Here is a 56,613-nt window from a genome sequence, read left to right on the forward strand (position 1 = left end):
GCCCGACGGCGGGCCACCCGGCCGGCAGGTGGGCCACCGGCCGGCGAGCCGGGGTCGAGGGACAGCCGGGACAGCCGCACCCCGGCCAGGGTGGACGCGGCCGCACCGGCGAGCGCCACCACGGCGAGGGCGGGAACCGGACCGATGGTGCCGAGGGCGATCAGCACGGCGGTGACCGCGAGCACGCAGATCTCGGGCAGGAGGGGACGGTGTGCGCTGGCCCGCAACGGGGCGGCACGGAACACAGACGCGACGGGCACGACGGTCGCCTTCGTGAGGGGGCACGGGGCGGTGCGCGGACGACGGACATGGTCCACCGCCCACCCTCGATAAACGAGTCGCTCGGCGGGAAGTGACGGCCAGTCGACAGTGAGTCGGGTCACGGCGACTGCGTGTCAAGGTCGACAGCACTTGGTTCCGCCCGGCGCTCGTGCCGCTCGCTAACTCGGCCCACCGCCGGCCGCCTCGATCCGGGTGGGATCATCTGGTCATGCCTCGCACCGACACCGCACGATTTCGGCACAACCAGGCCATCCTGGTCGGGGCGATCGTCGCCGCCATCGGCGCCCTGCCGCTGGCCAGCGCCCACCCCTATCTGCTGCCGGTGCTGCTGGTGCCGCTGGCGGTGGCCGTCTGGGCCTGGCGGGCCGGCACCGACGCCGACGCCCGTGGCCTACGGGTACGGGCGCTCGCCGGAGAGCGCCGGTTCTCCTGGGAGCAGGTGGTCGAGCTGGCCGCCGATCCGCGCGGGCGGGCGGTGGCCCAGCTCGACGACGGCCGATGGTTCGTGCTCCCGGCCGTGCGTGGTGCGGACCTGCCTCGGCTGGTGGCGGCGGCCGGGCGCGACGTCACCGACGCGGATCAGTAGCCGTCCACCACCACGTTGCGCGGCGGCTCACCGGCGACGAACCGTCGGATCTGCTGACCGACCAGGCGGTACACCCTGGGCAGCAGGCCCCGCACCGAGCCGGCCACGTGCGGAGTGATCAGCACGTTCGGCAGCTCCCAGAGCGGATGGTCGGCGGGCAGCGGCTCCGGATCGGTCACGTCCAGCGCGGCGGAGATCCGTCCGGTGGCCAGCTCGGCGACCAGGGCGTCGGTCCGGGCCACCGGCCCCCGGGCGGCGTTCACCAGCAGGGCACCGTCCCGCATCGCGGCGAGGAACGTCTCGTCGACCAGCCCCCGGGTCTGCTCGGTCAACGGCACCAGCAGCACCACGACGTCGGCCTGCGGCAGCAGTCGCGACAGCTCGTCGACGCCGTGCACCCCCTGCTCGGGCCGGGCGGTCCGGGCCACCATCACGAACTCCACCTCGAACGGCGTCAGCCGCTGCCGCAACGCGGTACCGATCGACCCCGCACCGACGATCAGCACCCGTTTGCCGGCCAGTTCGTCGGTCGGGGCCACCTCGTCGTACGCCCACCGCCGCCGAGCCTGCGCCCGGACCATCGCCGGGAAGGCACGCAACTGGGAAAGGATCGCGGCGACCACCCATTCGGCGGTGGACGGATCGTGCACCCCACGGGCGTCGCAGAGCGTGACACCCGCCGGTACCCGGCCCACCCAGGCATCCGCGCCGGCCGAGAGCAGTTGCACCACCGCCAGGTCGGGCAGCTCGTGCAGCACGGCCACGGCGTCCTCGCCGGCCAGGAAGGGCGGTACCCAGAATCGGACGCCGGCCATCGGCGAGGGCAGCTTCGCCGGATCCTCCATCGTCTCGACGGTGACCTCCGGCGGCAGCTCGCCGAGCAGGGCGTGGCCGGCCTCGTGCGGGATCCATACCTTCATCCCGCCGACGATAGGCGTCGACGCAGCCCGAGCAGCCGATGGGGGCAGCACGGCGTCGCCTTCCCCGGGCCCGGCACGCGCGGGCTACTCTGGGCCGGGTGAGTGCTCCCCCGTACCTCCGCGCCCGTCAGATTCGTGGCGCCCTCGTGGCGTCCTGCGCGACGCTGCTGCTCGTTGCCAGCGGTTGCAGCCTCGGGGACCCGGAAGCCGACCCGGCCGGCGCGCCGCCGAACCTGCCCAGCCCGACGGTCACCCCCGACAACGGCGACCAGGAGGTTGTCGCCACCGTGCTCGCCCAGGGGCTGCGGGTGCCCTGGGGGATCGCCTTCCTGCCCGACGGCGGCGCCCTGGTCACCGAACGCGACAGTGGCCGCATCGTCCAGGTCGGGCCCGGGTCGACCGCGGACGGTCTGAAGGTCACCGAGGTGCAGACCATCGACGACGTGGTCGCCGCGGGTGAGGGTGGCCTGCTGGGCATCGCGGTCTCCCCAGAATTCGCCCAGGACCGGACGGTCTTCGTCTACTACACCGCCGAACGGGACAACCGGGTCGCCCGGCTGCGACTCGGTGAGGCGCCGACCCCGATCCTCACCGGCATCCCCAAGGCGGGCATCCACAACGGGGGCGGCCTGGCGTTCGGTCCCGACGGGCAGCTCTACGCCAGCACCGGCGACGCCGGTGACACCGACCAGTCGCAGGACGTCAAGCAACTCGGCGGCAAGATCCTGCGGATCACGCCGGACGGGAAGCCGGCTCCCGGTAATCCCTTCCCGGACTCCCCGGTCTGGTCCCTGGGTCACCGCAACGTGCAGGGCATCGCCTGGTCCGGCGACCGGATGTACGCCGTCGAGTTCGGCCAGAACACCTGGGACGAGATCAACCAGATCATCAAGGGCAAGAACTACGGCTGGCCCGAGGTGGAGGGACGCGGCGACGACGACCGGTACGTCGACCCGATCGTGCAGTGGTCGACCGACGAGGCGTCCTGCTCCGGCCTGGCCGCGGTGGAACGGATGCTCGCCACCGCCTGCCTGCGCGGTCAACGACTCTGGCTGGTCGAGCTGACCGAGACCGGCACGGTCCTCGGTCAGCCGCAGGCCCTGCTGACCGAACGATACGGTCGGCTGCGCGGCATCGCCGCCGCGCCGGACGGTTCGCTCTGGGTCAGCACCTCCAACCACGACGGGCGGGGCCGGCCGGCGCCCGAGGACGACCGGCTGCTGCGCCTCGTCTTCGCCGGTGGCGGTGCCGGTCGCAGCTGATTCGTCGGTCACTCGACGAGACATCCCAGGTTTTTCAAGATCCTTCAGCGGGCAGGTCAGAATCTCAGCATGGATGGACAGCAGAACGACGAGCCGCGTCGCGACCGGGGTGGGGACACGACCCCTGGTCGGCCGCGCCGTTTCCCCCTGACGCGACGTTCGGCATCGCGCACCGACGGGGGGTGGCAGCCGGGCCTGCGCCGCTTCACCGCCGCCGGGGCCGTCCTGGTCGTGACGCTTTTCGGCGTGCTCGCCGGTGTCATGGCGGGCGGGAATGTGGGCACCGACATCGGGCCGTTCCACGCCCGGCTCTCCGTGTCACCGACAACCGACGGCGGCACCACCGTCGACATCCCGCCGCTGGGCTCGCTGCTGCTCAACAGCCACGACGGGCCGACCCAGCTGACCGTGGAGCTGGGCGCGCTGGAGCAGAGCCGGGTCGAGGCGCTGATCGGCGACCCGGCCAACCTCAACCGGGCCACCCAGTCGGCGGTCGAGGAGGTTCGGGAGGGGGTGATGCGGCTCGGCCTGCGCACGGTCGGCTCCGCCGTTCTGGCCACCCTGGTGCTGGCGCTGCTGGTGTTCCGCGACACCCGCCGGGCGGCCTGGGCCGGCGGCCTGGCGCTGCTGATCACGGCCAGCAGCCTGGGCACCGCCGCGGCGACCGTCCGGCCCGAGTCGATCGAGGAGCCCCGGTACGAGGGACTGCTGGTCAACGCCCCGGCCATCGTCGGCGACGTGCGCAAGATCGCCGACGACTACACCCGGTACGCCGAGCAGCTCCAACGGCTCATCGGCAACGTCACCCAGCTCTACACGACGGTGTCGGCGCTGCCGGTGTACGAGCCGGCCCCGGGCACCACCCGGGTGCTGCACATCTCCGATCTGCACCTCAACCCGAGCACCTGGCAGCTCGTCCGGACCGTTACCGAGCAGTTCGACATCAACGTGGTGATCGACACCGGTGACATCACCGACTGGGGCAGCGAGCCGGAGGCGTCCTACGTCGGCTCGATCAGCCTGTTGGAGAAGCCGTACGTGTACATCCGGGGCAACCACGACTCGGGTCGTACTGCGGCGGCGGTGGCCCGCCAGCCCAACGCGGTCGTGCTGGACAACACCACGACCACCGTCGCCGGGCTGACCATCGCCGGCATCGGTGACCCCCGCTTCACCCCGGACAAGAGCACCTCGCCGGCCAGCGGAGGGCTGAACCAACCCACCGCCGACGAGCTGATCACGACGGGCGAGAAGCTGGCCGCCACGATCCGCAGCTCCCCCCGGCCGGTCGACATCGCGTTGGTGCACGACCCGGCCGCCGCCGGTCCACTCTCCGGCACCACCCCCCTGGTACTCGCCGGGCACACCCACGACCGGCGGATCAACACGCTGCCGGAGGTGCCCGGTCAGCAGCCCACCACGCTGATGGTGCAGGGCTCGACCGGCGGTGCCGGGCTGCGCGGGCTGGAGCAGGAGGAGCCGACCCCGCTGGCGATGACGGTGCTCTACTTCGACCAGGAGAAGCGACTCCAGGCGTACGACGACATCACCGTGGGCGGCACCGGCCAGGCCCAGGTGAACCTCGAACGCACCGTCATCGCCCCTCCCCCCATCACACCCCTAGCCACCACCCCCACCCCCACCATCTCCCCCACCCCCACCCCCACCCCCACCCCCACCCCCACCCGGGGGGGGGGTGTGTGGTGGGGGGGGGGGGGGGGGGGGGTGGGGGGGTTGGGGGGGTCAGGGTTGGGGGTTGAGGCGGGCCAGGATCAGGGTGCGGACGGTTTGGGCGTCGGCCTGGCCTCGGGTGGTTTTCATCACCGCGCCGACGAGGGCGCCGGCGGCGGCCACCTTGCCGCTGCGGACCTTGTCGGCGATGGCCGGGTTGGCGGCGATCGCCTCATCCACCGCCGCGGTGAGCGCACCGGTGTCGGAGACGACCTCCAGGTTGCGGTTGGTCATGATCTCGGTCGGCGAGCCCTCACCGGCGACCACGCCCTCCAGCACCGTACGGGCCAGCTTGTCGTTGAGCTTGCCGGCGTCGACCAGGCCCTGAAGCTCGGCGACCTGGGCCGGGGTTGCCCCGATGTCGGCCAGTTCCACACCGGTCTCGTTGGCCCGCCGGGACAGCTCACCGAGCCACCACTTGCGGGCGGCGGCCGGCGAGGCGCCAGCGGCGACCGTCTGCTCGATCAACTCGACAGCACCGGCGTTGAGCACCGACTGCATGTCCGCATCCGACAGGCCCCACGTCTCCTGGAGGCGACGGCGGTGCAGCCGGGGCAGCTCCGGCAGGGCGGCCTTCAACTCGGCGACCCAGGCCGGGTCCGGTGCGAGGGGCACCAGGTCCGGCTCCGGGAAGTACCGGTAGTCGGTGGCGGTCTCCTTGGAGCGGCCGGGCGTGGTGTCCCCGGTCTCCTCGTGGAAGTGCCGGGTCTCCTGGGTTATCCGACCCCCGGCCTCCAGGACGGACGCCTGGCGCAGCATCTCCGAGCGGACCGCCCGCTCGACCGACCGTAGCGAGTTGACGTTCTTGGTCTCGGTGCGGGTGCCCCACTCCTCGCCGGGCAGGTTCAGCGAGGTGTTGACGTCACAGCGCAGCGAGCCCTCCTCCATACGCACGTCGGAGACGCCCAGCGAGCGGATCACGTCCCGCAGCTCGGTGACGTACGCGCGGGCCACCTCGGGGGCGAGCGCGCCGGTACCGGGGATCGGCTTGGTGACGATCTCGACCAGCGGAATGCCGGCCCGGTTGTAGTCGACGAGCGACTCGGTGGCGCCGTGGATGCGACCGGTGGCGCCGCCGACGTGCAGCGTCTTGCCGGTGTCCTCCTCCAGGTGGACCCGCTCGATGCCGATGCGCACCAGCTCGCCGTTGACCTCGACGTCCAGGTAGCCGTCGAAGCAGAGCGGCTCGTCGTACTGACTGATCTGGAAGTTCTTCGGCATGTCCGGGTAGAAGTAGTTCTTCCGGGCGAACCGGCACCACTGCGCGATGGAGCAGTTCAGCGCCAAGCCGATCCGGACGGTCGCCTCGATGGCCGCCTTGTTCGCCACCGGCAGGGAGCCGGGCAGGCCGAGGCAGACCGGGCAGACCCGGGTGTTCGGCTCGCCACCGAAGTCGGTCGGGCAGCCGCACCACATCTTGGTGTTGGTGCCCAGCTCGACGTGGGTCTCCAGGCCGATCACCGGCTCGTAGCGCGCGACGACCTCGTCGTACGCGGGCAGTGTCGTGGTCATCCGTGCTCCTGCCTCACAGTGCCGGTGGGGTGAACGTGCCGACGGCGCTCTCCAACGCGGCGGCGACCCGGTACATCCGGTCGTCGGCCATGGTCGGGGCCATCACCTGCAAGCCGACCGGCAGCCCGTCGGAGAGCCCGCACGGCACCGAGATGCCCGGCCCGCCGTACAGGTTGCTCGGGATGGTGAACAGGTCGGCCAGGTACATCTGGTACGGATCGGAGGTGCGCGCGCCGAGCGGGAAGGCGACGAACGGGGAGGTCGGCGAGATCAGCGCGTCGACCCGCTCGAACGCGGCGGTGAAGTCCCGGGTGATCAGCGTACGCACCTTCTGCGCCTGCCCGTAGTAGGCGTCGTAGTAGCCCGAGGAGAGCGCGTACGTGCCGAGCATGATGCGCCGCTTGACCTCGGGACCGAAGCCGGCCTCCCGGGTCAACGACATGACCTCCTCCAACGACCGGTTGCCGTCGTCGCCGGTCCGCAGCCCGAACCGGACGCCGTCGAAGCGGGCCAGGTTCGAGGAACACTCGCTGGGCGCGATCAGGTAGTACGCCGGCAGCGCGTACCGGAAGTGCGGGCAGGAGATCTCGACGATCTCCGCGCCGAGCTTGGTCAGCGCGTCGACGGCCTCGTTGAAGGCGGCCGTCACGCCCGACTCCGCGCCCTCGCCGCCGAACTCGGTGACGATGCCCAGCCGCACCCCGCTCAGGTCGCCGGTCGCGCCGAGCTTCGCCGCGGCCACCACGTCCGGCACCGGGGCCGGGATGGAGGTGGAGTCACGCGGGTCGTGCCCGCCGATCGCCGCGTGCAGCAACGCCGCGTCGAGCACGGTACGCGCGCACGGGCCGGGAGTGTCCAGCGAGGAGGAGAAGGCCACCAGCCCGTACCGGGAGGTGCCGCCGTAGGTGGGTTTCGCGCCGACGGTGCCGGTGACCGCGCCGGGCTGGCGGATCGAGCCGCCGGTGTCCGAGCCGATCGCCAGCGGCGCCTCGTACGCGGCGAGCGCCGCCGCGCTTCCCCCGCCGGAACCACCCGGGATGCGGTCGGTGTCCCACGGGTTGCGGCTCGGCCCGTACGCCGAGTATTCCGTGGAGGAGCCCATGGCGAACTCGTCCATGTTGGTCTTGCCGAGCATCACCGTGCCGGCGGCGCGCAGCCGCTCCACGATCGTCGAGTCGTACGGCGGACGCCAGCCCTCAAGGATCTTCGACCCGACGGTGGTCGGTACCCCCTTGGTGGTGAAGACGTCCTTGACCGCGACCGGCACACCGGCCAGCGGCCCCAGTTCCTCGCCGGCCGCCCGGCGGGCGTCGATGTCGCGGGCGGCGGCCAGCGCGCCCTCGGTGTCGACGTGCAGGAAGGCGTTGACCCGGCCGTCGACGGCGGCGATCCGGTCCAGGTGGGCCTGGGTGACCTCGACGGCGGAGGCCGCGCCGGTGGCGACGAGCCCCGCGATCTGCGTCGCGGTCATTGCGGTGACGTCGGTCATGAGGCCACATCCTCGTCCAGGATCCGCGGTACGCGGAACCGCTGCTCCTCCGCGTCGGGGGCACCCGACAACGCTTCCTCGGGCGTCAGGCACGGCGACACGACGTCCTCGCGGAGCACGTTTGTAAGCGGCACCGAGTGGGAGGTCGGCGGGATGTCCGCGGCGGCGACCTCGCCCACCTGCGCGACCGCTTGGAGGATCACGTCGAGCTGACCGGCGAAGGTGTCCAACTCCTCCTCTGTCACGGCGAGCCGCGACAGTCGCGCGAGGTGCGCGACCTCCTCGCGGGAGATGGCGGCCATCGGTGCCCCCTTCGTGGCTGTGCTGCGTCTGCCTGACCTGCGCCCACCGCTGCCGGGTACGCGACGCGCGGTGACCGTCAGCGAGTCTATTGTTTCCCGCCCGGCCGACCGTTGCCGCCTCCCCGGCACCCGGCCCGGCTGGTCCCGGCCCGACCGGCGCCGCTGCGATCAGCGGGCGTGCCGGCGGGGAATCTCCGCCTCGTCGTGGCCGCCCAGCGGGCGGAGCGGACGGTACCGGGCCAGCCAGGCGACCAGTTCCTCCGCCGGCATCGGCCGGGCGTAGAACCAGCCCTGGGCGGCGTCGCAGCCGGCCGCGTGCAGCATCCGCCAGGTCCGCTCGTCCTCCACGCCCTCGGCCACCACCCGCAGCCCCAGCGCCCTGGCCAACTCGATCGTCGAGCGGACGATCGCGGCGTCGTCGGCGTCGTCGGCCATGCCGAGGACGAACGAGCGGTCGACCTTCACCTCCGACAGCGGCAGCCGGCGCAGGTGCTGAAGGCTGGAGTAGCCGGTGCCGAAGTCGTCGAGCGCGATGCCCACCCCGACCTGGTGCAGCCGGGTGATGGTGGTCAGCACCCGACGCGGATCGGCCATCAGCGCGCCCTCGGTGATCTCCAGTTGCAGCCGCTCCGGTGCCACGCCGTAGCGGGCGAGCCGATCGGCGACCTGGTCGGCGATCTCACCGGTGTGCAGGTCCCGCACGCTGACGTTCAACGCCGCCCGCAGTCCGAGGCCGGCCGCCGACCACTTGGCGAGCTGCTCCACCACGTCGTCGACGACCCGGCGGGTGAGCAGCCGCATCACCGCGCTCTGCTCGGCGACCCGGATCAGCTCCTCCGGATCGACCATCCCCCGGCGTGGGTGCCGCCAGCGCAACAACGCCTCCACCCCGACCACCTCTCCGGTGGCGATGGCGACCTGCGGCTGGTAGTACATCATGATCTCGCCCGCGTCCGTGCCCGGCTCGGCGTCGGAGCGGTCGCCGCCGGGATCCGCTCCGCCACCGCCGATTTCCGGGTGCCCACGCGTCTCGGACCACACCGCACCGTCGGCCGGCGCAGCACCCGAACCCCCGTCCCGGGCCGTCCGGCGCAGGGTCGGGTCCGCGCCGGTGATGATCCGGGCGATCAGCTCGTCGTCATGGCGCAGCACCCGGGGGCGACGTCGCCGCCGACTCCACCATCGGATGCCGGCCGGCTCCTCTAGCGGCGCGGAGGTGCGCAGCACCGCGCCGTCCCCACCGCGCACGGTGGTCGCCTCGGTCGACGCGGACCCGTCGGCCCGCGCCGACGCACCGGCCTCCAGCACCCGGCGCAGGTCGGCCAGCAGCCCCAGCCGCTCCGCGGAGTTGTGGTCGGACTCGGCGGTGTAGACGGCGACGGTGTCGTTGCGGTGCTTCGCGTCGTACATGGCCACGTCCGCGTGCCGCATCAGGGTGGCGAAGTCCTCGCCGTGATCCGGAAACAGGGCGATGCCGATGGAGCCGCCGACATCCAGCGGCAGCCCGTCCAGCGGCACCGGCTCGGCGAGGGCCTGGACGACCTGGTCGGCCAGCGTACGGGCCTGATGGACACCGGTGAGCCCGGTCATCACGATCGCGAACTCGTCGCCGCCGAGCCGGGCGACCATCTGCGGCGGCGCGACCACGTCGGTCAACCGGGCGCTCACCTCCACCAGCAGCCGGTCGCCGACGGCATGGCCGAGCGCGTCGTTGACGTTCTTGAACCGGTCCAGGTCGATCAGGAGGAGGGCGAGGCGTGTCTCGGGCTCTCCTCGGGCGGCACGCTCGGCGTGCCGGTGCACCTGCTCGCTGACCTCAGCCAGCAACGCCTTGCGGTTGGGTAGCCCGGTGAGCGGGTCGAGTGCGGCCAACTGGTGCTGCTCCACGGTGAGCCGGGCCATCCGGTGGACCGCGAACAGGGGCACCAGCACCAGCGGCACCAGGGCGACGCTAGCCCTGGCGGCGGTTACCAGCACCGGCGCGAGCAGCAGCAACGACCCGGTGGAGAGCAGCTCGAAGGGCAGGCCGTGCCAGGCGTTGGGCCACCACCGCTCCCCGAAGCGCAGGCGCACCGCTGTGGTGACCAACCCGTAGTTGACCGCGAACCAGGCGACCCCCGCGCCGCCGATCGCGGCGATGTCGGTCCAGCCCAGCGCCGCACCGTCGTAGATCCCGCCGGGGCCGAGCCGGGTGATCGCGTACGCCGCCGCCAGCGAGCAGGCGTACTGCCCGGCGTTGAAGGCCGTCCGCCAGTGCGTGTGCCGCATCCGGACCCCGGACACCACGACGGCGACCGCCTGCACCGCGACCGCGGGGCCGAGCCCCCAACCGAGCAGGATCGCGAAGGTGAAGCAGGTCGAGGGGAAGACGGCCGAGGCGGACTGCCCGCGACCGGGCGGTAGGAAGGGCCGGGCGTCGCAGGCAACGGCGAGCACCGCCATCGTCCAGAACGCCGCCGGCAGGTCGGGCAGGGCCGAAGCGAACGACACCAGCCCGTTCGCCGAGACGAGCAGGGCCACCACGAGCACGGCCGCGACGAACGTCGGGAACCGGGCCGTCCGCCCGGGCGGGACGAGGTTGCGCGGATCGGGCGACTCCATCACACCTCCCGGCACGAGACCGGCCCGTGGTTTCACGCGCCGTGACCCCAATGAAACGCCCCCAGCACCCACTTACCCGTCGCGACAGTCACGAATCGGTCGTAGTCGTAATTAAGTTGGTATCCGGCAGAGTGCCGTAAAGATCATCACTCCTCGACGCGGGCCACCTGCCGGGCCGCCTCGGTGCCGGCGTCGAGGAGCACCTGAAAACCCTCCTCGTCTAGCACGGGCACCTTCAGACTGGCCGCCTTGTCCGCTTTGGAGCCGGGGTTGTCGCCCACCACGACGAAGCCCGTCTTCTTCGACACCGAGCCGCTGACCTTGCCACCCCGGGACTGGATCGCCTCGGCCGCCTGATCCCGGGAGAAACCGCCGAGCGTGCCGGTCACCACCACGGTCACCCCTTCCAGCGGTCGTGGCCCCTCCTGCACCGCCGCCTCCGCCATGCGGACGCCCGCCTCGGCCCACTTCCGAACCACCTCGCGGTGCCAGTCGACGGCGAACCACTCGCGGATGCTGGCGGCGATGGTCGGGCCGACACCGTCGACCGAGGAGAGTTCCTCCTCGGTCGACTGGTCGATCGCCTCGACCGAGCGGAAGTGTCGGGCCAACGCCTGGGCGGCGGTCGGCCCGACGTGCCGGATGGAGAGGGCCACCAGCACCCGCCAAAGGTCACGTTCCCTGGCAGTGGCGAGGTTGTCGAGCAGCTTGACGGCGTTGCCGCCGAGGCTGCCGTCCTTGTTGACGAAGAACGGCGCGCGGGCCAGTTGCTCGGCGTCGAGCGAGAACAGGTCCCCCTCGTCGGTGATGATCTGCGCGTCGAGCAGCGCGGCGCCGCTCTTGTAGCCGAGTGCCTCGATGTCGAAGGCGCCGCGCCCGGCCAGGTGGAACACCCGCTCCCGCAACTGCGCCGGACAGCTGCGCGAGTTGGGGCACCGGATGTCGACGTCGCCCTCTTTCGCGGGGGCGAGCGGGGTGCCGCAGGCCGGGCAGGTGGTCGGCATGACGAACGGTCGGGCGTCCGGCGGGCGCAGGTCGACCACCGGACCGAGCACCTCGGGGATCACGTCACCGGCCTTGCGGATCACCACCGTGTCGCCGATCAGGACCCCCTTGCGCTCGACCTCGCGGGCGTTGTGCAGGGTCGCGTACTCGACGGTGGAGCCGGCCACCCGGACCGGCTGGAGCACCGCCCGGGGCGTGACCCGACCGGTCCGCCCGACCTCGACCTCGATGTCGAGCAGGGTGGTGTTGACCTCCTCCGGCGGATACTTGAAGGCGATCGCCCAGCGTGGCGCGCGGCTGGTCGAACCCAGCCGCCCCTGGATGGGCACCGGGTCGACCTTCACCACCACGCCGTCGATCTCGTGCTCGACGTCGTGCCGGTGCGCCGCGTAGTGCGCGATGTAGTCCCGGACGCCGGCCAGGTCGGGCACCACCCGCCAGCGGTCGCTGGTGGGCAGCCCCCACGCCGTCAACGCCGCGTACGACTCGGACTGGGTGGCCGGCTGGTAACCGCGCCGGGCGCCGATGCCGTGCACCACCAGGCGCAACGGGCGGGAGGCGGTGATCCGGGGATCCTTCTGGCGCAGGCTGCCGGCCGCCGCGTTGCGGGGGTTGGCGAAGGGTGCCTTGCCCTGCTCGACCAGGCCGGCGTTGAGGTCGGCGAAGGCGGCCACCGGAAAGTAGATCTCGCCCCGCACCTCGATGAACTCGGGGGCCGGGCCGAACTCCGCCGAGTCGGTCAGCCGACCGGGCACGTCCCGGATGCTGCGCACGTTTGCGGTGACGTCCTCGCCGGTGCGGCCGTCGCCGCGGGTGGCCGCCCGGACCAGCCGGCCGCCCTCGTAGGTGAGGTTGATCGCCAGCCCGTCTACCTTCAGCTCGCACAGGTAGGGCGCCGGGCCACCGGCGTCCCGCTCGACCCGTTCCGCCCAGGCGGCCAACTCCTCGTCGGCGAAGGCATTGTCAAGCGACATCATCCGTTCGGCGTGGGCGACCGGAGTGAAGTCGGTGGAGAACGTGCCGCCGACCCGCTGGGTCGGTGAGTCCGGGGTGCGCAACGCCGGGAACTCCGCCTCCAGCGCCTCCAGCTCGCGCAGTTGGCGGTCGAAGTCGGCGTCGGAGATGGTCGGCGCGTCGAGCACGTAGTAGCGGTACTGGTGCTCGGTCAGCTCCTGACTGAGCGTGGTGTGCCGCTCCCGCGCCTGCGGCGTCGGCTCGGGGCCGGCGGCCTCCTGCGCCGCATCGACCTGCTGGGGAACCGCTTCCTCCGACACCCTGCCGCCTCCGGACACCGCTGTCGACCTCCCGTGATCGTGCTACCTCCGCACGGTAGTCCCCGGCTGGGACAACCGTGCGGCCAGCGCGGCGAGTTGATCGGCGTACTCGATCCGCGCACCCCGGGCCGCAGCGCCCAGCCCACCGCCGGCAGGTCCGCGCAGCGCCCGGTCGCACCACCACGGTCGGCCTGCCGGCCCGGCTGAGGTCGGCGCCGGCAGGCCGGGCGGTCAGTCCCAGCAGAGGCAGAACGGGTGGCCGGCCGGGTCGGCGTAGACCCGGAAGCCCTCGCCCTCGCCGGGTAGCCGGCGGGCGCCCAGGGCCAGGGCCGCCTGCTCCGCCGCCTCGATGTCGTCCACCGTCACGTCGAGGTGGAACTGCTGGGGCCGCTCCGGGTCGGGCCAGGCCGGCGGGCGCAGGTCGAGGGCCCGCTGGAAGGCCAGCCGGGGCAGGTGGCCGGGCGGACCGCCGAGCACCACCCAGTCATTGCCGTCGGAGTTGTCCTCGATCAGCGGCAGGCCGAGCAGCTCCGCGTAGAAGCCGGCCAGCGCACGCGGGTCGGGACAGTCGATCACCGTCGAACGCAGCTGTCCAATCATGGCGAGCATCGTGCCCGACGGGTACGACGAGAAACCTCACTCCTCGGCCAGCCGCCGCCCGGCGTCGCGGCAGGCCGCGAGAACCGCCCGGGTGTAGGCCGCGTCCGCCCCGGCCAGGCCACAGGCGGGGGTCACCACCACCTGCTCGGCGAGGCGGCGGCGCGGAAACCCGAGGCGGTCCCAGAGGGTGCGTACCCGGTCGGCCAGGGCGGCGGAGGTCGGCGCGCGACCGCTCGGCGTCGTCGGCGCGGCACCGGCCAGCAGCCCGAACCCGGCGTCGAGCGCCTCGCCGAGCGGGTCGAGGTCGGTGAGCAGGCTCAGGTCGAGCGCGACACCTATCGCTCCGGTGGAGCGGAGCAGGTCCAGCGGCACGTCCGGGGCGCAGCAGTGCACCACGGTGGGCACCCCGGCCGCCTCGACCACCGTGCTCAGCAGCCCACGGGCGTCGCCCGACTCCATCGCCCGGTAGGCGCCGAGACCACTCTCCGTGGGAACCCGGCCGGCCAGCACCGCCGGCAGGGACGGTTCGTCCAGTTGGAGCAGCACCGACGCCCGCGGCAACCGGCGGGTCACCGCCTCGACGTGGCCGCGCAGCCCCTCGGCCAGCGAGCCGGCGAGGTCCCGCAGCGCGCCGGGGTCGCGCAGCATCCGACCGCCGATCGGCAGCTCGATCGAGGCGGCCAGGGTCAGCGGGCCGGCAGCCTGGATCTTGAGTGGGCCGGCGTACTCCTCGGCCTGCTCGGCGAGCTGGTCCAGGTCGCGCTCCATCAGATCGCGGGCCCGACGAAGGTCGCGGCCGGGACGCGGGGCGATCCGCCACCGCGCCGCGTACAGCTCGATCGGCAGCTCCACCAGCAGGCCGCCGGTACGCCCGATCACGTCGGCGCCCGGCCCACGGGCCGGCAGCTCCGGCAGATGGGGCAGGTCGGGTAGCTCACCGAGAACGACCCGCTGCGCCTCGGCGATGTCGGTCCCCGGCAGCGATCCCAGCCCGGTCGCCGCACCCGCTCCCCACGGCAGCCCCTGATCACTCACCGCCGCAGGGTACCTCCCGCGATCCTGGCCTCGCCGAGGTCACGGCTTGCGGCATGTCGGGCGACCACGCCGACGGGAAGGCCCGACATGCCGCACGTCGTGTCCGATCCTCCACCGACGGGCCGACGGGCCGACGGGCCGAGGGGTCGAGGGGTCGAGGGGGCCGGTGGCGCGGTCAGTCGGTGATGGTGGCGGAGCCGAGGACGACGTCACCGGCGGGGTCGGGGCGGTACGCGACGATGGCCTGGCCGGCGGCGACGCCGCGCACCGGGCGGCGCAGGTCGGCATGGAGAGTGTCGCCGTCGACCGTGACGGCGGCGGGCACCACCACCCCGTGGGCGCGCAGTTGCACCTCGCACTCGATCGGACCCTCAGGTCGCCGGCCACCGGTCCAGACCGGGCGGGTGGCACGGACCGTCGAGACCTCCAGCGCCTCCGCCGGGCCGACCGTGACGGTGTTCGTCGTGGGCGTGATGGAGAGCACATAGCGGGGCCGGCCGTCCGGGGCCGGCCGGTCCAGGTGCAGACCGCGCCGCTGGCCGACGGTGTACGCGTACGCACCGGCGTGCTGCCCCACCACCGCACCGGTGGTGGCGTCGACCACGTCGCCGGGCGTCTCGCCGAGGCGTCCGGCCAGGAAGCCCCGGGTGTCACCGTCGGCGATGAAGCAGATGTCGTGCGAGTCCGGCTTGTCGGCGACGGCGAGCCCACGCTCGGCGGCCTCCTGCCGGACCTGCGCCTTGGTCGAGTCTCCCAGCGGGAAGATCGAGCGGTCCAGCTGCTCGCGGGTGAGCACGGCCAGCACGTACGACTGGTCCTTGGCCGCGTCGACGCTGCGGCGCAGCAGGCCGTCGGGGCCGAGCCGGGCGTGGTGACCGGTGACCACCGCGTCGAACCCCAGCGCCACCGCCCGGTCCAGCACCGCGGTGAACTTGATCTTCTCGTTGCACCGCAGGCACGGGTTCGGGGTACGCCCCGCCGCGTACTCGGCGACGAAGTCGTCGACCACGTCGGCATGGAAGCGGTCGGCCATGTCCCAGACGTAGAAAGGGATGCCGAGCACGTCGGCGGCCCGCCGGGCGTCCCGTGAGTCCTCCAGCGTGCAGCAGCCCCGCGCTCCGGTGCGGTAGGTCTGCGGGTTGCGGGCCAACGCCAGGTGCACCCCGGTCACGTCATGCCCGGCCTGCACCGCCCGCGCCGCCGCCACGGCGGAATCCACGCCGCCGGACATCGCCGCCAACACCCTCACCCGGACCACTCTCCCTTCCCATCGAGCCTATCCCCGCCCACCACCGGGGTTCAGCGGGGCGTACGCGGGGCCGCCGCCCGCCGGGCCCGTTCCACGGCCCCCGGGAGGGCGGCGATGAGCGCGTCGACGTCGTCGGTGGTGCTGGTGTGGCCGAGGGAGAACCGTAGCGACGAGCGGGCCCGGTCGTCGTCCGCGCCCATCGCCAGCAGCACATGAGAGGGCTGCGCCACCCCGGCCGAGCAGGCCGAGCCGGTCGAGCAGGCGATGCCCTGCGCGTCCAGCAGAAGCAGCAGCGCGTCCCCTTCGCAACCGGGGAAGGAGAAGTGCGCGGTGCTGGGCAGCCGGTCGGTCGGGTCGCCGTTGAAGACCACCTCAGGGACCGCCTGGCGGACCCGCCGCACCAGATCGTCGCGGAGCACGGCCAGCCCGGCCGCGTACTCCTGCTGGCCCTTGACGGCCGCTTCGACGGCGACCGCGAAGGCGACGATGCCGGCCGCGTCGAGGGTGCCGGAACGCACGTCCCGCTCCTGCCCCCCGCCGTGCAGCAGGGGTACCGCCGCCACGTCCCGGCCCAGCAGCAACGCGCCGACCCCGACCGGGCCACCGAGCTTGTGACCGGTCACGGTGAGCGCGGCGACGCCGCTGGCGGCGAAGTCGACCGGCACCTGACCGACCGCCTGGATGGCGTCGGTGTGGAACGGCACGCCGTACTCGGCGGCCACGGCGGCCAACTCGCCGATCCGCTGGACGGTGCCGACCTCGTTGTTGGCCCACATGGCGGTGACCAGCGCCGCCCGGTCGCCGTGTTCGGCCAGCTCCGCACGGAGCGCGTCCGGGTGCAGCCGCCCGACCCCGTCGACCGGTAGCCAGCTCACCTCGGCGCCCTCGTGCCGGTCCAGCCACTCCACCGCGTCGAGGACGGCGTGGTGTTCGACCGCACTGGAGATCACCCGGCGTCGCCCGGCGTCGGCGGCCCGACGCGCCCAGAAGATGCCCTTCACCGCGAGGTTGTCACTCTCGGTGCCGCCACCGGTGAAGATCACCTCGGACGGCCGGGCACCCAGCGCGGCGGCCACCCGCTCCCGCGACTCCTCCACCCGCCGACGGGCGCGCCGGCCGGACGCGTGCAGGGCAGACGCGTTGCCGACCTCGCGGGCGGTCGCGACGTACGCCTCCAATGCCTCGTCGAGCATCGGAGTGGTCGCGGCATGATCCAGGTAAGCCATCACGGTTCAGCCTAACGACCACTCCGGTGCCGACCGCAGACCGGAGTGCCTGGCGGGACGTCAGGCCGGTACCGCGGTGACCACGATGTTGTCCGGTAGCGGTGGGCGCCGGCGGCCACCGCCCCACGTTGCCGACGGTCACCGGCGACCTTCGCGGTGTCGTCGACGAACGGGGTGATCGTGGGCGTGACCGCATCCGTCGGGCACCGCGCGGCCGAAGAGAGGCCGAGAAGACACTGGGCTGACAGAGGGGACGGCACCGGTGCGAGCTAAAGTCGGGCATGCCCCCGACCAGGCGGACCGTCCCGTGACCGGGATCCGGCAGCAACCGGGCACACCCGAGGACGAGTTGGCCCGCCGCTTCCGGGCCGGCGACGAGCTGGCGCTGCGTGAGGCGTACGACCGTTACGGTCGGGCCGTTCTCCACCTGGCCGCCAGCACGCTGGTGAACCGCAGCGACGCGGAGGACACGACGCAGGCCACGTTCGTGGCCGCCTGGCTCGGCCGGGAGACCTTCGATCCGGCGAAGGGCTCACTGGTCGGCTGGCTGCTGGGCATCGGCCGGCGCAAGGTGATCGACCGGCTCCGGTCCGCGGCCCGGGAGAACCGGGTGGTCGAGACCGTACGCCAACTGCCCGAGCCGGCACCCGCCGGCGGTAACCCGGACACCGTGGTCGACCGGCTGGTGGTGGCCGACGAGTTGGCACGGCTGCCGGACGAACAGCGGCGCATGCTGGAATTGGCCTTCTTCGACGACCTGACCCACCAGCAGATAGCGACAGTGACCGGGGTTCCGCTCGGCACGGTCAAGAGTCACATCCGGCGGGGCATGGCAAGTCTGAAGCGCAGATGGGAGGTGGATGGTGCAGCACCTGGAGCACGACCGGCTGGTATTTCTGGCGCTCGGTGAGAGTGAGGTGGGCACCTCCGACCGCACCCACCTCGACGCCTGCCCGCACTGCCAGGCGGAGTTGGACGACCTGCGCCACGTCGCCGGCCTCGGTGCCGCCAGTCAGGAGCTGCGTGAGTTGCCCGACCCGCCGGAGCACGTCTGGCAGGGCATCATGGCGGAGATCACGGCGGCGAAGGAACTGCCCCGGCCCGCCGCCGACCGGCCACGGCCGGACCCGGCCGACCCGGTCACCACCGACCCGCCGCCCGTGTCACGCCGGTCACGGCGCGGGCGCTGGTCCGGGCTCGCCACGACGGCTGTCACGGCGGTCGCCGCCGCCACCGTCGGTGTGGTCGGCACGGCCGCCCTGCTGCGCGACGGTACGCCCGCCGAGCCGACCGTGGTGGCCAGCGCTCCGCTGGCGGCGTACGGGTCGACGCCACCGACGGCCCGGGGCGACGCCCGAGTGCTGGGCAGCGGCGAGTTGCATCTGCACGTGGCGAATCTCCCGGCCGTACCGGGGTATTACGAGGTCTGGCTCATCAACCCGCGAAACATGGAGATGTTCTCGGTCGGTGTGCTCGGCGACGGCTCCGACGTGCTGCTGCCGCTGCCGCCGAACGTGGACCTGGGGCAGTACTCGGTCGTCGACGTCTCGGCCGAGCAGTTCGACAACAACACCGCCCACTCCGGCGGCAGCCTCCTGCGGGGCTCCCTGACGGGCTGATCGGCGGGCCGGTTCAGCTCCCCGGCCCGCCGATCAGCTCCCATGTGCCACCGACCACACAGCCGCCGCCCACGACTGCGGGCGGCGGCTGTGTGGGTACGACTCACTTGCGCTTGCGAATCTCCTCGGCGGCCTGCGGGACGATCTTGAACAGGTCGCCGACCACGCCGAAGTCGGCCAGCTCGAAGATCGGCGCCTCGCCGTCCTTGTTGACCGCGACGATGGTCTTCGAGGTCTGCATGCCGGCCCGGTGCTGGATCGCGCCGGAGATACCCAGCGCGACGTAGAGCTGCGGGGAGACCGTCTTGCCGGTCTGGCCCACCTGGAACTGGTGCGGGTAGAAGCCGGAGTCGACCGCGGCCCGGGACGCGCCGACGGCGCCGCCGAGCAGGTCGGCCAGCTCCTCGACCAGCTTGAAGTTCTCCGCGTTGCCGACACCGCGACCACCGGAGACGACCACGCCGGCCTCGGACAGCTCGGGGCGGGAGCCCTTCTGCTCGGCCACCCGGTCGACGACCCTGGCCAGCTTGTCGCTGTCGGTGACGGCGACGGTGAGCTGCTCGACCGCGGCGGTGGCCGCGGCCGGCGTCGGGTTCACCGAATTCGGCCGGACGGTGACCAGCGGCAGCCCTCGGGTGACCTTGGACTTCACGATCGTCGACCCGGCGAAGGCCACCTGGGTGGCGGTGCCGTCGGCGGCCAGGCCCACCACGTCGGCCAGGATGCCGTTGTCCAGCTTGACCGCCAGCCGGGCGGCGACCTCCTTGCCCTCCTGGGAGGAGGCGAGCAGCACGGCGGCCGGCTGCACCCGCTTGACCAGCTCGGCGACCACGGTGGCCTTCGGCGCCACCAGGTAACCGTCGATCTCGTCACTCTCGGCCGCGTAGATCTTCTCCGCGCCGTACTCGCCCAGCTTGCCGGCGAGAGCCTCGGCGGCGCCGGTGCCACCGAGCACCACCGCCGACGGGGTGCCCAGCTCACGGGCGAGGGTGAGCATCTCCAGGGTGACCTTCTTGACGCCGAAATCCGCAGTGGCTTCGACGACGACGAGAACCTCAGACATGTCCCACACCCCTCACACGAACTTCTCGGTGGCGAGGAACTCGACGAGCTGCGTGCCGCCGGAGCCCTCATCGGTGACCTTGACGCCACCCGAACGCGGCGGACGCTTGCTGTGCTCGACCACGGCGCTTGTCGCTCCATCGAAGCCGACCTCGTCCGCGGCCACGCCCAGGTCGGCCAGGGAGAGCGTCTGCACCGGCTTCTTCTTGGCGGCCATGATGCCCTTGAACGAGGGGTACCGGGGCTCGTTGATGGTGTCCCACACGGAGACGATGGCCGGGGTCGAGGCGGTGACCACCTCGTAGCCCTCCTCCGTCTGCCGCTCCACGGTCAGCGTGGTCCCGTCGACGGTGAGCTTGCGGGCACCGGTCAGCGCCGCGATGCCGAGCCGCTCGGCCAGCATGTGCGGCATCACCTGCACCCGCCCGTCGGTGGACTCCGAGCCGCAGAGCACCAGGTCGGCGTTGAGCTGCCCCAGCGCGGCGGCGAGCACCTTCGAGGTGGCGACGACGCAGGAGCCGTGCAGGGCGTCGTCCACCACGTGCACCGCCTTGTCCGGGCCCATCGACAGCGCCTTGCGGATCGACTCGGTGGCCCGATCCGGACCCATGGTCAGGATGGTCACCTCGCCGCCGTGCGCCTCCTTGATCTTCAACGCCTCCTCGATGGCGTACTCGTCCATCTCGTTGATGACGTTGTTCGCCGAACCGCGGTCGACAGTGTTGTCGTCAGTACGCAGGTTGCGGTCCGCGCCCGAATCGGGCACCTGCTTGACGAGTACGACGATGTTCATCGCGCTTCGACGACCCTCCTGCTGTGGTTATGTGATCTTTTCACCCGAGATCTGGGCGCAGCCTCGCGCGTGCGGTGCCGTCCGGTCAACCATGGGCTGTTGTGCGGTTGCCCACGGCGTCATGTTACCTGTCAGTAGCATCGGCGCCCAGCACGCCCCTGATGCGTTCGATCACCTCGGCCTCGGCCGGACTAACGCCGTCGTGGGCGCTGGCCGTGCGATCGGCCGCGGCCAGCACCACCGCGCGGTAGACCGGGACGTCCTGCGGGACCTTCTCGGTCAGGATCTCGATGCCCCGGCGCAGCGCCGGCAGCACCAACGACTCCACCTCCAGCGCCGAGTCGCGCGGCAGTTTCGGCAGCGGGCCGCTGGTCAACGCCTCTTTCACCACGCCACTGGCGTCGGCCAGCGCCTCGGAGGCCGCGAAGCTCTCCCGAAGCAGCGCGAGCACCCCGGGGTCGGCGTTGGAGACCATGAACACCGCGCCGAAGGCGCCCGTCTTCAGGGTCATCATCTCGTCGTCCGTCAGCCGCTGGCTCATGATCACGGAGTGTAGACGTAGGGCGTGGTGGTGGTGACCGCGACGAGCCCGAGCCGCTCCAACACCGGGCGACTCTCGTCCGACGCGTCAACCTGCACCAGCGTCCGGCCACGTGCCCCGGCCAGCCGGGCCCGGTAGGTGACCAACGCACGGTAGATGCCCTTGCGTCGCCACTGTGGCAGCGTCGAGCCGCCCCAGAGCGTGGCGAACGTGCTGTCGACCGGGTACCGCACCCAACCGGCGCTCACCGTCGTCTCGCCCGCCTCAGCCACCACGACCGTGATCGACTGCGGATCGGCGGCGATCTCCCGTGCCAGCCCGTCGGCCAGGCCGGACAGGTCACGCCCCCACACCCGCGACTTCAGCTCCGCGATCCGGTCCAGGTCCGCGCGCCCGGTCACCTCCCGCAGGCGTACGCCCTCGGGCACCACCGGCAGCGCGGAGGCCAGCGGGGCGACCGGGCCGACCACGACGGTCTCCTGCTCCTCCGGCACAAAGCCGGCGGCGTGCAGCCGCTCCGGCAGGTCGGCCGGCTCGTCATGGCCGTGCAGCTTCCACTCGACCGACTCACCCCGCTCGCCGAACACCGTCACCTGCCGGGCGATCAGCGCGTCGAGCTCGGCGCCGGCCAACCCGCCGAGATCGCGATAGGTCACCGTGCCCCGCTGATCCAGGCCCCGCACCCGGAACACCGGACCGTCCGGCTCGATCACGACGCCGTCGGGCACCGGATCGGGCAGCTCCGGCCGCAGCTGGCTGTCGTACGCCGCCCGCAGGGCGGTCGGGTCAAGATCCGTCATGCCCCCAACCTATTCCCGCCGGAAACCGGATAATCACCATCGTGTGGCAGATGATCAGGAACTGGTTCGATCCGCAGGAGATGCGGTCGGTGGGTAGCACCCCCGACTACCGCTTCTCGCTGGCCAACGAACGCACGTTCCTGGCCTGGCTGCGTACCGGACTGGCGTTGATCGCCGGCGGACTCGCCGCCGCGCAGTTCCTGCCGACCCTGTCCCTGGTCCACCTGCGCGAGGCGATCGCCGTGGCGTTGCTGCTGCTCGGCGGCGTGGTCGCGATCCGGGCCGTCGACCACTGGGCCCGCACCGAACGAGCCATCCGGCTCGGCGAGGAGTTGCCCACGTCCCGCTTCCCGGCCGTCCTCGCCGTGACGGTCGGCCTCGGCGCGCTGTCGCTGGTGGTGGCGGTGCTGACCGGCGCGACGCACGGATGAGCACCGCCCGCGACCCGGGGCTGCAACCCGAACGCACCCGGCTTGCCTGGCGGCGCACCCTGCTGGCGCTGACCATGGTGACGCTGCTGACCGTCCGGCTCGCGCTCACCGGCGGCCCGGGCGGGGCCGCACCGGCCGCGCTGACCATCCTCGGCTGGGGCGTGGTCGTCACGCTCTGTTGGCGACGGGCCACCGGCAGCGGCGTACACCGCATCGGCGGTCGACTCCTCGCCCTGGTGGGGCTGGCCGCCGCCGGATTTGCGCTCCTCGGAGCGCTGCTGGTGCTGCGCGGGCTGTGACCGCTGTGCGAGGTAGGTAATGATGGTTACATGGCCCGGCTGTACATCCTCCTCTTCCTGGTGCAGGTCGTCCTCGCCGTCTGCGCCCTGATCAGCTGCCTCTCCGCCGAGGAGGACGGCATCCGCCACCTCCCCCGGATCGGCTGGCTGCTGATCATCCTGTTCTTCCCGCTGGTCGGCTCGATCGCCTGGTTCGTCGCCGGCCGGGAGCGCAAGCCCGTCGGCGGATCGACGTCCTGGGCGCCAGGCGCACGCCCGGCCGAGCGTCCCCGGCCGCTCGCTCCGGACGACGACCCGGAGTTCCTGCGCTCGGTCGAGGAGCGTTCACGCCGGGAGGACCAGGAACTCTTCCGCCGCTGGGAGGAGGACCTGCGCAAACGCGAGGACGACCTGCGTAAACGCGAGGGCGAGCCACCGCGCGAGGAACCCCGCCCCGAGCTGTAGCGGCCGGGGCGGGGGCGCCCGGGTTCAGGCCAGGTTCGAGGAGCGGGGGTACGCGTCGGCCGGGTCGGTGAGCACGTTGACCAGGTACGGCACCCCGGCGTCGAAGGCCCGTTGCAGGGCCGGCCCCAGCTCGGCGGCCTTGGCGACCGTCTCGCCCGCACCGCCGAGCGCGCCGACCACCTGGTCGTAGCGCAGCTCGGGCTGGAGATCGGCGGCCACGTCGTAGCCGTACATGGCCCGCATCGGGTGCTTCTCCAGGCCCCAGATGCCGTTGTTGCCGACCACGATCACCACCGGCAGTTTCTGCCGGGCCAGCGACTCCACGTCCATCAGCGAGAAGCCGGCCGCGCCGTCGCCCATCAGCACGCAGACCTGTCGGTCCGGGTGGGTGACCCGGGCGCCCATCGCGTAGCCCATGCCGGTGCCGAGGCAGCCGTACGGGCCGGGGTCGAGCCAGGTGCCGGGCTGGGCCGGCTCCAGGTACCGCCCCGCGTACGAGACGAAGTCGCCGCCGTCGCCGATGGTGACCGCGTCGCGGGCGAGCACCTTGCGCAGCTCGCCGTAGATCCGGGCCGGGCGGATCGGGTCGGTCTCGGCCGCCATCTCCTCGGCGTCGCGGGCCTTCGCGGCGTCCTCCGCGGTCCGCAACTGGGCGACCCAGTCGTCGTGGTCGACCCGGTCGCCGGAGTGCTCGGCCAGGGCGGTGAGGATGCCGCGCAGGTCACCGGCGGGGGCGGCGGCGGGCTGGACGTGACCGGCGCGCTGGCTGGACGCGTCGACGATGTGCACCACCTGGGCCTCGCCGAAGTCGCCGAAGGAGAGCCGGAAGTCCAACGGGGTGCCGATCACCACGACCACGTCGGCGTTGGACAGGGCCACCCGACGGGCCTTGGCGAAGGCCAACGGGTGCTCCGGCGGCAGGGTGCCCCGACCCATGCCGTTGGTGAAGACCGGCACGGTGAGCGCCTCGGCCGCGGCCCGCAGTTCGTCGACGGCGGCACCGGTCCACACGTCCGACCCGGCGATGATCACCGGACGGGCCGCGCCCGCGATCAGCGCGGCGGCGCGGGCCACCTCGGCGGGGTCGGCTTCGAGCGGGCCGAGCTGCGGCCCGGCCGGCAGTTCCGCGTCGCCGACCGAGAAGATCGCCTCCAGCGGGAAGTCGAGGAACACCGGCCCCCGGTGTGGGGTGAGGGCGGTGGTCAGCGCGGCGGCCACCGCCCGGGGGATGTCGTCCGCGCTGAACACCGTCTCCGCGTGCTTGGTGACCGGAGCGACCAGCGGGAGGTGGTCCATCTCCTGGAGGCTGCCCGAGCCCCAGCGGAACTGGGGTGCCCGGCCGCCCAGCACGAGCACCGGCGAGGCGTTGAAGAAGGCGCTGGTCAGACCGGAGATGCCGTTGGTCACGCCGGGGCCGGCGGTGAGCACCGCCAGGCCGGGTCGGCGCTGGAGCTTCGCCACCGCCTCGGCGGCGAAGACGGCGGTCTGCTCGTGCCGCACGTCGTAGATCGGGAAGACGGTCTTGTGCGCGGCATCGTAGAGCGGGAACACGTGCCCGCCGGAGAGGGTGAACATCTCCCGCACCCCGTACGCGCGCAGCGCCGCGATGGCGAGTTCTCCGCCGTGGCCTTCGATCCGCTCCGTCATTCCCGCTCCTTCTCGTCGCCTGACCGGAGTCACACGCTACTGGCCGGTAGAAGGAATGTGAACCATTCTCGGCACGCTCAGCGTCCGGTGAAGTCCGGCTTCCGCTTCGCCACGAAGGCCGCCATCCCCTCGCGCCGGTCGTCGGTGGCGAACAGCGCCGCGAAGAGCTGACTCTCCCAGGCCAGACCCGAGTTCAGATCCATGTCCAGTCCACCGTCGACGGCCAGCTTCGCCGCCCGCAGCGCCTGCACCGGACCGGTCAGGTACGGCCGCACCATCGCCACCGCGGTGTCGTACACCTCGGCCGCCGGGGCGATCCGGTCGGCCAGGCCGATCCGCAACGCCTCCGGCGCGTCCACCATCCGGCCCGACATGATCAGATCCTTGGCGCGGGCCGGCCCGACCAGCCGGGCGAGCCGCTGGGTGCCCCCCGCGCCGGGGATGATGCCCAGCCTGATCTCGGGCTGGCCGAGCTTGGCGTCCTCGGCCACCACCCGCCAGTCACAGGCCAGCGCCAGTTCGCAGCCGCCGCCGAGGGCGTAGCCGGTGATCGCGGCGACGACGGGCTTGGGGATGCGGGCGATCGCGCCGAGAGCGCTCGACAGGTCGGCGGCCCGCGCCGCCATGTCCACGTAGGACATGTCCGCCATTTCCTTGATGTCCGCTCCGGCGGCGAAGACCTTCTCGCCGCCGTACACGATGACAGCGCGCACGCCGTGGTCGGCGGTCGCGGCGGTGGCGGCGGCGCGCAACTCCTCCTGCACCTGGGTGTTGAGGGCGTTCATCGGCGGCCGCTCCAGCCGGATGGTGCCGATGCCGTCCCGGGTCTCCAGCCGCACGAACTCGCCCACGCTGAGCCTCACTTCCTCGTCGAAGTCGCGTGCCAACCTTACGACCCGGGTCGTTGGGGTAAGTAGTCCGGTGCCAGCCCGTCAGCCGGGAGTCGCACGATGAACCCTCGTCAACCCGAACTGCGCGCCGGCCGCGCCACGACGCCGTCGCCGCACCCCGGCGGGACGCACGGGCACAGCGAGAGGGGTTCCGTGGTCACCTACTACGACGACCGGTCGGTGCGGGTCACCTCGGCCGCCGTGACCGTCGAGGGCCGGGTCTATCCCCTTGCCGAGATCAGCGAGATCTGGCACCACCACGGCACCCTCTCCTGGCGGGTGCTGGCCGGGCGGGGTGCCATCGGCGCCGCGCTGGCCGCCCCGCTGGTGGCTGCCGCCGCCGGAGTCGCGCTGGCCATCCTGCTGGACCGGTCGGTAACCGTCACGATCGCCATCGTCGGGGCGTCCGTGCTGGTCGGCCTGGCGGTCGGGCCGGTCGCCGACTTCCTCTTCGAACGCCTCGACCGCTCCTACGCCCGGGGCAGCCGGCAACGGGAGATCTGGATCCGCTGGCGGGGCCGCCCGGTGCAGTTGCTCCGCACCCCGGACGCGCTGCGCTTCGGGCAGATCTACCGTGCCGTGCAACGCGCCATGGAGGTCGGCCGCCCGATACCACCTCGGCGACGCTGAGCGACCACACGACAGCACCAGGTTGCCCAGTGGTGCTTAAGCTTAGTGATGGCGCTCTATTACCGGGACGACGCGGTGCAGGTGACCTCCGAGGCGATCCGGGCCGGTGGGCACGTCATTCCGATCACCGAGGTCACCTACGTCTGGCACGCGAAGGGGCGCACCACCCTCGCCGTACGTGGGCGGGTCATCGGTCGGGGCGTCCTGGTGCTGCTGCTGTCGCTGCCCCCACTGGTGGGGCTGATCTGTGTGCTCTCGCTGGCCTGGTCCGCGCAGGACCGGGGCGAGTGGGTGCCGGCGCTGATCGTGCTCGCCGCGTGCGTCATCGTTCCGCTCGCTTTCGTCCCGTTCCTGGAGATACCCCTCGGCTGGCTCGACCGCTCCTATGAACGCGGCAACCGGGTCCTGGAGCTGTGGGTGCAGTACCGGCGGCAGGAGGTGCTGGTGCTGCGCACCCCGGACGCGCTGCGGTTCGGCCAGATCTACCGGGCGGTGCAGCGCGCCGTCGAGCAGCAGGGCGACAATTGAACCCATCCTCGGGCGGTGCTGGCCCGCCCGACGCACACTTGATCCCATGGCACTCCCCCTTCCCCGACCGACCGCGGTCCTCGGTCTCACCCGTTCCGCCCTCGACCAGGCCGCCTCCTTCGCCGCCATCCCGGCCCGTGCGTTCGCGGTGCTCGACGAGGTGGAGGCGCTGCTGGCCCGGATCAACGGCGTGGTGGACCGGGTCGAGCAAACCCTGGACCGGACCGACCAGATGGTCGTCGACGCCGAGGTGGCGGTCCGTGAGGTCGCGGTGATCAGTGCCGCCGCCACCGCCGCCGTGGACAATGCCACCGAGGTGGCCGCAGCGGCGGCCGTCGTCGTGGAGTCGGCGCGGTCGGTGGCCGGGCGGGCCGCCGAGACCGTGGGCACGGCGGCAGAAGCCGCCGCCACCGCGGCCGAACTGCTGAAGGCGTACGAACCGGCGCTGCGCCGGGCCGCCCCGATGGCCAGCCACTTCGTCGAGCAGCTCAGCCACGAGGAGGTGACCGCGGCGGTCCGGCTGGTCGACGAGTTGCCGAAGCTGCGGCAGCACCTCACCGCCGACGTCCTGCCGATCCTGGCCACCCTGGACCGCGTCGGTCCCGACCTGCACGACCTGCTCGACGTGACCCGGGACCTCAAGCTCGCGGTGGCGGGCATCCCCGGCCTGTCGATGCTGCGCAGGCGGGGCGAGAAGCTCAACGACGACGCCGGCTGACCAGCCGGCCGCCCTGCCTGTCCGGCCAGGGCCGGGACGTGGTCCGCTGGACGGGTCCGGTGGTCGCCAGCGGTCAACAGTCGCAGGCGGCGGCGGTTCGTGGGGCGGTCAGGTCGGTGGGCAGGTGCACGGCACCCGGGCAGGTGGCCCTGCGCCCAGGCCGCGTCGCCGCGCGAGTCGACCACGACCAGGTCGGGCAGCGCTGCGGTCAGGCGTACCCCGGGATGTCGGGTTTCGAGACCGGCATCGTCACGGAGGTCTTCGGGCTGCTCGACGGTCGACGGGCCGCCACCCACTGGCGGTACGCGGACCTGCTGGTCCGCCGGTACCCGGGGTCATGGTCGACGCCGACGTGCTGTATCTCGACGACGGCGACATCCTCACCAGCGCCGGCAGCGCCGCCGGACTCGACCTGTGCGTGCACGTGGTGCGACGTGACCACGGCTCGGTCGTGGCCAACGCGGTCGCCCGCCGGCTGGTGATTCCGCCGCACCAGTCGGGCAGATCGCCACGGCCGTCGGCTTCGACGCCCCGGTCACCTACCGTCACCACTTCACCCGGGCGATGCGGACCTCACCGTCGGCGTACCGCCGCGCGTTCCGTGCCGGTGATGCCGCCGCGCAGGCGAGCCGGGCGGGTCGGCCGAGCCCGGCCGGGCGGCGCTGATCCGGTCAGGGAGCCGGCACGTACAGCTGGTCGATCTCGACCCGGTTCGGCAGCGAGACGCTGGCGCCGAGCCGGCGTACGCAGGCGGCGCCGGCGGCCGAGGCCCAGCGCACCGCGTCCACCAGGTCGCGTCCCTCACCCCAGGCCACCGCGAGCGCACCGGTGAAGGCGTCACCGGCGGCCGTCGAGTCGACCGTGTCCACCTTGACCGCCGGCACGTGCACCGCCGCGCCGTCCCGGTCGCCGTACCAGGCCCCCTGCGCGCCGAGGGTCAACACCGCCCGGGGCACCAGGTCGAGCAGCGCGTGCGGATCCTCCCGACCTCGTCCGGTGTACGCCTGCGCCTCGCTCTCGTTGACGACCAGCACGTCCACGGCGGCGAGCAACTCCGGCGGAAGGGGCACGGCCGGCGCCGCGTTGAGCACCACCCGGGTGCCGGCGGCGCGGGCCGCCACCGCCGCTCGGGTCACCGTCTCCACCGGGATCTCCAGCTGCGCGACCAGGACGTCGGCGTCGCGGACGGCGTCGAGTTCGGTCTCGGTCAGGTCGGTCAGCGACGCGTTGGCCCCCGGAGTCACCAGGATCGCGTTCTCACCCTCGGCGTTGACCATGACCAGGGCCACCCCGGATGCGCCGTAGGTGGTGCGCAGCTGACTGGTGTCGACACCGGCGGCGGTGATCCGGGCGCGCAGGGTCACCCCGAAGGCGTCCGAGCCGATCGCGCCCAGGAAGACGCTGGCGGCACCGGCTCTCGCGGCGGCGATGGCCTGGTTGGCTCCCTTGCCGCCGGGCACGGTGACGAAGTCGGTGCCGAGCCTGGTCTCCCCCGGCCGGGGCAGCGCCTCGGCGGTGGCGACCAGGTCCATGTTCGCGCTGCCCACCACCACGACGTGGGTCTGTGGCACGGGCACCTCCCGAGGTGGCGGGCGTCGCCTCAGGCGGCGCGGGCGGTGTAGCGGTCGCCGTTGCGCTCGACGAGCAGCGGCAGCCCGAAGGTCTTGGTGAGGTTGTCGGCGGTGAGGGTGTCCCGCAGCAGGCCCTGCGCCATCACGGCACCGTCGCGCAGCAGCAGCGCGTGGGTGAAACCGGGGGGAATCTCCTCGACATGGTGGGTGACCAGCACCAACGCCGGAGCGTCCGGATCCTGGGCCAGGCCGGAGAGGCGGGCGACCAGGTCCTCCCGGCCGCCCAGGTCCAGCCCGGCCGCCGGCTCGTCGAGCAGCAGCAGCTCCGGGTCGGTCATCAGCGCCCGGGCGATCTGGGTCCGCTTGCGCTCCCCCTCCGACAGGGTGCCGTACGCCCGGTCGGCCAGCGCGCCGACGCCCAGTTGGTCGAGCAACGCCCGGGCGCGGGCCTCGTCGGCCGGGTCGTAGCTCTCCCGCCACCGGCCGACCACCGACCAGGCGGCGGTCATCACCACGTCGACGACCCGCTCCTGGGCGGGCAACCGCTCGGCCAGCGCGGCGGTGGACAGGCCGATCCGGGTCCGCAGCTCCATGACGTCGGTGCGGCCGATCCGCTCACCCAGCACGTGCGCGGTGCCGGTGGTCGGGTGCAGGCGTCCGGAGGTGATGTTGAGCAGGGTGGTCTTGCCGGCGCCGTTGGGCCCCAGCACCACCCAGCGTTCGTCCAGTTCCACCCGCCAGTCGACGTCGTGCAGCAGGGCGGTGCCGGACCGGCGTACGGCGACGCCGTCGAGGCTGACCACCAGATCCGCGTCCACGGGCGAGGGGGCGGGTGCGGCGCCGGCGGCGCCAGGGATCAGGTCACCAGTCACCAGCCCATCCAACCACGCACCGCCGAGCTGTCCCCACGGGTGGGTCGGGTTGCGGGTAGGTCAGCCGACGGTGGAGCCGAAGACCTCGTCGCGGACGGCGTCCAGCGCCGTGCGCAGGGCACCGTGCACGATCGGCTCCTCGGTCAGGCCGGTGGGCACCACCCGGGGGCGCACCAGGGTGATCGCGGCGACCTCGTGCTGCACCCGCTCGGCCAGGGCCGCCCCGCCGGCGCGCCCCACCTCCCCGGCAAGCACCACGAGCGGCGGGTCGAGCACCACGCAGGTGCTCGCCACGCCGAGGGCGAGCCGGCGGGCCACCTCGTCGAGCATCGGCCCGCCCGAGGTGCCGTCGGCGGTCGCGGCCCGGACCGCGTCGGCCGCGGCGTCCGGATAGCCGTGCTCCCGGGCCAGGACGCGGATCGCGTCCGCGCCGGCCAACTGCTGGAAGGCCGGCTTCGCTCGACGCGAGACGTCGCGCGGGATGGGTGCGCCGGGCACCGGCAGGTAGCCGATCTCACCGGCCGCACCGCTGCTGCCGTGGTGCAGCCGTCCGCCCAACATGATCGCCAGGCCGACGCCGGCACCGACCCAGACCAGGACGAAGTCCGCCAGGCCCTGGGCCGCACCGGACTGCGCCTCGGCCACCGCGGCCAGGTTCACGTCGTTCTCGAAGACGACCGGGGTGTCCAGGTCGTCCCGCAACGCCTCCAGCAGACCACGATGCCAGCGGGGCAGGTTGTACGCGAAGGTGATGTCGCCGGTGCCCGGGTCGACCAGGCCGGGGGTGCCCAGCACGATCCGGCGTACGCTCGACAGCTGCGCCCCGGCGCTGCCGGCCACCCGGACGACCGCGTTGTGCACCACGCCGACCGGGTCGTCCGTGTCCTGAGTGGACTGCTCGACCCGGCCGATGACCGTGCCGGTGATGTCGGCGCAGGCGGCCACCACCCGCTCCGGGCCCACATCGACGCCGACCACGTGTGCACTGCCGGGGCGTACGGCGTAGAGCTGGGCGTTCGGGCCTCGCCCGCCGGCCTGCTCGCCGACGCGGGCGACCAGTCCGCGTTCCTCCAGCCGCTCCACCAGCTGCGAGGCGGTGACCTTGGACAGGCCGGTCAACTCGCCGATCCGGGCCCGGGTCAGTGGCCCCTGCTCCAGCAGCAGCTCCAGCGCCGCGCGGTCGTTGAGGGCCCGCAACAGACGTGGGGTGCCGGGCAGCCGGGTCGCACTCATGCCTCTGTCCTCAAGTATCAGTAACCTTTGCTAACTGTATAGCCTTCGAACCGACAGGCGAACGGGTAAGCCGTAGCGTATCGGCCACGCGGGAACGCGACCCTCCGCCGACCCGGTACGAGATCCGCGCCGGCCCGGCATCGAGAGGAGAGAGCACGTGGGGCTGGATCCAGGACTGCGCCGGCTGGCGTTGGGCACCCTGCTGGCCGCGTACCCCGGCCCGGTCCCGCCCGGATGGGCCGTCGACCTGCTCGCCGACGGGCTCGCCGGACACACCCTGTTCGGCAGCAACGTCCACGATCCGGAGCAGGTGTCGGCGAGTACGGCGACGTTGCGGAGCGGCCGGCCCGACGCACTGATCGCCATCGACGAGGAGGGCGGCGACGTCACCCGGCTGGCGCACGCCACCGGCAGCCCGTACCCGGGCAACGCCGCGCTCGGCGCGGTCGGCGACGTGGCGCTGACCCGCCAGGTCTACCAGGCCATCGGCGCCGAGCTGGCCGGCCTGGGAATCACCCTCGACCTGGCGCCCACGGTCGACGTCAACACCGCCGACGACAACCCGATCATCGGCACCCGATCCTTCGGCGCCGACCCGGCGAAGGTCGCCGCGCACGCCGCCGCCGCGACCGCCGGGCTCCAGGCCGCCGGGGTGGCGGCCTGCGCCAAGCACTTCCCCGGCCACGGGGCGACGGTGGCGGACTCCCACCACGAACTGCCCACCGTGGACGTCGCACCCGACCTGCTGCGCCAGCGGGATCTGCCGCCGTTCGCCGCGGTGGTCGCCGCCGGGGCGAGGGCGGTGATGACCGCACACATCCGGGTACCCGCGCTTACCGGAGACGGGCCCGCCACGTTCAGCCGAGCCGCGCTGGAGGACCTGCTGCGCCACGAGTACGGCTTCGACGGCGTCATCGTCACCGACGCGCTGGAGATGAAGGGCGCGGCCCTGGCCGCCGGTGGCACCGCACCCGGCGCGGTACGCGCCCTCGCCGCCGGTGCCGACCTGCTCTGCATCGGGGCCAGGGTCGACGTCGACCTGGTCGAGCGGGTCGCCGCCGAGATCGTGGCCGCACTCGGCGACGGACGCCTGACGCGGTCCCGCGTCGAACAGGCCGCCGGCCGCGTCGCGGACCTCGCCGCCTGGACCCGGACCGCCGACCGCCCCACCGCGACCCCCACCGACCTGGGGTACGCGGCGGCCCGCCGAGCCGTGCGGGTGGAGGGCGTGCCGGCCGGGCTCGGTCGATCGCTCGTGGTGCACCTGCACGTCAACTCCACCATCGCCGAGGGCCTGGTGCCGTGGGGGCTCGGGCCACACCTGCGGGACACCGAGCAGATCCGGGTGGTGGCCGCCGAGACGGACCCGGCCGACCTGCGTCGACGCGCCGCCGACCGTCCGATCGTGCTGGTCGCCCGCCATCTGCACCGGCTGCCCGGCGGCCCGGAACTGGCCAACGCGCTGGCCGCCACGCATCCGGTGGCCGTGGTGGAGATGGGCTGGCCGGCCGCCTGGCGGCCCGACGCGGTGCGAGCTTTCGTCACCACATACGGCGCGAGCCACGCCAACGGCCGGGCCGCCGCCGAGGTGCTCGGCCTGGCCCGCTGAGACAACAGCCCTTCTGGGTCTACGACCGCTCGCCGGGACAGACCCGGACCCGGCAGCTGATCGACGGCGCGGTGCCGCTCGTCGACCGACTGGTGAGGCTCTCGCGACTGCGCGCACTGCGGCCGGTGACCCAACAGGTCATCGGCCTGATCCACACCCTGCGTCACTGACCGGAGCGAGCGAGGTAAAGACACTCCTTCCCAGGTCAAGTCCACAATTAGACAGCAACGAGACGCTGGCGGCGGCTTGCCGAGCGGGTTCTGGATACGTAGCGTGATCGGCATCGAAGCCTCATGCGGACCTGGGGGGAGGCTGCGGACCGTGGATCCGGCCCGGGATCCACGGTCCGCGCCCTGCCCGCCACCGTTCAGCTCGGGTAGACGCCGTAGGACCGCCAGCCGCGGTCGAGGAATCCAGCAGCCTCCGCCACCCGCGCCGAGGCGCCGTTGCGCCGGTCGTGCAGGTAGGTGGGTACAGCACCGTCGTCGAGCACCCGGCGGGCCGCCTGGGCCACCAGCCGCCGGGCCAGCCCGCGTCCCCGAGCCGCCGGGACGGCGCCCACCGCCAACTCGTGTCCGTGCCGGTCATGCCGCTTGATCCCGACGCCGGCCAGGTAGCGGCCCCGGTGGTCGCGCACGATGAGCACCGACCGGTCGAACAGCCGCAGCCAGGAGGGCAGGCCGGCGGTGGTGGGCGGCACCCACTCGCCGACGTCCGGCAGTGCCGTCGGCGCCACACTCCACCGGAACACGTCGTCGTGCACCACCCAACTCGGATAGCCGACGGCGTTCGGCAACGCGTGCAGCAGACCGTCCGGGTGCCGCGCCAGCTCACGGACGGTCGCGACCCGATCAGGTGCCACGGAGAGCACGCCGCTGGCCCCGGCGTGGACCGCGATGGCGGGGCGCGGCCGGCCGTCCCAGGCGGGTCGGGTGCGCCGCCCGGACCCGACCACGTGCAGGCCCGGGCCGGCCGGCCACTGTCCCAACCAGGTCGCCAGGTGAAGGTGGAGCCGCCGGTCGAGCATCAACACCTCCCGGTCCGTCACCGCCGACGCCGCTCACCGTACGACGACGCGGTCGATTCGAGGCGTAGGTGGGCCCGATCCGGGGAACCTGATCGCTCTATCGACCGTCATATCCATTTCCATACATGGACAACTTTCTTTGAAACGGTGGGGGCATGCAGAAACAGCCACAGGACCGCGATCAGCAGGACCCCGAGCGCGCCTGGCAACACCACGGGGCGACCGGCCACCCCCCGGCCCAGGCCCCCTACCGGGGGCACCGCACCCGCCCTGCCACCCTCTCCTGGCATGACCTGGACAGCCTGCCGTCCGGCCCCGTTCGGCACCACCTGAACCCTCACTGATACACCTGCCTGTAGGGCGGCGAGCCCTCGCGCGTTTTCGCACACCTGTCGGGTAACGTCTGCTGGTCCTCTGACGGGTCACGACGGGAGCTGGCACATCCATGGGCAAGAAGACGATCCACGTCTCCGACTTCAGCGGCACGGTGCTGGGTGCCGACGACGAGGCCGTCCGCGTCGTCGTGCTCGAGCATCCTGACCTGGTGGCCGGGCCCGTGCAGTTGGAAGCCACCCCGGTGGAGGTGGAGAGCATCGACGACGCGGCGCTGGACGTGGTGGTGGTCGAGATCCACGACCGGCACGGCCAGGGCGAGCCGCGTCGGGTGGTGCTGACCGCGAGCGAGTTCGACGCGATGGCCACCGACGTGCCGATGGCGCAGCTGCTGAAGACCGCCGAGCGGGTACGCCCGCCGAAGGCCCGCCGCAGCGCCGAGAAGGTCGACTACGGCACCATCGAGCACGCGGGCCGGCCGCACCGGGGGCGGGTCACCGAGGAAGAGTCCCGGTTGGTACGGGAGCGGCTCGACGAGGTGAACAAGCGCCTGGCCGACGCCGGGCTGCGCCAGATCGATCCGGCCGACCCGGAGCACGCCGCCCGGTACGGCTTCCCCGTCGAGCCCTGATCGTCTACTCGAACGCCCGTATCTTGGCCAGGGTCGCCACGATGTTCGCCTCGATGGCGGCCTTGTCCACACCGAGCCCGGTGAGCACACCCTCGCCGTTCTCCTGTTCCAACAGGGCCAGCAGGATGTGCTCGGTGCCGACGTAGTTGTGCCCGAGCCGCAGCGCCTCGCGGAAGGTCAGTTCCAGCGCCTTCTTGCCGGCGGCGTCGTACGGAATCAGCTCCGGCACCTCGTCCGACGACGGCGGCAGCGCCGCCGTGGCGGCCTCGCGCACGGCCTCGGTCGACACGCCCCCGGCGGCAAGCGCCTTCGCGGCCAGCGCTTCCGGCTCGGCCAGCAGCCCCAGCACCAGGTGCGTCGAGGTGATCTCGACGTTGCCGGCGGCCCTCGCCTCGTTCTGCGAGGCCATCACCACGTTGCGTGCTCGGGGCGTGAACCGCTGAAAGCCCTCCTGAGGGTCCATCACCGCGCCGACGAAACGCTTCTGGGCGGCCTGCTTGCTCACCCCCATGCTGCGGCCGATCTCGGTCCAGGAGGCGCCGGACCGGCGGGCCTGGTCCACGAAGTGGCCGATCAGATGGTCGGCGACCTCACCGATGTGGTCGGCCACCATCACCGCGTCGGTGAGCTGGTCGAGCGCGTCGGAGTGGGCCCGCTTGATTGTCTGGATCAGATCGTCGAGTCGGACTGGATTACTCATCTGCACGGGTTCAGTCATGCGTCAACCCTAGGTTGACGATGCGACTTCGTCAACTAAAGGTTGACGGCAGCCTCGGCGTCGATGATCGCTGTTAACAACCTTGACTAAATTAGCCGAAATCGACAGAATCGGCGTCAGAGAGCGCTCTCGAACTCGCCTCGCCAGCGCATCCGTCCCTCCACCCCGAGGAGATCCCATCGTGTACGCCATCTCCCGCAACCTGCGGCGGACAGCAGCCGCCCTGGGCGCGGCCCTCGTCACCAGCGCGCTCCTGCTACCCGTGCAGTCCGCACCGGCCGCCGCCGCGATCGGCGGCATCACCTGGCAGGACGAATTCAACTCCCCGGCCGGCACACCGGTCGACCAGTCCAAGTGGCGCTTCGACATCGGCGGCCACGGCTGGGGCAACAACGAACGGCAGTACTACACCAACAGCACCAGCAACGCGGTGCACGACGGCCAGGGCAACCTGGTGATCACCGCCCGCCGGGAGAACCCGGCCAACTACCAGTGCCACTACGGCCGGTGCGAGTACACCTCGGCCCGGCTGCTCACCGCGGCCACCTTCAGCCAGGCGTACGGCCGGTTCGAGGCGCGCATCAAGATTCCGCGAGGTCAGGGCATCTGGCCGGCGTTCTGGATGCTCGGGCGGGACTTCGACGACGTCGGCTGGCCGGCCTCCGGCGAGATCGACATCTTGGAGAACGTCGGGCGGGAGCCGAACACCGTGCACGGCACCATCCACGGGCCCGGCTACTCCGGCGGCGGCGGGATCACCGGCAGCCGCACCATCGGGCAGCCGCTGGCCGACACCTTCCACACCTACCGGGTGGACTGGGAGCCGAACATCATCCGCTGGTATCTCGACGGGTCGGAGTTCTTCCGGGTCGACCCGAGCCGGCTCGGCGGTAACCGCTGGGTCTTCGACCACCCCTTCTTCATGATCCTCAACGTGGCGGTCGGCGGTAACTGGCCCGGCTACCCCGACGGCAGCACCCAGTTCCCGCAGCAGATGCTCGTCGACTACGTCCGCGTCTACGGCCACGTGCCGGACGGCAACACCGGCACCACCCGGATCCGGGGACAGCAGAGCGGCCGGTGCATCGACATCCCCGACGCCAACCCGGTCGACGGAGCACCGCTGCAGATCTGGGACTGCAACACCACCGCCGCGCAGGCATGGACCTTCGCCGCCGACGGCACCATCCGCGCGATGGGCAAGTGCATGGACGCGGCCTGGGCCGGCACGGCCAACGGCACCGAGGTCAACCTCGTCGCCTGCAACGGCAACCCCGCACAACGCTTCGCCCTCAACGCCGCCGGCGACCTGGTGAATTTGAACGCGAACCGCTGCGTCGACGTACGCGACAACAACCCGAACAACGGCGGCCGCCTGCAACTGTGGGACTGTGCCGGCACCCCCAACCAGAGGTGGTCCCGAGCCTGAGACCACCCTCCGCCCGGCCTGGGTAGCGTGGGACCGCATCCCACACCACCGTCCGTAATGGCCGCCCGAGCCAATGGCTTCTGCATCGACATGTCTGAGCGACATAATTATGTCGCTCAGACATGTCGGCTCCAATCCATGTTCCCTCCGAGCCGACCACCGGGGCCTGGCACGCGTGAGAGTCGGTGACAGGCGGGTAGTAACCCCTGCGGTCATCGATGTATGGGAGGCGACGTGGAGAGCACTCAGGCGACCGGCGGACGACGGTTGTGGTGGTGGATCGGTGCGGCCGTACTGGTCATCGTGGTGGTGGTGGTCGCCACCTGGACGTGGGTGACGGTCCGGGGTGACGGCCGCAACGGGCACGTCGTCACCGGTGCCGTCGGCGACCTGCGGGAGGCCACCTTCGTCCTGCTCGACGGCGCCGACGTGATCCAGGTGCGCACCGCCGACCTCGGCGACGACGCGTACCGGGTGTCGACCCCCCGCGACGCCAACGTCCGTCCTGCCGTCTCGCTCACCGACGGCAGCCTGCTGACCAGCCTTCGCGGCACCGACCTACCCGGCCCGGCGGTCGTGGAGGTGGTGCTGGCCGAGTCGGTCCGCTGGCACGTCCGGCTCAACGGTGGCGCCAAGGAACAGCACCTCGACCTGCGCGGCGGGCAGCTCGGTGACGTCGAGTTCACCGCCGGCGCGAACCGGATCGAGCTGACGCTGCCCGCACCGGACGGGACGCAGCGGACCCTGCTCGGCGGCGGAGCGAGCCAGGTCGTCGTCCGCCTGGCCGGCGACGCACCCGTGCAGGTACGCGCCGGCGGCGGCGCCGGTTCGGTAAGCATCGACGGCACCACCCACTCCGGGGTGGCCGGCGGCACCACCTTCACCCCGCCGGAGTGGAACTCCGCCACGGACCGCTACGACATCGACGCGACGGCAGGCGTCTCCGCCATCACCGTCGAACGCGTCGACGCCGGCTGAACAGGTGGCCCAGCGACGCCGAGCGGGATGCCTGGACGAAGAAGCCGAGGATGCCGGGACGTACGGTCGCGCTCACCGAGCGTCCGATCGTCCGCTATCTCGGTCGGGACGATCCGACGCGCCGACCCTGGCCCGCCGCTTCCACGACCAGGTGCGCGCCCGGGCACCGCAGCTGGCACCGCTGCCCGAACCGATCCCCGGTCGAGCCCACCACCCTCCTCTGACCGCCGAACCCGCCCGGCCTCGATCAGCGTTGGTCAGGCAGTCTCTCGACGAAACCGGCGATGTCGGCGGCGATCTGTTCGGGCTGCTCGCCGTTGACGGCGTGCGAGGCGTCCGGGTAGAGCCGGACGGTGCCGTCGGGCAGCGCCCGACGCGCGGTCTCGACGGCCGACTGCGCGTCGTGCATAACCGATTCCCCGGCGATGATCGCCAGAACCGGCAGGTCGAGTCGATCGAGTCGTTCCTCGCTGATCCGGGTGGGCTGCGGCAGCCGGAGCTTGTAGTGCTGCATGCCGGCTTCGATCATGTCGGCGACCGGCTCGTCCTCGACCGGGGCGCCACCTGCGGTGTAGGAGTTGAAGCTGTCCCGCCAGGATCTGGGCAGCCAGGGCAGGGCGGCCGGGATGGACCGCACGATGGTGCCGAACGGCATGTCGGCGAAGACGTAGACCGGGTCGATGACGGTCATCGACGCGATGTGGTCCGGCCGGTGCAGGGCCAGGTTGACCGCGGTCCAGCCGCCGATCGAGAGACCGACCAGGTGGAACTCGTCCGGCGGGAGCGCCTGGAGGGTCTGGTGCAGCCACTCGGCCTGCGCCTCGTCGCTGTCGATCGGGCGGTTCTGCACGCTCATGCCCGGCTCGCCGAGCAGGTCGACGCTGTAGACATCGCCGATCGGCAGCAGCAGCGGCAGGTTGTCCGCCCAGACCGGCGTGGCCGAGGCGCGCCCGGGCAGCAGCAGCAACGGGGTGCTCGCGCCGCCGCCGTCCGCGCCGGTCGCGGTGCCGGCGAACCGGTAGACGCGCACGATGCCGAAGTCGGTGCGTACGTCGAGGGTCTCCACCGGGGTGGGCAGGGCGGCGAAGGCCTCCGTGTAGGCCCGCATGAACCGGTCCTGCCCGTCGGCGCTGTCCCAGTGACCGATCGACGCGGGCTGGCGGATGGCGAAGGTGACCACCAGCGCGATCAGCCCGAGCCCGGCCAGGACCAGGCGTGACCACCGTGACCTGGGCCGCATCCGGTGGAGAGCCCTCATCAACCAGGTCCGCATCACACTCTCCTAACCGATCGGTAGATTTTTTGACCGTACGGTAGAATCTGGTACGTGGCAAGGAGACGGGAAGGCGCGACGGCCGAACTGACCCTGATCGAGCGCGCCCGCCGCGCCCAACTGATCGAGGTCACCATCGAGCTGGTCGCCGACCGGGGGTACGCAGGCGCCTCACTGGCCGCCATCGCCGAGCGCGCCGGCATCACCAAGGCCGCCGTGCTCTACCACTTCCCCACCAAGGCCGCCGTCGTACGCGCCGCACACGAACACGTCCTCACCGCCCTCGTCGCAGACGTCGCCGCCGCGGTCGAGGCCGCCGACACCGCAAACCGGCCCGCCGCGTACGTCAGGTCGATGGTCGGGCACCTACGGGAGCATCCCCGACACACTCGCATGATCATCGAGGCGATGGTGCACGACGACGGCGACCACGATCCGGCCGCCCGTTGGCGGCCCCTGGCCCAGCTCATCGACGCGGCCCGACTCGCGCGCGGCGGCGGCGACATCGACACGCGCACAACGGCGATCATCGTCGGTGGCGGCATCGATGCCATCGTCGCCGAGCAGCTTCACGATCCCGACTACGACACCGCGGCGGCGGCCGAACACCTCATCGAGATGCTCGACACGACGATCTCGCGCTGATCGGTCAGGCGGCCGGCTGTTGCGGTCTCGGCTGCCGGTGGTACCTCGGTCCGGCCGGAGCGTGCATCGCGCCCCGGTAGACGCCGTGCCGCAACTCGGAGACGTACCCGTCCAGCTCGGGCATGCCCAGCCGGGCCGCCACGGCCAACTCGGCCTCGAAGTCGTACGGCACGCGGACGAACTGGATCGAGAACGGGGCGTCGGCCGCCGCGTCGAGGACACCCTCCAGGATCACGTAGACCGGGGTCGGATCGCCCATCGCGTTGCCGACGCTGCCGGTGTTGAACAGGGTGCGGCGTTCCCGGTCCACCTCGTAGAACGGATCGTGGGTGTCGCCGTAGCCCACGACCGAGGGCGCCGGTCCGTCGCCGGTGGCCGGGGTGTTGGCGAACATGCCGAGGAACTCGACCTCGTCGTGGTCGAACCGGACCCGACGGTGCACGCTTGTCGCCGAGGCGTGGAAAAGCCGTACCCGCCGCCCGCTCAGCACCAGGTCGTGGCTGAACGGCAGGTTGCGCAGCCAGTCGCCCTGGCCGTCGGCGAGCTGCGCCAGCCACCAGGCCATCGCCTCGTTGTCGTAGGTCCGGTCCGGGTCGGGGAGGAAGTCGTCCCAGTTGCCGAGGATGTTGACCTCGCAGCGCTCCCGGCAGATCTCGATCACCTCGCGGCCACGCGGCCCCTTGCCGACGTAGTCACCGAGGTTGAAGATCCGCTCGATGCCGCGTGCGTCGATGTCGGAAAGCACGGCCTCCAGCGCGGTCAGGTTGCCGTGGACGTCGGAGATCAGGGCGATGCGATCGAGGGACCGGGCCACCGGCCGATCGTAGCCGCGACGTTCCCGGCGGTGGGGGCAGCCGTGGCGCGCTGACGGCCCAGCCCACCGGCAGACCGTCGCGGGGGCCAGGCACGGTCGGTGCCTGGCCCCCCGGGATTGGGCCGTCAGCTACGTCGACTCCACTGCTGGTTCGCGCCACCGTTGCAGGACCAAAGAATGATCTTTGTTCCGTTGGCGGTGGCGGCACCGTCGGCGTCGAGGCACAGTCCGGACTGGACGTTGGTGATGGTGCCGTTGGCGTTGACGTTCCACTGCTGGTTGAGACCGCCGTGGCAGTCCCAGATGATGACCGTGGTGCCGTTGGAGGTGCCCGCCCCGTTCGCGTCCAGGCACTTGTTGCCGTAGACGGTGAACTGCTTGCTGGCGGTGTAGGTCCAGCGCTGGTGGGTGCCACCGGCACAGTCCCACAACTGCGTCTGGGTGCCGTTGGCGGTGGTGGCGCCGGGGACCTCGATGCAGCGGCCGGACTGGCCGCCGACGAGCTGTGCGTCAGGCGTACCGCCGGTGCCCTGCCGCCGGACGAGTGACTTCGACTCGGCCGATCGATTGCCCTGCGCGTCGACGACGTACAGCCGGTAGTCACCCGACGACGTCGGCACCGCGATGGACGTGGCGTTACCGTCTGCCCTGGTCATCGTCGGACCGGCCGCGAAGGTGGTGGTGCCGGAGGGGGCCAGCCACAGCGATCTGGTCGGGTCACCGGTGCTGCGGACCGGGATCGAGGACGTGCCGCTGCCGGCGAACGTGCTGGCCGGTAGGACGTAGTCCTGCATCGGCAGGTTACGCGGCTGGGTGATGTCCCGGAACGCGGCTTCGAGCCCGGAGTTGACCGCGATTGCGTAGGCCGCCGCCGGCCAGACGTAGTCGGCGGAGACGAGAATGTCGTGGATGGTGCTGTTGGGCAGGTTCTTCTGCGAGACCTTGTTGATCGGCCCGTACGTCTGCGTGATGCTCAGATCGTGCTTACGTCCGAAGTCGTCTGAGTTGATCATCCAGGTGATGTTCTTGTCCACGCTCAGGACGTTGTCCCGGAAGGTGATGAACGCCGAACCCTCGTCCGGATGGAGTCCGTACCTGTGGCCGGCCGGAACACCCTGGAGATAGTTGTCGTGGATCGTGGTGCCCGGCTGGCTGCCCAACGTGTAGATGGGTGCCGTGTCGCTGAGCCGCTGCACCGTGTCGATGATGTGGTTGTGACTGATGGTGTTGTTCTTCGCGGTGGTGGTCGGCCGGTTCGGCGCGATCGACCCCGAGGATCCGTCGAAGTTCCACCAGCCCCAGCCCATCGTGATACCCGCCCACGGCGCCTTCTCGATGCGGTTGTGCTGCACCGTCAGGGTGTCGGCGAAGTACGCCGCGACCGCGCCGTGCCCGTTGAACAGCACCGCGCTGTCGTGGATGTAGTTGTTCCTGATCTCGATGTTCTTCGGAAGACCTTCGACCTGAGCCGGGTACTTCTCCCGGTTGCTCGACGTGTGATCGCCGATGTAGACGTGCTGGGGGTGCCCGACGGTGATCGCCGTCCCGGCGATGTCGTTGGTGTAGTTGCCGATCAACTGGGTGTTCGTCACGTCGTTGACCATGTTGATCCCGTCGGCCCCGGTGTGCGCGATCCGGTTTCGCTCCAACCGGATTCCGCTGGCGTTCTGCAGGTGGATGATGCCGGGGGTGAGATCGACGTTGCGGTAGTAGTAGACGTGGAAATTCCCGCGGGCGTACGCCTGCGCGCCGAGATTGCCCTGTTGGGCCTGCTTGTACACCGAGCCGGCGACGTTGAACAGGTTCCAGTCGGAGTGCCGCACGGTGAGACCGGAGAACGTGATGTTGCGCGCCTGGTTGCTGGTCGAGGTGCCGGCGACCCGCAGCACGGTGGTCACGTTGTCGGGCGCGAAGACCGACGCGGTGGACATGTTGTCGGCGCCGGCCTTGTAGTAATACAGCGTCCGGCTGGACTTGTCGAAGTAGAACTCGCCCGGCGAGTCCAGGAACTCGTAGGCGTTCATCACCTTGTGCGAACCGTTGATCTGGGCATTGCCGTTGAACGCCCCCTGGGCGATGGCGGCGCCCGGCTGCTGGAACAGCGCGATACGGCTCTGGCCGTCACCGCTCGTGGTCACCTGACGAACTCCAACGATGGCCGTGGTCCAGGTGGTGGCCGTCTCGATCTCGATGTCCTCCTGGTTACGGGAGATCGCCGGAAAGTCGGCCGGGTTGTACCTCGCGCCCGCACACTGCGAGCCCGACTCCCACGCCCAGTCGGCCTGTCCCGCGGTGATGGTGTACGTGCCGTGGCAACCCGCCGAGGTGATCGTCTTGGCTGCCATGTGGGCCCGCTGGCCGTTGACGTAGAGCGCCCGCAGCTTGTTGGCCCGGTCGAGTGGGGCCTTCCAGATGTTCCCGCTGTGCTGGGTCCAGCCGGTCACCTGCACACCGGCCTCAAGCACCGGCGTCTCGTCGGGATACGCGGCGTAGATCACCCGGTGGCCGTTGGCGCCCGAGTCGCCCGCCCCGAACTCGATCGTGCTGCTCACCGGATAGCTGCCACCGCGAAGGTAGACCTGGATGTCGCCGGTCATGCTCGCGGTCTTGGTGCGTACCACGTCCCGGGCACGCTGAAGCGTCCGGAACGGCGCGGCGAGCGTGCCCGGGTTGGCGTCGTTCCCGTTCGGAGCGACATGAAGTGTCTCCTGGACCGCGGCCAGAGCCGGCGCCTGATCTCCGAACACGGCTGGCAGTGCGGCGGAGACGAACACCGCCAGCGCGAGTAGGCAACCTTTCCCGCCATGAACAACGGATCTCATCTCTTCTCCCTCCACTTCCTCGACGGCCCGTGCCCCGCCGAGGCGATGCGCCCCTGCGCGCGACAGTCGGACCGTCCCGGAAGCCATCGACATACCGTGCCGCCGAGTCGGTACGGACGGCACGACCGTTGCTGATCAATGCCAGGTCAGGCGTTCTCTACCTGCCACTTCTGGTTGTCGCCGCCCCAACAGGCCCAGAGCTGGACCTTGGACGTGGTGGTGTTCACGTCCAGGCAGAGGCCCGACTGGGCGCTGCGGACCGTGCCGTCGCCGCCGATCGTCCACCGCTGGTTGTCGCCGCCGTTGCACGCGTAGGTGCCGACGACGGTGCCGTTCGCGGTCCCCCGGTTGTACGCGTCGAGACACCGCTGGCCGGCGAGGGCGGTGATCTGCCCGCCGGCCGTCACGGTCCATCGCTGGGCGGCGGTGTCGTTGCAGGCGTACACCTGGACCTGGACGTTGGCGGTCGTCGCGCCGGGAATGTCCAGACACTGCCCGGTGCCGACGTTCCGTAGCCGGCTCACCCGGTCCGGTGTGCCACCGTCGGTCAGGCCCCAGGCGTACCGGAGGCGGTCGAGACCGCTGGCGTTGGGGGTGCTGAGGGTGAGGTTGGCGCCGGTGCCGTGCAGCTTCTGCATGGCGTACCAGTCGTCGCCCTGACCGGCGGTGATCTTTCCGCCCAGGGCCGGCCAGTAGATCGAGCCGATCCGCAGTTCCCGCAGCACCTGGGTGGTGGCGCGGAAGTAGCGCACGAAGTTGTCGGTGCTGGCGGCGTCGTGGTAGTTGAGCCCGGTGTCCATCGGCGCGCCGAACTCGTCCATCACGGTGCGGGCGGCGCAGGAGCCGACAGCGTCCCGCAGGAACGTCACCCACTGGTCGTAGGTCTTCGCGCCGCTGAAGAAGGTGTAGTGGTGCAGCGACACGATCGTTCCGTCGAGCCGGCCGTCGGCGCACATCGACTTGATGTCGGTGTTCAGGCCGGCGCCGCTGACGAAGACCCGGTGACGGGGGATCGACGGACGGGCGGTGAGCCAGTTGTGCACCACGTTGGCCCAGTCCGCGGCGCTGTGCCCGCCCGGCTCGTTCATCGGCTCGAAGTACACGAGGTCGTTGCTGCCGTACCTGGCGACCACGGTGTCCCACATGGTGTTGAAGGCGGTGGTGTTGACGATCCGTCCGCCGCTGGCGGCCACGCCGTCGTCCCAGTAGGAGAGGACCACCTTGAGACCCTTTGCGGTGGCCGCGTCGATCGCGCCGGTGTAAGCGTTCCACCAGCTCGTACCGACGGTGTAGGTGTTGATCGGCAGCCGGACGGTGTTGGCGTCCAGGTTGGTCTCGAAGCCGGTGTAGATCGCGTTGGCCTTGGCCACCACCGTCGCATAGCTGTCGGAGCTGCTCAGGCCGTGCAGGACAAGCGGTCCGCCGTGGAAGTTGTCACCCAACCTCGCCCAGTTGACACCACGGAATTGGCTGGTGTCGGCGGCGGCGGGTGCGGCACCGGCGAGCACGCCAGTCGGCACCGCCAGGAGAGCGGCCAGGGCGCAGGTGAGCATCCGGCTCAGGTAGCGATGTGAGCGGGATCGGACCATCGTCGTTCCCTTCTGTACGGTGCCGACTGTCGTGCTCATCAGCTCAGGCCCGGACCCAGCGCTGGTTGGCGCCGCTGTGGCAGCCCCACACGATCACCGCGGAGCCGTTGGCGGTGGCGGCACCGTTGACGTCCAGGCACAGCCCGGTCTGTGCGTTGCTGATCGTGCCGTTGCTGTTGATCACCCACTGCTGGTTCGCCCCACCGTGGCAGTCGTAGATCTGCACCCGAGTGCCGGCGGCGGCATCGTTCGGCACGTCCAGGCACTTGCCCATCACCTGCAACGCCCGCCCGTTCTGGGTGAACTGCTGGTTGGCGTTGCTGTGGCAGTCCCAGATGATCATTTGTGCGCCGTTGGCCGAGCTCGCACCGTTCACGTCCAGGCACCGTCCGGATCCCTCGTTGCGGAACCTGTTGCCGGTCGGGTTCGGGGTGCTGCCGCCGTTGAGGGCGTCGAGGACCGCCGTGTACGCGGGCTTCTTGTTGCCGGCGCAGTCGAAGAGCAGGGCGTTGTCGCTGCCGCGCCAGGAGTCACAGTCCCGTACGCCCCACACGGTGATGCCGGTGCAACGCGAGATCGCCAGGCAGGCACGGGTGACGGTGGCGTAGATGTTGGCCTGGTTGCCGCCCTGGGTGACGTCCAGTTCGGTGATCTCCACGTCGACGCCGAGGTCGGCGAAGCGTTGCAGGTTGGCCTGGTAGTCGCCGGCGATGGTGGTGCCGAGGTGGGACTGGAAGCCGACGCAGTCGATGGGTACGCCGCGTTGCTTGAAGTCGCGCACCATGTTGTAGATGCCTGTCGACTTCGCGTTGATGCCGTCGGTGTTGTAGTCGTTGTAGCAGAGCTTGGCGCCCGGGTCGGCCGCGCGGGCGGCCCGGAAGGCCGCCTCGATCCAGTCGTTGCCGGTGCGTTGCAGGTTCGAGTCCCGCCGGGCGCCGCTGCCGCCGTCGGCGAACGCCTCGTTGACCACGTCCCAGGAGTAGATCTGCCCCCGGAAGTGGCTGGCCACCTGGGTGACATGGTTGATGGCGGCGTTGCGCAGGTCACCGCCGGACAGACCCTGCGCCCAGCCCGGCTGCTGGGCGTGCCACAACAGGGCGTGCCCCCGCACCTGCATCCCCCGCGATTGGGCGTGGTTGACGATGCGGTCACCGGCGCTGTAGTTGAACACGCCGCGCTGCGGCTCGGTCGCGTCCCACTTCATCTCGTTCTCGGCGACCAGGCTGTTGAACTCGCGGTTCAGCACCGTCATGTACGTGTTGTCGTTGAACTTGTACGTGCCGACGGCGGCCCCGAAGTAGCGGCCCTGCTCGGCCGCCGAGGTGCCCAACGTGGTGCCCGCGTTGGCGGCACCGCTGGGCACCAGCACCGTGCCGGCCACCAGCAGCCCGACCGCCAGCGCCCGCATCGTCGCCGTGGCGGACCACCGTCGTCGCGGAGAACCGCTCGGATGTACGAGATTCTTCATGTGTCTCAGCACCTTCCAGAGTCGCGTCACTTCGAGGGGTTAGCGCTAACATCGCCCGACGACTCACGTGCTCAAGGGGCAGACCACAGGAGACGACACAACGCTACACATCGATGGCAGTGAGATTGCCACAAAGTTACGGGGCGCTCAAGAAGTTCAGCTCAAAGACCGGAAAAAGACCAGCTACGCACAGTTCACAGCGCTCGCCGGACCGCCCGACCGAAGCGCCGCCCATCGATGTGGATCGCGGCTTGGAGATCCACAGCAGTCAGCCGCGTCAGATCCACCCCGCAGCCGCCACGGCGCAATGTGCACGTGAACATCGACTGCACATCGGCGGCCCTGACCGCCCGTCGCCGTCGGGCCGACAGCCGGCGAGGCGCCCCGGCGCACCCCGCCGCCCCGGCGCAGTGCCGCTCACCGAGCTGACCGTGGTATCCGAGCAGGTGGCCTTCGGTCTACGGCGTCCGATCGCACTCACCGGGCTGCCGGATGGCCCGATGCTGATCGCGGAGAAGAACGGCACCGTCCGCGCCTACCACCCCGACACCGGCTTGGCGGCCGAGCCGGTGCTCGACCTGACCGCCCGGGTCGACACGTCAGGCAACGAGCGCGGCCTGCTCGGCATCACCCCCGCGCCGGACTTCGCGCGGACCGGGATGCTCTACGTGGCCTACACGAGTCTCCCGGACGGCGAACTGACCCTGGCGCGAAGCTCGACCCTCGCCTTCGCCGTACGCCCCAGGCCCTGGGGTGGCTACGAGTCCGCCATCATCGGCAACTTCCCCATCCAACCGACCGCGATCGACGCCGACGTGCACGGCGAGCTGTACGCACTAAGCGACCTGCCGGGCTGGCTCAGCCGGGTACGGTTCGAGCGCGTCCAACCGGCCCCGAGCAGCGAGCCGGCGAACCGCTGAAACCCGAGCGAGGGCCGATACGGAAAGGCTCGTGCCCGGATTTGCGGGCGAGATTCCGGACGGAAGCCCCCCCGACGACCGGGCTCCCCCCGGCGGGCACCTGTCCGGCCGGCTGCCCGGCTCACCGTTCGCTCAGCTCCGCAGGTCGAGCAGGGCCTTCCGTTCGACCTCGGTCAGCGGGCCTCGGGCCTCGGCGGCGAGGCACTCGGCCAACTCGGTGCGGTTCTTCACCCCGAGCACCACGGTCGCCACACCGGGGACGCTCAGGGCGTACCGGTGGGCCAACGAGGCGGGCGACTCGCCGAACTCGGCGGCGAGCGCGCGGAACCGCTCCGCCCGGGCGAAGTCGGACGCGACCGGGGCGTCGTCCTCCACGGACCGGTCGATCTCGCCGGTGAGCGCTCCCGCCGCCACGGCACGGATGGCGATCACCGAGACGGCGTCCTCGACCGCGGCTCGGCGGATCTCGTCGTTGCGAGGCTCGGCCGACGCGCCGAGCAGCCACATGTCGCCACTCAGGTCAAGGGCGTTCACCACCGCCTGGACCGCATCCGGGCGCGGTTGCTGGTGCATGGCGTCGATCACGGTCTGCGGGTGGCCGACACCGGTCAACCCCCAGGCCCGGATCTTGCCCTCGTCGCGCAGCCGTTCGAAGGTGGTCACCACCTGGTCGCGGTACAGGTCCCAGCCGAGGGTCCGGGGAGTGGGACCGGTCCAGCCCTGCGGGTGCAGTTGGGAGTGGAGCAGGAAGAGATCCAGGTGCTCGCGGCCGAGACGCTGCAGGGTGGCGTGCAGGCTGCGGATCATCTTCGCCGGGAGATCCCCGCCGTCCTGCTCGGGAAGTTCGATCTTGCTGGTGACCAGGACGTCCTCGGCCGGAAAGCCGCGCAGTGCGGCACCGGCGACGTTCTCGGCCGCGTAGCCGTCACCGTAGGTCGGGGCCAGGTCGAGCATCGTGACGCCACCGTCGACGGCCGCCCGCACGGTCGCCACCGCCTCGGCGTGGTCGGTCGCCCCCCAAACACCGCCGATCCCGCCACCGCCCAGGGTGAGCGCGCTGACCCTGCCGAGACGACCGAAATCCCTGCTGTGCATCTGCACCTCCGTTACGGAAAGTGTCCGCCATTCTACTGATCGGAACGCCACTCACAACAATGCGCCGGCCCGCGCCCCGTGGACCCGGAACAGCGCCGCGTACCGGTCCAGGCATCCGTCCACACCGAACTCCTCCAGGGCCCGTTTGGCACCCTCGCGTCGGGTGTCGGCGTCCCAGCCGAGCACTTCCAGCAGCGCCACCCGCAGTCCGGCCGGGTCCCGCGGCTGGACGACCCTGCCCATCCCGGTCGCCAGGACCGGATATCGGCCGCCGGGCAGGTCGGTGGTGACCGACGGGATACCGCACATCATCGCCTCGGCCTGTGCGATGCCGAAGGACTCGGCGACGGAGGGCAGGGCGAAGGCGTCGATGGACGCGTAGAAATCGTTGATCTGCCGGCCGCGGAGCAGCCCGAGAATCCGGATCCGAGGATCCCGCTGGGCGGCCGCCCGGATCCGGTCGATCACGCTTCCGCCCGCGACGGTCAGGTAGTCGCCGCCGATCAGCAGCCGCGCCTCCGGATCCGGGATCTCGGCGAACGCGGCGACCAGGTAGTCCAGGCCCTTGTCCGGCACGATCCGGCCGAGGAAGCCGATGTGCGGGCCGCCGGTCTCCCGGTATGCCGCCTCCCCGCCGCGCCGGTCGAGGCAGGGCGCCGGGATCGCGGACCGCTGGCTGGACCGCAGGATCGACCAGAGTTCCGAGTACCGCGCCTGGTCGTCGCTGTTGACGACGACGGCGTCCGAGCGGCGCAACGTGACCCCCGACGACACCCGCACCGCGGCCATCGCCGCCCGGGTCACCAGGGTGGGCGGCAGCCAGAGGTCGATGTGGTAGGTGGTCACCACCGGCACCCGCAGCGGCAGGGCGGTGATCAGCGCCCCCTCCAGCATCGGCAGGTGCAGATTGACCACCCGCGAACGCCGGGCGACCCGGCGCACCAGGGACGGGAAGCCGGGACTGACCGGGCCACGGCCGACCGAGGCGACCACCGGGCTGCGGTAGACGTCGACGCCGTTGCGGCTCTCCCGCAGCGGAAGCGTCGGGTCGTGCCGGACGGCGACCACCGCCACCCGCCAGCCCCGCCCGGCGAGGCCCTCGGCGAGCACCCGGGCCACCTCGGTCAGCCCGCTGACGTAGGGCGAGTAGTAGTTGACCGCGACGCAGAGGTCGTACTCGTGGGGGTCTTTGCTGCTCACGCTCTTCTCCAAGGGGTGTCGATCGGTTACCAGACGTGCCAGGCGCCGGCCACCATCGCCTGCGCCAGCACCGCGGCCCAGAGGCCGAGATTGACCAGCAGCGCGCGGTCCCGGACGAGGTCCTCGACCGGATCACCACCGGAGCCGCCCATGGCTATCATCTGCAGGTAGCGGTGTACCGCGAACGCGGCGAACGGGAAGGTCAGCCCGGCGGTGACCGGCCCGTACGGTGGGTTCTGGGTCCAGACGAAGGCGACGTAGCCGATCAGTGCCGCCACCAGGTTCACCACCACCATCTGGTCCAGGAAGTGGACCGAGTACGCGCGCAGCGCCGGCCGGTGCTCGCCGGCCTCACCGCCCGCGGCCGACAGGGCGGCGAGTTCGTGGCGTCGCTTGCCGAGGGAGAGCGCGAGGCACGCGCAGTAGACCCCGATCAGCAACGCCGGATGGACGGCCGCGCCGACGGCGATGGTGCCGGCGACCACCCGCAGGACGAATCCGATGGAGACGACCGACACATCGACCAGGGGCTGGTGCTTGAGCGCCAGGCAGTACCAGACGTTGAGGGCGAGATAGCCGGCGACGACCACGCCGGTCAGGGCGGGTAGCACGGTGGTCAGGGCGGCGGTGCCGGTGAGCAGGCCGACGAGGAGTACGACCGCGGCGGTCGTGCTCACCCGCCCGCTGGCCAGTGGACGGTTCCGTTTGACCGGGTGTAGGCGGTCGCGCTCCCGGTCCCTCAGGTCGTTGAAGACGTACACGGTCGAGGCGGCGGCCAGGAAGCTCAGCAGCGTGCCGAGCAGCGGCACGATATGGGTCACCGTGGCGCCGGGGGCCGCGACGAGCGGCGCCGCCAACACCAGGCCACCCTTCACCCACTGGCGGGGCCGCAGCAGGACGAACAGTCCGGTGACACGGGCCAGCGGTTTCAGCGCCTGTACGGCGACGGCCGGCTCGACGGAGACCCCGGGCAGGTCCGACGAGGTGGGGGTCGGGACTTCCAGGGCGTGATTCATGGCGGACCTCTCCTTGCTCCGTGGAGTGTCAGAACAACGCCTTCGCCAGGCTCAGGGCGCCCTGCTTCCAGGGGTCGCGGTGCGTACGCCCGGCGCTGCGCCGCGCCCCGGCGGCGTACGCCCGCCACCACTGGTACGTCTTCAACAGCGCCTGTTCGTTGCTGAAGCGCGGGTTGAACCCGAGCCGCTGCGTCGCCCGGTCGATCGAGACGTACGAGTCCCGGGTCAGCTTGTGCACGAGTCGCTTGTAGACCGGGGAGAGGCGTGTCGCGGCGAGCACGCGCAGCGCGGTGACGGCGGGCCCCACCGGCATGGCCAGGACGCGCCGGCCGTGACCGGCGGCGTCCAGGACGGCCTGGAAGTCCTCCCGTAGGGTGCGGAACTCGCGCGCGCCGATGTTGAACGTGTCGTTGGCCCGGTCGTCGGGCGCCTCGCAGATCAGCTGGATCGCCGCGCAGAGGTCCTCGACGTCGAGCATCTGGGTGGCGACGTCGCCGCCGCCGATCAGCGGGAAGTGCCGGCCCTCGTCGGCCCACTCGAAGAGCATGGCGAAGAGACCGAGACGCTCCTCGCCGAGGAAGGTCTTGGGCCGCACGATCGAGGCGCAGAGGCCCTGTTCGCGTTGCCGGAGCACGGCGATCTCGGCGCCGAGCTTCGCCGCCGAGTAGGGGTCCACCGGTTCGCACGGGTAGTCCTCCGGCGTGGGGCAGTCCCGAGGCAGCCCGTAGACGGCGGTGGACGAGATGTGCACGAACCGGTCCACACCGGCCCGTCGCGCTGCGGTCAACGCCGCCCCGGTGCCCTCCACGTCCACCGATCGGATCTCCGCCGCCCGGTGGCTCGGCAACGCGGCGGCGGAGTGGATGACCACATCGGCACAGCGGAAGGCGCGGGTCATCGCCTCGATGTCCCGGACGTCGGCCCGGACGAAGGTCGCCCGCCCCCGCACCCGGGGCGCGAGTGGACGGATGTCCACTCCGGTCCAGGTCACTCCCGGCCAGGGGCGCGCCAACAGCGCGGTGCCCAACATGCCGGCGGCTCCGGTCACCACAACGTGCACTTCCACCTCCCGTTTCGAAGAAATGCCGCGTTCTCGACGGCAGTGTCACAACTGCATGGCGGCAACGTTTCCGACAATCGCCGTCATCGGATATTTACCGACCGACCATCCGTCGTTCACCGTTACCGACCAATCGGACCGGCCCGCCAAATTCCGGGCAAGTGGGCTCCGTGCGAGCGTGGATAGGCTGGGTGTGCTCCATCCGGCGGCTCCGTCCTCGGTGGTGAATACGGTATTGGCACTCGTGACGCTAGTGAGTGACGATTGCCCCCTCCTTGGTGTCTGGAACAAGATTCGAACAAGGTGCTGATCGATACCTTTTCCCGGCCGGTACCCGACCTCGGCGGGAACCGGAGCCACGTAAAGGAGTTGCCATGACGGAAGCGGCAGCAAGAACGACCGCAGTGATGGACGAAAAGGATCCGGAGTCGTCGCCGGAGCCTTCCGGCCGGTCCCGGCGGGCCCGCTGGGGAATACGCCTCGCGGCCGTGGCCTGCGTGGGCTGGCTGGTCGTCGTCGTGCTGCACCACCTGCTCAGCGCCCGGACGTACGTGTGGGGACCGGTGGACCTGCTCCCGCCGATCGTCTGGGCGGCGGTCCCCGTGGTGCTGCTGCCCGTCGCCTGGCTGGCGCGGCCGCTGCGCGGGCGGCTGGTCGGGGCGGCGCTGCTCGCCCTCGTGCTCGGCCTCGGCTACAGCGGGATCAACTTCGCGACGGTGTTCCACACCCCGCCACCGGCGCCCGCCGACGCCGTCAAGGTGGTGACCTGGAACACCGAGTACTGGGACCAGGACCGGCGCAACGGCGGGGAGCAGCGCACCACCACGGCGCAGTTCTACGACTTCCTGCGGGAGATGGACGCCGACGTCTACATGCTGCACGAGTACGCCAACGTCGACGACTCGCTGGTCGACATCTTCGCGCAGGCGTACGAGATCGACCAGACGGCGCAGTTGAGGGCCGCGTTCCCCGGCTACACGATCGTCCGTGAGGGGCGCAACATCACGCTCACCCGACTGCCGGTGGTGGGGCACGCGTGGCTCGACTCGCAGCCGTACCTGCCGGACGACCTGAAGCGGGTGCCGCCGGCCCTCGTCGACCGGCCACTCTTCTACACGTCACAGGCGCTGCGTACCGACATCCGGGTCAACGGCCAGGTCGTGTCGTTCTACAACTCGCACATCTTCCAGCCGCCGGTCCGGATCCTGCTGCTGCGCAGCGACGACGACCGGAACATGTTCGAGATCGACCGGTTCAACTTCGAGATCCGGCGGGCCAGCTACCGGGCCATCGCCGCCGACCTGGAGAAGAACCCGAACCGGGCGGTGATGGCCGGCGACCTGAACACGTCACCGTCGATGAATCTCCTCGACATGGTCTCCGACCGACTGGTCGACCAGAGCAGGGCGCTCTCCTCGCTCTACCCGGTCACCTGGCCGGTGGGCGACAAGCCACGAATGTGGCGTATCGATTGGCTCTTCACCACTCCGGACATCAAGGTGCACAGTTACGAACTGACCCTCCCCAAGGGCCTGTCCGACCACAAGGCCCAGCAGTTCGTCATCTCCGCACCTTGACGAAATGAGCGTCACATGGGCGCAAAACACGCGGTGGCGGGTCATACCGAGCATTTAACCAGCATGAAACCGATCGACGACTGTTTACCGATGTCGATCAGGAACTAAGGTGGTCGAAGGGTCTTCTCGATGACGAGAAACCGGCGAGTAGGTGCGTCGTCCACCTCCCAGCGCAGCCGAATTCCTGCCCGAGGAGCATCAATGAAGCCCGCCCACACGCCACTGGTGTCAGTGGTAATCCCCTGTCACAACAGCCGGAAGACCATCGCCCTGAGCGTGCTCTCGGCATTGCACCAGACCCACCCGTCGATCGAGGTCATCGTCGTCGACGACGCCAGCACCGACGACACGCCGGAGATCGTCAGAAAACTCGGTTGTACGCTCATCGAAATCACCGAAAATGTCGGCGCCGGCCCCGCCCGCAACCGCGGCATAGCTGCAAGTAGCGGCGACATCCTCTTCTTCCTCGACTCCGATGTCGCTCTCGCCCCCGACGCGGTCGCCAACGCCGTCACGATCTTCCAGGAGAACCCGTCCTACGGAGCCGTCTGGGGCGTCTACGGCGACCGCCCCCTGGTCGACGACGGCGTGGTGGAGTGGGTGCAGGTGCTCTACGGCCACTACCGCGCCACCCGCAAGCTCGGGCCGGCCCGGACCGGCCACTTCGCCAGCGGCGCCGTACCCCGCCGGGTCATCGACGATATCGGGGCGTTCGACGAGCGGCTGCTCGGCCAGTACGCCAACGAGGACCACGAGTTCAGCCTCCGGATCGCGGAGCACTACCCGGTCACCCGCACCCTGTCCGTGGTCGGCTACCACGACGACGACGACCAGCTGGCCTCGATCCTGCGGAAGCTCTACCGGCGGGCCGGCTCACTGGTTCCCCTGGTCCTCAAGCAACGCGAGCTGAAGCCCGAGCGGGAGGCCACCCACCGGCCCGCCGAGGTCGCGGCCGCCTTCCTGGCCACCACCAGCCTCCCCCTGATGCTGGTCTCCCCCTACCTGGCGGCCGTTCCGGTCGCCTTCCTGACCTGGTTCATCGGCATCGACCTCCCCCTGTTGAACTACGTCCGACGCACCGCGGGCTGGCGGATGGTCCCGCCGAGCGCACTACTCAGTTTTCTCTACAGTCTCGCGATTTCCGCCGGCGCGTTGAGTGGTGGCCTGCGCTACCTGCTCGACGCGCGCTTCCGACAGAGGTACCGGTCGCCGGCCGGCGCCCACTAGCACGCCGGCCGGCGTCAGCCGTGATGACGGGGAGAGCATGTGAGGATCCGACTACTGGGACCCATCGAGGTGGAGTCAGCGGACGGTCCGCTGGATGTGGGGCCACGTCAGCGTCGCGCGGTCCTGGCGGCCCTGGCCGTGGACGCCGGCACGCCGGTGTCGATCGACACCCTGACCGAACGGGTGTGGGGACCGGCGGCTCCGGAAGCGCCCCGCAGCGCCCTCTACGCCCATGTCGCCCGGCTGCGTCGGGCCCTGGCACAGGAGGCCGACGACAGCCCCGGCAGAAGCATCGGCCTGAGCCGCCACGGGGACGGCTACGTGCTGAACGTCGAGCGTCAGCAGGTGGACCTGCACCGGTTGAACCGTCTCATCGACACCGGCCGCGCGGCGACGCGGATCAGCGACGAGAGGCGGATCGCCGCGCTGCGCGAGGCGATGGACCTGTGGCGGGGGGAACCACTCGCCACCCTCGCCAGTGACTGGGCCAACCGGGTCAGGCGCAGCGTGGCATCACAGTTGATCAGCCTGGCCGGTGCCTGGGGCGCCGAGGAGTTGCGACTCGGCAGCCCGGAGGCGGTCGCCGAGCGGCTGGCCCGGGTCCTCGGCTCGTACCCGCTCGCCGAACCGCTCGTGTCGCTGCAGATGCGGGCGCTCTGCGCGATGGGACGCACCCCGGAGGCGTTGCAGTACTACGTCGACACCCGCGCGCAGGTCGTCGAGCAGTTCGGCGCCGAGCCCGGCCCCGAGCTGCGCAACCTGCACGTCGCCATACTCCGAGGCGAGCTCGACGAGCCGTACCCGGGCAACATCGGCCCGGTCGCCCCGGTCCGGCACGTACCCCGGCAGCTACCCGCCGGCATCGCCCGGTTCTCGGGCCGGCACCACGACCTCGCACCGATCCTGAACTGGTTGAACCCCGCCGGCACAGGGGACTCGGCCCCGGTCGTGTCGATCTACGGGACCGCCGGGGTGGGAAAGTCAACCCTCGCCATCCACGCCGCGCACAAGCTCACCAGCCGCTACCCGGACGGCCAGTTGTACATCGCCCTGCGCGGCACCAGCGTGGACGCCGAGCCACTGACACCGGTCGACGCACTCGCCCGACTTCTCCGCACCCTCGGGGTCAGCATGAGCTGCGACCAGGAGCAGGTCGACGAGGCGGCGGCCCTGTTCCGCTCGGTCGTCGCCGGGCGGCGGCTGTTACTGGTCCTCGACAACGCAGTCGACGCCGCCCAGGTGCGCCCGCTGCTGCCCAGCGGCGCCGGCTGCGGGACGCTGGTGACCAGCCGTCAGCCGCTGGCGGGGCTCAGCGACGTGCGCCAGTTGCGCGTCGGACCGCTCACCGTCCCGGACGCCATCGCGCTGCTGAGCCACTGGGTCGGTGCGGAACGGGTGGCGGCGGAGCCGGACGCCGCGACCGCCATCGCCGAGTGGTGCGAGTGCCTGCCGCTGGCGCTGCGCATCGTCGGTGCCCGCCTCGTGGCCCGTCCCGGTTGGCCCCTCGCCGAGCTGCGCGACCGGCTCGCCGACGAGCGTCGCCGGCTGGACAACCTCGAGTTCGACGGTGTCGGCCTGCGGGCCAGCATGGCCGGCTCCTACGACCGGCTCTCCGGCAGCCCGGACCGCTCCGAGCGCGCCATCGCCGAGGCGTTCAAGTTGCTGGGCACGTCGCCGATGACCGAACTCAGCCGGTCGACCGCCGCTCAGGTGCTCGCGCGCTCGGAGGCGCACGCCGAACGCATCCTGGAGCGGTTGGTCGACGCGCAGCTGTTGGAGACCTCGACCCCGGGCAGTTACCGAATGGGGGATCTGCTGCGGCTGTACGCCCGGGAACGCTTCGCCGGACCCGAGACGGAAATGACCGGCGAAGCGTCGGACAAGGAAGAAGCAAGCGGTTCGCGGTTAGCGTGAGCCACCAGCTCGAATCCTTTCCACGATCGGAGAAGGTGCCGCGTGTCAACAAAAGAACTGGACGCACCGCAGGCCTTCCCGGGAATCGCCGTACCGACGACCGCCACGCCCCGGAA

The 56,613-nt window shown here is 71.3% G+C and carries 51 protein-coding genes and 4 pseudogenes (1 of these 55 only partly in view); 24 read left to right on the forward strand and 31 right to left on the reverse strand.

The genetic code is table 11. The features are described 5' to 3' along the window. A pseudogene (locus tag AC2CHE_RS12270) lies at window positions 1-260 on the reverse strand (GGDEF domain-containing protein); the annotation flags it as partial. 230 nt (window positions 261-490) lie between these two features. Here AC2CHE_RS12270 and AC2CHE_RS12275 point away from each other — a divergent pair. Beyond that, window positions 491-868, forward strand: coding sequence for a PH domain-containing protein (locus tag AC2CHE_RS12275; RefSeq protein WP_484505032.1), 378 nt, complete (start codon window positions 491-493; stop codon window positions 866-868). Here the strand turns inward: AC2CHE_RS12275 and AC2CHE_RS12280 are convergent. Then, window positions 862-1,788: a 2-hydroxyacid dehydrogenase gene (locus AC2CHE_RS12280; protein WP_484505033.1), complete on the reverse strand. Its 927-nt coding sequence runs from the start codon at window positions 1,786-1,788 to the stop codon at window positions 862-864. The genes AC2CHE_RS12275 and AC2CHE_RS12280 overlap by 7 nt on opposite strands. A 38-nt stretch (window positions 1,789-1,826) precedes the next feature. Between AC2CHE_RS12280 and AC2CHE_RS12285 the strand changes: the two genes are divergently transcribed. Both AC2CHE_RS12285 and AC2CHE_RS12290 read left to right on the forward strand, forming a co-directional pair. Beyond that, entirely contained in the window at window positions 1,827-3,050 is a 1,224-nt protein-coding gene (locus tag AC2CHE_RS12285) for a PQQ-dependent sugar dehydrogenase (protein WP_484505034.1), read from the forward strand. Window positions 3,051-3,119: 69 nt separating this feature from the next. Further along, a pseudogene (locus tag AC2CHE_RS12290) lies at window positions 3,120-4,694 on the forward strand (metallophosphoesterase family protein); the annotation flags it as partial. A 99-nt stretch (window positions 4,695-4,793) separates the two neighbouring features. Here the strand turns inward: AC2CHE_RS12290 and gatB are convergent. The 9 genes from gatB to AC2CHE_RS12335 form a co-directional block, all read right to left on the reverse strand. Next, window positions 4,794-6,293 (reverse strand): Asp-tRNA(Asn)/Glu-tRNA(Gln) amidotransferase subunit GatB, encoded by a 1,500-nt coding sequence (gatB, locus tag AC2CHE_RS12295; RefSeq protein ID WP_484505035.1) that lies wholly within the window; start codon window positions 6,291-6,293, stop codon window positions 4,794-4,796. A 13-nt stretch (window positions 6,294-6,306) separates the two neighbouring features. Continuing rightward, on the reverse strand, window positions 6,307-7,782 hold the full coding sequence (gene gatA / locus AC2CHE_RS12300) for an Asp-tRNA(Asn)/Glu-tRNA(Gln) amidotransferase subunit GatA (protein ID WP_484505036.1): 1,476 nt from the start codon (window positions 7,780-7,782) through the stop codon (window positions 6,307-6,309). Further along, window positions 7,779-8,084, reverse strand: coding sequence for an Asp-tRNA(Asn)/Glu-tRNA(Gln) amidotransferase subunit GatC (gene gatC / locus AC2CHE_RS12305; RefSeq protein WP_281566361.1), 306 nt, complete (start codon window positions 8,082-8,084; stop codon window positions 7,779-7,781). Before gatC ends, gatA begins: the two co-directional genes overlap by 4 nt. 168 nt (window positions 8,085-8,252) lie before the next feature. Next, window positions 8,253-10,685, reverse strand: coding sequence for a putative bifunctional diguanylate cyclase/phosphodiesterase (locus AC2CHE_RS12310; protein WP_484505037.1), 2,433 nt, complete (start codon window positions 10,683-10,685; stop codon window positions 8,253-8,255). A 146-nt stretch (window positions 10,686-10,831) separates the two neighbouring features. Then, window positions 10,832-12,964, reverse strand: a complete 2,133-nt coding sequence (ligA, locus tag AC2CHE_RS12315) for an NAD-dependent DNA ligase LigA (RefSeq protein WP_484505038.1) — start codon at window positions 12,962-12,964, stop codon at window positions 10,832-10,834. A gap of 231 nt (window positions 12,965-13,195) precedes the next feature. Beyond that, window positions 13,196-13,564: a VOC family protein gene (locus tag AC2CHE_RS12320; RefSeq protein WP_484505039.1), complete on the reverse strand. Its 369-nt coding sequence runs from the start codon at window positions 13,562-13,564 to the stop codon at window positions 13,196-13,198. A gap of 36 nt (window positions 13,565-13,600) precedes the next feature. Then, entirely contained in the window at window positions 13,601-14,599 is a 999-nt protein-coding gene (locus tag AC2CHE_RS12325; RefSeq protein WP_484505040.1) for a methionine synthase, read from the reverse strand. 175 nt (window positions 14,600-14,774) lie between these two features. After that, window positions 14,775-15,848 (reverse strand): tRNA 2-thiouridine(34) synthase MnmA, encoded by a 1,074-nt coding sequence (gene mnmA, locus AC2CHE_RS12330; protein WP_484505041.1) that lies wholly within the window; start codon window positions 15,846-15,848, stop codon window positions 14,775-14,777. 50 nt (window positions 15,849-15,898) lie between these two features. Continuing rightward, the gene (locus tag AC2CHE_RS12335) at window positions 15,899-17,074 is read right to left on the reverse strand and encodes a cysteine desulfurase family protein (protein WP_484505042.1); all 1,176 of its coding nucleotides are present in this window, start codon (window positions 17,072-17,074) and stop codon (window positions 15,899-15,901) included. Between the two features lie 307 nt (window positions 17,075-17,381). Here AC2CHE_RS12335 and AC2CHE_RS12340 point away from each other — a divergent pair, with 307 nt between their 5' ends. Then, window positions 17,382-17,984: an RNA polymerase sigma factor gene (locus tag AC2CHE_RS12340; RefSeq protein WP_484505043.1), complete on the forward strand. Its 603-nt coding sequence runs from the start codon at window positions 17,382-17,384 to the stop codon at window positions 17,982-17,984. After that, window positions 17,938-18,693, forward strand: coding sequence for an anti-sigma factor (locus tag AC2CHE_RS12345; protein ID WP_484505091.1), 756 nt, complete (start codon window positions 17,938-17,940; stop codon window positions 18,691-18,693). The genes AC2CHE_RS12340 and AC2CHE_RS12345 overlap by 47 nt, the downstream gene beginning before the upstream one ends. A gap of 103 nt (window positions 18,694-18,796) precedes the next feature. Here the strand turns inward: AC2CHE_RS12345 and AC2CHE_RS12350 are convergent, their stop codons facing one another. The 4 genes from AC2CHE_RS12350 to AC2CHE_RS12365 all read right to left on the reverse strand — a co-directional run bounded on the left by AC2CHE_RS12350 (window position 18,797) and on the right by AC2CHE_RS12365 (window position 21,889). Next, window positions 18,797-19,756 (reverse strand): electron transfer flavoprotein subunit alpha/FixB family protein, encoded by a 960-nt coding sequence (locus tag AC2CHE_RS12350; RefSeq protein WP_484505044.1) that lies wholly within the window; start codon window positions 19,754-19,756, stop codon window positions 18,797-18,799. A 12-nt stretch (window positions 19,757-19,768) separates the two neighbouring features. Beyond that, a complete protein-coding gene (locus AC2CHE_RS12355; RefSeq protein WP_484505045.1) occupies window positions 19,769-20,548 on the reverse strand; it encodes an electron transfer flavoprotein subunit beta/FixA family protein in 780 nt (259 codons plus the stop codon). A gap of 124 nt (window positions 20,549-20,672) precedes the next feature. Continuing rightward, the gene (locus tag AC2CHE_RS12360; RefSeq protein ID WP_484505046.1) at window positions 20,673-21,095 is read right to left on the reverse strand and encodes a hypothetical protein; all 423 of its coding nucleotides are present in this window, start codon (window positions 21,093-21,095) and stop codon (window positions 20,673-20,675) included. Then, window positions 21,092-21,889 (reverse strand): GNAT family N-acetyltransferase, encoded by a 798-nt coding sequence (locus AC2CHE_RS12365; protein WP_484505047.1) that lies wholly within the window; start codon window positions 21,887-21,889, stop codon window positions 21,092-21,094. The genes AC2CHE_RS12360 and AC2CHE_RS12365 overlap by 4 nt, the downstream gene beginning before the upstream one ends. 41 nt (window positions 21,890-21,930) lie before the next feature. On the opposite strand from AC2CHE_RS12365, the gene AC2CHE_RS12370 reads away from it, so the two are divergent. Genes AC2CHE_RS12370 through AC2CHE_RS12380 form a run of 3 tightly spaced genes read left to right on the forward strand, consistent with a single transcriptional unit; the run spans window position 21,931 to window position 23,063 of the window. Beyond that, window positions 21,931-22,320, forward strand: a complete 390-nt coding sequence (locus tag AC2CHE_RS12370; RefSeq protein ID WP_484505048.1) for a YidH family protein — start codon at window positions 21,931-21,933, stop codon at window positions 22,318-22,320. Continuing rightward, on the forward strand, window positions 22,317-22,619 hold the full coding sequence (locus AC2CHE_RS12375; RefSeq protein WP_484505049.1) for a DUF202 domain-containing protein: 303 nt from the start codon (window positions 22,317-22,319) through the stop codon (window positions 22,617-22,619). The genes AC2CHE_RS12370 and AC2CHE_RS12375 overlap by 4 nt, the downstream gene beginning before the upstream one ends. Window positions 22,620-22,649: 30 nt before the next feature. Continuing rightward, window positions 22,650-23,063, forward strand: coding sequence for a PLD nuclease N-terminal domain-containing protein (locus AC2CHE_RS12380; RefSeq protein ID WP_484505050.1), 414 nt, complete (start codon window positions 22,650-22,652; stop codon window positions 23,061-23,063). 24 nt (window positions 23,064-23,087) lie between these two features. Here AC2CHE_RS12380 and AC2CHE_RS12385 read toward each other — a convergent pair whose 3' ends face one another. Then, window positions 23,088-24,710: an acetolactate synthase gene (locus AC2CHE_RS12385; protein ID WP_484505051.1), complete on the reverse strand. Its 1,623-nt coding sequence runs from the start codon at window positions 24,708-24,710 to the stop codon at window positions 23,088-23,090. Window positions 24,711-24,787: 77 nt separating this feature from the next. Further along, window positions 24,788-25,561, reverse strand: a complete 774-nt coding sequence (locus AC2CHE_RS12390; RefSeq protein WP_484505052.1) for an enoyl-CoA hydratase-related protein — start codon at window positions 25,559-25,561, stop codon at window positions 24,788-24,790. A 192-nt stretch (window positions 25,562-25,753) separates the two neighbouring features. Here AC2CHE_RS12390 and AC2CHE_RS12395 point away from each other — a divergent pair, with 192 nt between their 5' ends. From AC2CHE_RS12395 to AC2CHE_RS12410, 4 genes and pseudogenes are all read left to right on the forward strand, one after another. Next, on the forward strand, window positions 25,754-26,230 hold the full coding sequence (locus tag AC2CHE_RS12395; RefSeq protein ID WP_484505092.1) for a DUF6232 family protein: 477 nt from the start codon (window positions 25,754-25,756) through the stop codon (window positions 26,228-26,230). A gap of 48 nt (window positions 26,231-26,278) precedes the next feature. Continuing rightward, window positions 26,279-26,758: a DUF6232 family protein gene (locus tag AC2CHE_RS12400; protein WP_484505053.1), complete on the forward strand. Its 480-nt coding sequence runs from the start codon at window positions 26,279-26,281 to the stop codon at window positions 26,756-26,758. Between the two features lie 46 nt (window positions 26,759-26,804). Continuing rightward, a complete protein-coding gene (locus AC2CHE_RS12405; RefSeq protein WP_484505054.1) occupies window positions 26,805-27,476 on the forward strand; it encodes a hypothetical protein in 672 nt (223 codons plus the stop codon). Window positions 27,477-27,739: 263 nt separating this feature from the next. Next, window positions 27,740-27,978 (forward strand): annotated as a pseudogene (locus tag AC2CHE_RS12410) (AraC family transcriptional regulator); the annotation flags it as partial. 169 nt (window positions 27,979-28,147) lie between these two features. Here AC2CHE_RS12410 and AC2CHE_RS12415 read toward each other — a convergent pair. Genes AC2CHE_RS12415 through AC2CHE_RS12425 form a run of 3 tightly spaced genes read right to left on the reverse strand, consistent with a single transcriptional unit; the run spans window position 28,148 to window position 31,152 of the window. Beyond that, window positions 28,148-29,047, reverse strand: coding sequence for a ribokinase (locus tag AC2CHE_RS12415; RefSeq protein WP_484505055.1), 900 nt, complete (start codon window positions 29,045-29,047; stop codon window positions 28,148-28,150). A 29-nt stretch (window positions 29,048-29,076) separates the two neighbouring features. Beyond that, on the reverse strand, window positions 29,077-29,919 hold the full coding sequence (locus AC2CHE_RS12420; RefSeq protein WP_484505056.1) for an ABC transporter ATP-binding protein: 843 nt from the start codon (window positions 29,917-29,919) through the stop codon (window positions 29,077-29,079). A 60-nt stretch (window positions 29,920-29,979) separates the two neighbouring features. Then, on the reverse strand, window positions 29,980-31,152 hold the full coding sequence (locus AC2CHE_RS12425) for an ROK family transcriptional regulator (protein ID WP_484505057.1): 1,173 nt from the start codon (window positions 31,150-31,152) through the stop codon (window positions 29,980-29,982). Between the two features lie 157 nt (window positions 31,153-31,309). Between AC2CHE_RS12425 and AC2CHE_RS12430 the strand changes: the two genes are divergently transcribed. Together AC2CHE_RS12430 and AC2CHE_RS12435 are read left to right on the forward strand one after the other, a co-directional pair. Next, complete coding sequence (locus AC2CHE_RS12430; RefSeq protein ID WP_484505058.1) at window positions 31,310-32,761, forward strand: glycoside hydrolase family 3 N-terminal domain-containing protein; 1,452 nt, start codon at window positions 31,310-31,312, stop codon at window positions 32,759-32,761. Beyond that, window positions 32,758-32,931 carry a hypothetical protein gene (locus tag AC2CHE_RS12435; RefSeq protein ID WP_484505093.1) on the forward strand — a complete coding sequence of 58 codons (174 nt, stop codon included), beginning with the start codon at window positions 32,758-32,760 and terminating at the stop codon, window positions 32,929-32,931. The genes AC2CHE_RS12430 and AC2CHE_RS12435 overlap by 4 nt, the downstream gene beginning before the upstream one ends. A gap of 197 nt (window positions 32,932-33,128) precedes the next feature. On the opposite strand, the gene AC2CHE_RS12440 is transcribed toward AC2CHE_RS12435, so the two are convergent. After that, window positions 33,129-33,788, reverse strand: a complete 660-nt coding sequence (locus AC2CHE_RS12440) for a GNAT family N-acetyltransferase (protein ID WP_484505094.1) — start codon at window positions 33,786-33,788, stop codon at window positions 33,129-33,131. Between the two features lie 445 nt (window positions 33,789-34,233). Between AC2CHE_RS12440 and AC2CHE_RS12445 the strand changes: the two genes are divergently transcribed. Beyond that, complete coding sequence (locus AC2CHE_RS12445) at window positions 34,234-34,752, forward strand: hypothetical protein (RefSeq protein ID WP_484505059.1); 519 nt, start codon at window positions 34,234-34,236, stop codon at window positions 34,750-34,752. Window positions 34,753-34,756: 4 nt separating this feature from the next. Here the strand turns inward: AC2CHE_RS12445 and AC2CHE_RS12450 are convergent, their stop codons facing one another. Next, window positions 34,757-35,470: a Clp protease N-terminal domain-containing protein gene (locus AC2CHE_RS12450; RefSeq protein ID WP_484505060.1), complete on the reverse strand. Its 714-nt coding sequence runs from the start codon at window positions 35,468-35,470 to the stop codon at window positions 34,757-34,759. 181 nt (window positions 35,471-35,651) lie between these two features. On the opposite strand from AC2CHE_RS12450, the gene AC2CHE_RS12455 reads away from it, so the two are divergent. From AC2CHE_RS12455 to AC2CHE_RS12465, 3 genes and pseudogenes are all read left to right on the forward strand, one after another. Next, complete coding sequence (locus tag AC2CHE_RS12455; RefSeq protein ID WP_484505061.1) at window positions 35,652-36,899, forward strand: ricin-type beta-trefoil lectin domain protein; 1,248 nt, start codon at window positions 35,652-35,654, stop codon at window positions 36,897-36,899. 234 nt (window positions 36,900-37,133) lie between these two features. Next, the gene (locus AC2CHE_RS12460) at window positions 37,134-37,877 is read left to right on the forward strand and encodes a hypothetical protein (protein ID WP_484505062.1); all 744 of its coding nucleotides are present in this window, start codon (window positions 37,134-37,136) and stop codon (window positions 37,875-37,877) included. An 11-nt stretch (window positions 37,878-37,888) separates the two neighbouring features. Beyond that, window positions 37,889-38,101: pseudogene (locus tag AC2CHE_RS12465) on the forward strand (DUF72 domain-containing protein); the annotation flags it as partial. Between the two features lie 23 nt (window positions 38,102-38,124). On the opposite strand, the gene AC2CHE_RS12470 reads toward AC2CHE_RS12465, so the two are convergent. After that, entirely contained in the window at window positions 38,125-39,135 is a 1,011-nt protein-coding gene (locus tag AC2CHE_RS12470; protein ID WP_484505063.1) for an alpha/beta fold hydrolase, read from the reverse strand. Between the two features lie 69 nt (window positions 39,136-39,204). Here AC2CHE_RS12470 and AC2CHE_RS12475 point away from each other — a divergent pair, with 69 nt between their 5' ends. Further along, window positions 39,205-39,795, forward strand: a complete 591-nt coding sequence (locus AC2CHE_RS12475; RefSeq protein WP_484505064.1) for a TetR/AcrR family transcriptional regulator — start codon at window positions 39,205-39,207, stop codon at window positions 39,793-39,795. A gap of 4 nt (window positions 39,796-39,799) precedes the next feature. Here the strand turns inward: AC2CHE_RS12475 and AC2CHE_RS12480 are convergent, their stop codons facing one another. The 4 genes from AC2CHE_RS12480 to AC2CHE_RS12495 all read right to left on the reverse strand — a co-directional run bounded on the left by AC2CHE_RS12480 (window position 39,800) and on the right by AC2CHE_RS12495 (window position 46,428). Beyond that, window positions 39,800-40,609: a metallophosphoesterase family protein gene (locus AC2CHE_RS12480; protein WP_484505065.1), complete on the reverse strand. Its 810-nt coding sequence runs from the start codon at window positions 40,607-40,609 to the stop codon at window positions 39,800-39,802. A gap of 125 nt (window positions 40,610-40,734) precedes the next feature. Beyond that, window positions 40,735-43,431 carry an RICIN domain-containing protein gene (locus tag AC2CHE_RS12485; RefSeq protein WP_484505066.1) on the reverse strand — a complete coding sequence of 899 codons (2,697 nt, stop codon included), beginning with the start codon at window positions 43,429-43,431 and terminating at the stop codon, window positions 40,735-40,737. 146 nt (window positions 43,432-43,577) lie between these two features. Further along, window positions 43,578-45,020, reverse strand: coding sequence for an RICIN domain-containing protein (locus AC2CHE_RS12490; RefSeq protein WP_484505067.1), 1,443 nt, complete (start codon window positions 45,018-45,020; stop codon window positions 43,578-43,580). 43 nt (window positions 45,021-45,063) lie between these two features. Continuing rightward, complete coding sequence (locus AC2CHE_RS12495) at window positions 45,064-46,428, reverse strand: endo-1,4-beta-xylanase (RefSeq protein ID WP_484505095.1); 1,365 nt, start codon at window positions 46,426-46,428, stop codon at window positions 45,064-45,066. Window positions 46,429-46,919: 491 nt separating this feature from the next. Between AC2CHE_RS12495 and AC2CHE_RS12500 the strand changes: the two genes are divergently transcribed. After that, a complete protein-coding gene (locus tag AC2CHE_RS12500) occupies window positions 46,920-47,408 on the forward strand; it encodes a PQQ-dependent sugar dehydrogenase (RefSeq protein ID WP_484505068.1) in 489 nt (162 codons plus the stop codon). Between the two features lie 132 nt (window positions 47,409-47,540). Here AC2CHE_RS12500 and AC2CHE_RS12505 read toward each other — a convergent pair whose 3' ends face one another. The 4 genes from AC2CHE_RS12505 to AC2CHE_RS12520 are packed head-to-tail and all read right to left on the reverse strand — an operon-like array spanning window position 47,541 to window position 51,779. Then, complete coding sequence (locus AC2CHE_RS12505) at window positions 47,541-48,503, reverse strand: aldo/keto reductase (protein WP_484505069.1); 963 nt, start codon at window positions 48,501-48,503, stop codon at window positions 47,541-47,543. 51 nt (window positions 48,504-48,554) lie between these two features. Next, window positions 48,555-49,703, reverse strand: a complete 1,149-nt coding sequence (locus tag AC2CHE_RS12510) for a glycosyltransferase family 4 protein (protein WP_484505070.1) — start codon at window positions 49,701-49,703, stop codon at window positions 48,555-48,557. Between the two features lie 26 nt (window positions 49,704-49,729). Continuing rightward, complete coding sequence (locus AC2CHE_RS12515) at window positions 49,730-50,719, reverse strand: UbiA prenyltransferase family protein (RefSeq protein ID WP_484505071.1); 990 nt, start codon at window positions 50,717-50,719, stop codon at window positions 49,730-49,732. A 28-nt stretch (window positions 50,720-50,747) separates the two neighbouring features. Beyond that, window positions 50,748-51,779 (reverse strand): NAD-dependent epimerase/dehydratase family protein, encoded by a 1,032-nt coding sequence (locus AC2CHE_RS12520; protein WP_484505096.1) that lies wholly within the window; start codon window positions 51,777-51,779, stop codon window positions 50,748-50,750. 374 nt (window positions 51,780-52,153) lie between these two features. On the opposite strand from AC2CHE_RS12520, the gene AC2CHE_RS12525 reads away from it, so the two are divergent. The 4 genes from AC2CHE_RS12525 to AC2CHE_RS12540 all read left to right on the forward strand — a co-directional run. Beyond that, entirely contained in the window at window positions 52,154-53,356 is a 1,203-nt protein-coding gene (locus AC2CHE_RS12525) for an endonuclease/exonuclease/phosphatase family protein (protein WP_484505072.1), read from the forward strand. Window positions 53,357-53,557: 201 nt separating this feature from the next. Continuing rightward, complete coding sequence (locus AC2CHE_RS12530) at window positions 53,558-54,583, forward strand: glycosyltransferase family 2 protein (RefSeq protein WP_484505073.1); 1,026 nt, start codon at window positions 53,558-53,560, stop codon at window positions 54,581-54,583. Window positions 54,584-54,622: 39 nt separating this feature from the next. Then, a complete protein-coding gene (locus tag AC2CHE_RS12535; protein WP_484505074.1) occupies window positions 54,623-56,497 on the forward strand; it encodes an AfsR/SARP family transcriptional regulator in 1,875 nt (624 codons plus the stop codon). 42 nt (window positions 56,498-56,539) lie between these two features. After that, window positions 56,540-56,613: the start of a lysylphosphatidylglycerol synthase transmembrane domain-containing protein gene (locus AC2CHE_RS12540; RefSeq protein WP_484505075.1), read on the forward strand. It continues 1,039 nt past the right edge of the window; only the first 74 of its 1,113 coding nucleotides appear in the window; the start codon lies at window positions 56,540-56,542; its stop codon lies off the right edge, out of view.

Source organism: Micromonospora sp. ATLC16 (assembly GCF_057196645.1).

Excerpts from the sequence above, each read along its gene's own strand:
- AC2CHE_RS12275 (WP_484505032.1), top strand. The coding sequence starts at position 491 with ATGCCTCGCACCGACACCGCACGATTTCGGCACAACCAGGCCATCCTG.
- AC2CHE_RS12280 (WP_484505033.1), bottom strand. The coding sequence starts at position 1,788 with ATGAAGGTATGGATCCCGCACGAGGCCGGCCACGCCCTGCTCGGCGAG.
- AC2CHE_RS12285 (WP_484505034.1), top strand. The coding sequence starts at position 1,827 with ATGGGGGCAGCACGGCGTCGCCTTCCCCGGGCCCGGCACGCGCGGGCT.
- gatB (WP_484505035.1), bottom strand. The coding sequence starts at position 6,293 with ATGACCACGACACTGCCCGCGTACGACGAGGTCGTCGCGCGCTACGAG.
- gatA (WP_484505036.1), bottom strand. The coding sequence starts at position 7,782 with ATGACCGACGTCACCGCAATGACCGCGACGCAGATCGCGGGGCTCGTC.
- gatC (WP_281566361.1), bottom strand. The coding sequence starts at position 8,084 with ATGGCCGCCATCTCCCGCGAGGAGGTCGCGCACCTCGCGCGACTGTCG.
- AC2CHE_RS12310 (WP_484505037.1), bottom strand. The coding sequence starts at position 10,685 with ATGGAGTCGCCCGATCCGCGCAACCTCGTCCCGCCCGGGCGGACGGCC.
- AC2CHE_RS12320 (WP_484505039.1), bottom strand. The coding sequence starts at position 13,564 with ATGATTGGACAGCTGCGTTCGACGGTGATCGACTGTCCCGACCCGCGT.
- AC2CHE_RS12335 (WP_484505042.1), bottom strand. The coding sequence starts at position 17,074 with ATGGCTTACCTGGATCATGCCGCGACCACTCCGATGCTCGACGAGGCA.
- AC2CHE_RS12350 (WP_484505044.1), bottom strand. The coding sequence starts at position 19,756 with ATGTCTGAGGTTCTCGTCGTCGTCGAAGCCACTGCGGATTTCGGCGTC.
- AC2CHE_RS12355 (WP_484505045.1), bottom strand. The coding sequence starts at position 20,548 with ATGAACATCGTCGTACTCGTCAAGCAGGTGCCCGATTCGGGCGCGGAC.
- AC2CHE_RS12365 (WP_484505047.1), bottom strand. The coding sequence starts at position 21,889 with ATGACGGATCTTGACCCGACCGCCCTGCGGGCGGCGTACGACAGCCAG.
- AC2CHE_RS12375 (WP_484505049.1), top strand. The coding sequence starts at position 22,317 with ATGAGCACCGCCCGCGACCCGGGGCTGCAACCCGAACGCACCCGGCTT.
- AC2CHE_RS12380 (WP_484505050.1), top strand. The coding sequence starts at position 22,650 with ATGGCCCGGCTGTACATCCTCCTCTTCCTGGTGCAGGTCGTCCTCGCC.
- AC2CHE_RS12385 (WP_484505051.1), bottom strand. The coding sequence starts at position 24,710 with ATGACGGAGCGGATCGAAGGCCACGGCGGAGAACTCGCCATCGCGGCG.
- AC2CHE_RS12400 (WP_484505053.1), top strand. The coding sequence starts at position 26,279 with ATGGCGCTCTATTACCGGGACGACGCGGTGCAGGTGACCTCCGAGGCG.
- AC2CHE_RS12405 (WP_484505054.1), top strand. The coding sequence starts at position 26,805 with ATGGCACTCCCCCTTCCCCGACCGACCGCGGTCCTCGGTCTCACCCGT.
- AC2CHE_RS12425 (WP_484505057.1), bottom strand. The coding sequence starts at position 31,152 with ATGAGTGCGACCCGGCTGCCCGGCACCCCACGTCTGTTGCGGGCCCTC.
- AC2CHE_RS12440 (WP_484505094.1), bottom strand. The coding sequence starts at position 33,788 with ATGCTCGACCGGCGGCTCCACCTTCACCTGGCGACCTGGTTGGGACAG.
- AC2CHE_RS12445 (WP_484505059.1), top strand. The coding sequence starts at position 34,234 with ATGGGCAAGAAGACGATCCACGTCTCCGACTTCAGCGGCACGGTGCTG.
- AC2CHE_RS12450 (WP_484505060.1), bottom strand. The coding sequence starts at position 35,470 with ATGACTGAACCCGTGCAGATGAGTAATCCAGTCCGACTCGACGATCTG.
- AC2CHE_RS12470 (WP_484505063.1), bottom strand. The coding sequence starts at position 39,135 with ATGAGGGCTCTCCACCGGATGCGGCCCAGGTCACGGTGGTCACGCCTG.
- AC2CHE_RS12485 (WP_484505066.1), bottom strand. The coding sequence starts at position 43,431 with ATGAGATCCGTTGTTCATGGCGGGAAAGGTTGCCTACTCGCGCTGGCG.
- AC2CHE_RS12490 (WP_484505067.1), bottom strand. The coding sequence starts at position 45,020 with ATGGTCCGATCCCGCTCACATCGCTACCTGAGCCGGATGCTCACCTGC.
- AC2CHE_RS12495 (WP_484505095.1), bottom strand. The coding sequence starts at position 46,428 with ATGCGGGCGCTGGCGGTCGGGCTGCTGGTGGCCGGCACGGTGCTGGTG.
- AC2CHE_RS12505 (WP_484505069.1), bottom strand. The coding sequence starts at position 48,503 with ATGCACAGCAGGGATTTCGGTCGTCTCGGCAGGGTCAGCGCGCTCACC.
- AC2CHE_RS12515 (WP_484505071.1), bottom strand. The coding sequence starts at position 50,719 with ATGAATCACGCCCTGGAAGTCCCGACCCCCACCTCGTCGGACCTGCCC.
- AC2CHE_RS12525 (WP_484505072.1), top strand. The coding sequence starts at position 52,154 with ATGACGGAAGCGGCAGCAAGAACGACCGCAGTGATGGACGAAAAGGAT.
- AC2CHE_RS12530 (WP_484505073.1), top strand. The coding sequence starts at position 53,558 with ATGAAGCCCGCCCACACGCCACTGGTGTCAGTGGTAATCCCCTGTCAC.